The sequence below is a fragment of the Amycolatopsis pithecellobii genome (assembly GCF_009707865.1).
In the GTDB taxonomy this organism is placed as follows: Bacteria; Actinomycetota; Actinomycetes; order Mycobacteriales; family Pseudonocardiaceae; genus Amycolatopsis_E; species Amycolatopsis_E pithecellobii.
Map to the genome: position 1 here is coordinate 1 of NZ_WMBA01000042.1, position 57,671 is coordinate 57,671.

49 protein-coding genes (1 of these 49 running past the window's edge) are annotated in these 57,671 nt (G+C 68.4%); 13 read left to right on the forward strand and 36 right to left on the reverse strand.

Features of this window, described 5'->3' with window-relative positions; translation table 11 throughout:
* The 11 genes from GKO32_RS23910 to GKO32_RS23960 form a co-directional block, all read right to left on the reverse strand.
* The coding region (locus tag GKO32_RS23910) for an NAD-dependent epimerase/dehydratase family protein (RefSeq protein WP_154759140.1) at positions 1 to 1,027 on the reverse strand (1,027 nt) is incomplete at its 3' end.
* Entirely contained in the window at positions 1,024 to 1,800 is a 777-nt protein-coding gene (locus tag GKO32_RS23915) for a glycosyltransferase family protein (protein ID WP_154759141.1), read from the reverse strand. The genes GKO32_RS23910 and GKO32_RS23915, both read right to left, overlap by 4 nt.
* A gap of 415 nt (positions 1,801 to 2,215) precedes the next feature.
* A complete protein-coding gene (locus tag GKO32_RS23920) occupies positions 2,216 to 3,667 on the reverse strand; it encodes a sugar transferase (RefSeq protein WP_246244558.1) in 1,452 nt (483 codons plus the stop codon).
* A gap of 587 nt (positions 3,668 to 4,254) precedes the next feature.
* Positions 4,255 to 5,076, reverse strand: a complete 822-nt coding sequence (locus GKO32_RS23925; RefSeq protein WP_312868450.1) for an IclR family transcriptional regulator — start codon at positions 5,074 to 5,076, stop codon at positions 4,255 to 4,257.
* 73 nt (positions 5,077 to 5,149) lie between these two features.
* Positions 5,150 to 5,569, reverse strand: a complete 420-nt coding sequence (locus GKO32_RS23930) for a riboflavin kinase (protein WP_154759143.1) — start codon at positions 5,567 to 5,569, stop codon at positions 5,150 to 5,152.
* A 35-nt stretch (positions 5,570 to 5,604) separates the two neighbouring features.
* Positions 5,605 to 6,687: an LLM class flavin-dependent oxidoreductase gene (locus tag GKO32_RS23935; RefSeq protein WP_154759144.1), complete on the reverse strand. Its 1,083-nt coding sequence runs from the start codon at positions 6,685 to 6,687 to the stop codon at positions 5,605 to 5,607.
* A gap of 61 nt (positions 6,688 to 6,748) precedes the next feature.
* A complete protein-coding gene (gene qcrB / locus GKO32_RS23940; protein ID WP_312868451.1) occupies positions 6,749 to 8,242 on the reverse strand; it encodes a cytochrome bc1 complex cytochrome b subunit in 1,494 nt (497 codons plus the stop codon).
* Positions 8,239 to 8,709, reverse strand: coding sequence for a hypothetical protein (locus tag GKO32_RS38510; protein WP_312868452.1), 471 nt, complete (start codon positions 8,707 to 8,709; stop codon positions 8,239 to 8,241). Before GKO32_RS38510 ends, qcrB begins: the two co-directional genes overlap by 4 nt.
* The gene (locus GKO32_RS23950) at positions 8,706 to 9,176 is read right to left on the reverse strand and encodes a hypothetical protein (protein ID WP_154759145.1); all 471 of its coding nucleotides are present in this window, start codon (positions 9,174 to 9,176) and stop codon (positions 8,706 to 8,708) included. Before GKO32_RS23950 ends, GKO32_RS38510 begins: the two co-directional genes overlap by 4 nt.
* Complete coding sequence (locus GKO32_RS23955; RefSeq protein WP_154759146.1) at positions 9,173 to 10,804, reverse strand: cytochrome c oxidase subunit I; 1,632 nt, start codon at positions 10,802 to 10,804, stop codon at positions 9,173 to 9,175. Before GKO32_RS23955 ends, GKO32_RS23950 begins: the two co-directional genes overlap by 4 nt.
* On the reverse strand, positions 10,801 to 11,445 hold the full coding sequence (locus GKO32_RS23960) for a cytochrome c oxidase subunit II (RefSeq protein ID WP_154759147.1): 645 nt from the start codon (positions 11,443 to 11,445) through the stop codon (positions 10,801 to 10,803). The genes GKO32_RS23955 and GKO32_RS23960 overlap by 4 nt, the downstream gene beginning before the upstream one ends.
* Positions 11,446 to 11,544: 99 nt before the next feature.
* Between GKO32_RS23960 and fdh the strand changes: the two genes are divergently transcribed.
* From fdh to GKO32_RS23995, 6 genes are all read left to right on the forward strand, one after another.
* Positions 11,545 to 14,811 carry a formate dehydrogenase gene (fdh, locus tag GKO32_RS23970; RefSeq protein WP_246244551.1) on the forward strand — a complete coding sequence of 1,089 codons (3,267 nt, stop codon included), beginning with the start codon at positions 11,545 to 11,547 and terminating at the stop codon, positions 14,809 to 14,811.
* A 3-nt stretch (positions 14,812 to 14,814) separates the two neighbouring features.
* Positions 14,815 to 15,690: a 4Fe-4S dicluster domain-containing protein gene (locus GKO32_RS23975; RefSeq protein ID WP_154759150.1), complete on the forward strand. Its 876-nt coding sequence runs from the start codon at positions 14,815 to 14,817 to the stop codon at positions 15,688 to 15,690.
* Positions 15,687 to 16,637, forward strand: a complete 951-nt coding sequence (nrfD, locus tag GKO32_RS23980; RefSeq protein ID WP_154759151.1) for an NrfD/PsrC family molybdoenzyme membrane anchor subunit — start codon at positions 15,687 to 15,689, stop codon at positions 16,635 to 16,637. The genes GKO32_RS23975 and nrfD overlap by 4 nt, the downstream gene beginning before the upstream one ends.
* A gap of 214 nt (positions 16,638 to 16,851) precedes the next feature.
* Positions 16,852 to 18,765: an asparagine synthase (glutamine-hydrolyzing) gene (gene asnB, locus GKO32_RS23985; RefSeq protein WP_154759152.1), complete on the forward strand. Its 1,914-nt coding sequence runs from the start codon at positions 16,852 to 16,854 to the stop codon at positions 18,763 to 18,765.
* Between the two features lie 2 nt (positions 18,766 to 18,767).
* A complete protein-coding gene (locus GKO32_RS23990) occupies positions 18,768 to 20,249 on the forward strand; it encodes a hypothetical protein (protein ID WP_154759153.1) in 1,482 nt (493 codons plus the stop codon).
* Positions 20,246 to 20,893: a LysE family translocator gene (locus GKO32_RS23995; protein WP_166459706.1), complete on the forward strand. Its 648-nt coding sequence runs from the start codon at positions 20,246 to 20,248 to the stop codon at positions 20,891 to 20,893. Before GKO32_RS23990 ends, GKO32_RS23995 begins: the two co-directional genes overlap by 4 nt.
* 11 nt (positions 20,894 to 20,904) lie before the next feature.
* Here GKO32_RS23995 and GKO32_RS24000 read toward each other — a convergent pair whose 3' ends face one another.
* Positions 20,905 to 21,771 carry an alpha/beta fold hydrolase gene (locus GKO32_RS24000; RefSeq protein WP_154759155.1) on the reverse strand — a complete coding sequence of 289 codons (867 nt, stop codon included), beginning with the start codon at positions 21,769 to 21,771 and terminating at the stop codon, positions 20,905 to 20,907.
* A 37-nt stretch (positions 21,772 to 21,808) separates the two neighbouring features.
* Between GKO32_RS24000 and GKO32_RS24005 the strand changes: the two genes are divergently transcribed.
* Complete coding sequence (locus GKO32_RS24005; RefSeq protein ID WP_246244554.1) at positions 21,809 to 23,824, forward strand: AfsR/SARP family transcriptional regulator; 2,016 nt, start codon at positions 21,809 to 21,811, stop codon at positions 23,822 to 23,824.
* A gap of 11 nt (positions 23,825 to 23,835) precedes the next feature.
* Here GKO32_RS24005 and GKO32_RS24010 read toward each other — a convergent pair whose 3' ends face one another.
* The 12 genes from GKO32_RS24010 to GKO32_RS24065 all read right to left on the reverse strand — a co-directional run bounded on the left by GKO32_RS24010 (position 23,836) and on the right by GKO32_RS24065 (position 36,661).
* Positions 23,836 to 24,789 carry a threonine ammonia-lyase gene (locus GKO32_RS24010; protein ID WP_154759156.1) on the reverse strand — a complete coding sequence of 318 codons (954 nt, stop codon included), beginning with the start codon at positions 24,787 to 24,789 and terminating at the stop codon, positions 23,836 to 23,838.
* On the reverse strand, positions 24,723 to 25,718 hold the full coding sequence (locus GKO32_RS24015) for a DMT family transporter (RefSeq protein ID WP_154759157.1): 996 nt from the start codon (positions 25,716 to 25,718) through the stop codon (positions 24,723 to 24,725). The genes GKO32_RS24010 and GKO32_RS24015 overlap by 67 nt, the downstream gene beginning before the upstream one ends.
* Positions 25,715 to 26,725: a TauD/TfdA family dioxygenase gene (locus GKO32_RS24020; RefSeq protein ID WP_154759158.1), complete on the reverse strand. Its 1,011-nt coding sequence runs from the start codon at positions 26,723 to 26,725 to the stop codon at positions 25,715 to 25,717. The genes GKO32_RS24015 and GKO32_RS24020 overlap by 4 nt, the downstream gene beginning before the upstream one ends.
* 132 nt (positions 26,726 to 26,857) lie before the next feature.
* Positions 26,858 to 27,013, reverse strand: coding sequence for a hypothetical protein (locus tag GKO32_RS24025; RefSeq protein ID WP_154759159.1), 156 nt, complete (start codon positions 27,011 to 27,013; stop codon positions 26,858 to 26,860).
* 84 nt (positions 27,014 to 27,097) lie between these two features.
* Entirely contained in the window at positions 27,098 to 28,486 is a 1,389-nt protein-coding gene (locus tag GKO32_RS24030) for an FAD-dependent oxidoreductase (RefSeq protein ID WP_154759160.1), read from the reverse strand.
* Entirely contained in the window at positions 28,486 to 29,340 is an 855-nt protein-coding gene (locus GKO32_RS24035) for an SDR family oxidoreductase (RefSeq protein WP_154759161.1), read from the reverse strand. The genes GKO32_RS24030 and GKO32_RS24035 overlap by 1 nt, the downstream gene beginning before the upstream one ends.
* Positions 29,341 to 29,802: 462 nt before the next feature.
* Positions 29,803 to 31,284, reverse strand: coding sequence for an alpha/beta hydrolase-fold protein (locus GKO32_RS24040; RefSeq protein WP_154759162.1), 1,482 nt, complete (start codon positions 31,282 to 31,284; stop codon positions 29,803 to 29,805).
* Positions 31,285 to 31,327: 43 nt separating this feature from the next.
* Positions 31,328 to 32,881 carry an AMP-binding protein gene (locus tag GKO32_RS24045; protein ID WP_312868453.1) on the reverse strand — a complete coding sequence of 518 codons (1,554 nt, stop codon included), beginning with the start codon at positions 32,879 to 32,881 and terminating at the stop codon, positions 31,328 to 31,330.
* A gap of 22 nt (positions 32,882 to 32,903) precedes the next feature.
* A complete protein-coding gene (locus tag GKO32_RS24050) occupies positions 32,904 to 33,869 on the reverse strand; it encodes a TIGR03617 family F420-dependent LLM class oxidoreductase (RefSeq protein ID WP_154759164.1) in 966 nt (321 codons plus the stop codon).
* Positions 33,870 to 33,878: 9 nt separating this feature from the next.
* On the reverse strand, positions 33,879 to 34,667 hold the full coding sequence (locus GKO32_RS24055) for an SDR family NAD(P)-dependent oxidoreductase (protein ID WP_312868454.1): 789 nt from the start codon (positions 34,665 to 34,667) through the stop codon (positions 33,879 to 33,881).
* A gap of 6 nt (positions 34,668 to 34,673) precedes the next feature.
* Complete coding sequence (locus GKO32_RS24060; RefSeq protein WP_154759165.1) at positions 34,674 to 35,465, reverse strand: enoyl-CoA hydratase/isomerase family protein; 792 nt, start codon at positions 35,463 to 35,465, stop codon at positions 34,674 to 34,676.
* Positions 35,462 to 36,661 carry a thiolase C-terminal domain-containing protein gene (locus GKO32_RS24065; protein WP_166459707.1) on the reverse strand — a complete coding sequence of 400 codons (1,200 nt, stop codon included), beginning with the start codon at positions 36,659 to 36,661 and terminating at the stop codon, positions 35,462 to 35,464. The genes GKO32_RS24060 and GKO32_RS24065 overlap by 4 nt, the downstream gene beginning before the upstream one ends.
* Positions 36,662 to 36,803: 142 nt before the next feature.
* On the opposite strand from GKO32_RS24065, the gene GKO32_RS24070 reads away from it, so the two are divergent.
* Entirely contained in the window at positions 36,804 to 37,403 is a 600-nt protein-coding gene (locus GKO32_RS24070) for a TetR/AcrR family transcriptional regulator (protein WP_154759166.1), read from the forward strand.
* A 10-nt stretch (positions 37,404 to 37,413) separates the two neighbouring features.
* Here the strand turns inward: GKO32_RS24070 and GKO32_RS24075 are convergent, their stop codons facing one another.
* The 4 genes from GKO32_RS24075 to GKO32_RS24090 form a co-directional block, all read right to left on the reverse strand.
* Positions 37,414 to 38,415 (reverse strand): C-terminal binding protein, encoded by a 1,002-nt coding sequence (locus tag GKO32_RS24075; protein ID WP_154759167.1) that lies wholly within the window; start codon positions 38,413 to 38,415, stop codon positions 37,414 to 37,416.
* A 211-nt stretch (positions 38,416 to 38,626) separates the two neighbouring features.
* On the reverse strand, positions 38,627 to 40,366 hold the full coding sequence (gene ilvD / locus GKO32_RS24080; protein WP_208024522.1) for a dihydroxy-acid dehydratase: 1,740 nt from the start codon (positions 40,364 to 40,366) through the stop codon (positions 38,627 to 38,629).
* A gap of 21 nt (positions 40,367 to 40,387) precedes the next feature.
* Positions 40,388 to 41,761: a glucose-6-phosphate dehydrogenase gene (locus GKO32_RS24085; protein ID WP_154759168.1), complete on the reverse strand. Its 1,374-nt coding sequence runs from the start codon at positions 41,759 to 41,761 to the stop codon at positions 40,388 to 40,390.
* Positions 41,758 to 43,581 (reverse strand): glycoside hydrolase family 15 protein, encoded by a 1,824-nt coding sequence (locus tag GKO32_RS24090; RefSeq protein WP_154759169.1) that lies wholly within the window; start codon positions 43,579 to 43,581, stop codon positions 41,758 to 41,760. The genes GKO32_RS24085 and GKO32_RS24090 overlap by 4 nt, the downstream gene beginning before the upstream one ends.
* Positions 43,582 to 43,717: 136 nt before the next feature.
* Here GKO32_RS24090 and GKO32_RS24095 point away from each other — a divergent pair, with 136 nt between their 5' ends.
* Entirely contained in the window at positions 43,718 to 44,767 is a 1,050-nt protein-coding gene (locus GKO32_RS24095; protein WP_154759170.1) for an NAD(P)-dependent alcohol dehydrogenase, read from the forward strand.
* Entirely contained in the window at positions 44,767 to 45,837 is a 1,071-nt protein-coding gene (locus tag GKO32_RS24100) for a S1C family serine protease (protein ID WP_154759171.1), read from the forward strand. The genes GKO32_RS24095 and GKO32_RS24100 overlap by 1 nt, the downstream gene beginning before the upstream one ends.
* Positions 45,838 to 45,844: 7 nt before the next feature.
* On the opposite strand, the gene GKO32_RS24105 is transcribed toward GKO32_RS24100, so the two are convergent.
* On the reverse strand, positions 45,845 to 46,735 hold the full coding sequence (locus GKO32_RS24105; protein ID WP_154759172.1) for a DMT family transporter: 891 nt from the start codon (positions 46,733 to 46,735) through the stop codon (positions 45,845 to 45,847).
* 135 nt (positions 46,736 to 46,870) lie between these two features.
* Between GKO32_RS24105 and GKO32_RS24110 the strand changes: the two genes are divergently transcribed.
* Positions 46,871 to 47,938, forward strand: coding sequence for a phosphotriesterase family protein (locus GKO32_RS24110; protein WP_154759173.1), 1,068 nt, complete (start codon positions 46,871 to 46,873; stop codon positions 47,936 to 47,938).
* Here the strand turns inward: GKO32_RS24110 and GKO32_RS24115 are convergent.
* The 7 genes from GKO32_RS24115 to GKO32_RS24145 are packed head-to-tail and all read right to left on the reverse strand — an operon-like array spanning position 47,931 to position 55,475.
* A complete protein-coding gene (locus tag GKO32_RS24115; RefSeq protein ID WP_166459708.1) occupies positions 47,931 to 49,025 on the reverse strand; it encodes an NAD(P)/FAD-dependent oxidoreductase in 1,095 nt (364 codons plus the stop codon). The genes GKO32_RS24110 and GKO32_RS24115 overlap by 8 nt on opposite strands.
* A complete protein-coding gene (locus tag GKO32_RS24120; protein ID WP_154759175.1) occupies positions 49,022 to 50,194 on the reverse strand; it encodes a M20 family metallopeptidase in 1,173 nt (390 codons plus the stop codon). The genes GKO32_RS24115 and GKO32_RS24120 overlap by 4 nt, the downstream gene beginning before the upstream one ends.
* Positions 50,191 to 51,324 (reverse strand): LLM class flavin-dependent oxidoreductase, encoded by a 1,134-nt coding sequence (locus GKO32_RS24125; protein ID WP_376765996.1) that lies wholly within the window; start codon positions 51,322 to 51,324, stop codon positions 50,191 to 50,193. Before GKO32_RS24125 ends, GKO32_RS24120 begins: the two co-directional genes overlap by 4 nt.
* A gap of 8 nt (positions 51,325 to 51,332) precedes the next feature.
* Positions 51,333 to 52,289 (reverse strand): PDR/VanB family oxidoreductase, encoded by a 957-nt coding sequence (locus tag GKO32_RS24130; RefSeq protein WP_154759177.1) that lies wholly within the window; start codon positions 52,287 to 52,289, stop codon positions 51,333 to 51,335.
* On the reverse strand, positions 52,286 to 53,923 hold the full coding sequence (locus GKO32_RS24135) for a thiamine pyrophosphate-binding protein (RefSeq protein WP_154759178.1): 1,638 nt from the start codon (positions 53,921 to 53,923) through the stop codon (positions 52,286 to 52,288). The genes GKO32_RS24130 and GKO32_RS24135 overlap by 4 nt, the downstream gene beginning before the upstream one ends.
* Positions 53,920 to 54,162, reverse strand: coding sequence for a hypothetical protein (locus GKO32_RS24140; protein ID WP_154759179.1), 243 nt, complete (start codon positions 54,160 to 54,162; stop codon positions 53,920 to 53,922). The genes GKO32_RS24135 and GKO32_RS24140 overlap by 4 nt, the downstream gene beginning before the upstream one ends.
* Positions 54,159 to 55,475 carry a Rieske 2Fe-2S domain-containing protein gene (locus GKO32_RS24145; protein ID WP_154759180.1) on the reverse strand — a complete coding sequence of 439 codons (1,317 nt, stop codon included), beginning with the start codon at positions 55,473 to 55,475 and terminating at the stop codon, positions 54,159 to 54,161. The genes GKO32_RS24140 and GKO32_RS24145 overlap by 4 nt, the downstream gene beginning before the upstream one ends.
* A 160-nt stretch (positions 55,476 to 55,635) precedes the next feature.
* Here GKO32_RS24145 and GKO32_RS24150 point away from each other — a divergent pair, with 160 nt between their 5' ends.
* Together GKO32_RS24150 and GKO32_RS24155 are read left to right on the forward strand one after the other, a co-directional pair.
* Positions 55,636 to 56,682 carry an amidohydrolase family protein gene (locus GKO32_RS24150; RefSeq protein WP_154759181.1) on the forward strand — a complete coding sequence of 349 codons (1,047 nt, stop codon included), beginning with the start codon at positions 55,636 to 55,638 and terminating at the stop codon, positions 56,680 to 56,682.
* Between the two features lie 31 nt (positions 56,683 to 56,713).
* Positions 56,714 to 57,671 carry the 5' portion of a DODA-type extradiol aromatic ring-opening family dioxygenase gene (locus GKO32_RS24155; RefSeq protein ID WP_154759182.1) on the forward strand. Its footprint extends 8 nt past the window's final position, so only the first 958 of its 966 coding nucleotides appear in the window; it begins with the start codon at positions 56,714 to 56,716; its stop codon lies off the right edge, out of view.

A 57,671-nucleotide genomic window follows, 5' to 3' on the forward strand; every position in this document is an offset into this window, starting at 1 on the left:
GGCCCGGTTCCCGGGGGCGCAGATCTTGGGCAAGGCGCTCTCGGTCCTGTTGCGCGCGCAGCCAGGCGAGCCGTGTGAACCGCCGCTCGAAGTCCGCGGTGGTCAGCCCGTGCCGGACATAGGCGCCGGCGAGTTCGCGGGCACCGGCCGGAACCGACCAGGTGGCACGGAAACCGGGCAGCGCCGCCCGGATGCGCGAGAAGTCCACGCGGTAGGAGCGCGGATCGGGCCCGGCCTCACCGGTGATCAGCAGCTGCGCTCCGGGGACCGCGTCCACCACGGCCTCGGCGATCTGGCGCACCGTCAGGTTGTTGACCTCGGTGCCGACGTTGAACGCGGTGTCGTGCACCGCCGCCACGGGTGCGGCGAGCGCCTCGGTGAAGGCCGCCGCAATGTCGAGCGCGTGCACGAGCGGACGCCACGGCGTGCCGTCGGACAGCACCCGAACCTTGCCGGTGAGCACGGCGTGGCCCACCAGGTTGTTGAGCACGATGTCGGCACGCGGGCGCGGCGAAAACCCGAATGCGGTCGCGTTGCGCAGGTACACCGGGCTGAAATCGGGGTCCGCCAGCGCGTGCAGATCGTCTTCGACGCGGACCTTGGATTCGGCGTACGGCGTCACCGGCCGCAGCGGCGCGTCCTCGCCGACGAGGTCGTCACCCGCGGCGCCGTACACCGAACACGTTGAGGCGTAAAGGAACCGGCGCACCCCGGCGTATTTCGCGAGGCGGGCCAGCCGCACCGACGCGGCGTGGTTGATGTCGTAGGTCAGGTCCGGTTTGAGCGAACCGAGCGGGTCGTTCGACAGCGCGGCCAGGTGGATCACGGCGTCGAAACCGGCCACGCGGCCGGTGGTGACGTCGCGCAGATCCACCGGCTCACCCGGCGGGTCGTCGGGCCGCGGCCCGAGCACGCATGCGGCGAACAGGCCCGAGTCGAGCCCGGCGACCTCGTGTCCGGCGGCGCGCAGCACCGGGGCCAGCACCGAACCGAGATACCCCTGGTGACCCGTCAGCAGCACCCTCATGCGGCGTTCTCCCACAACATCCACGGCCGTGCACCGGACTCGTACGCGGTGTCGAGCGCGGCGCGCTCCTTGAACGTGTCCGCCGGCTGCCAGAACCCGCGATAGGGATACGCCACCAGCCGGCCCTTTCCGGCGAGCGTGCCGCAGGCATCCTCGACGAGATCCCCGTTTTCCGGGAGGTGGTCGAAGATTTCCTGGCGCAGCACGAAAAACCCGGCGTTCTCCCACACCGGCAGCTCGCTCGCGGAACTGATCGAACGCACCTGCCGTCCGTCCAGCTCGACACAGTGGAACGTCGACTGCGGCGGCACGACCATCATCGAGGCGCCCGCGTCGGCGGCCGCGAAGTTCGCGATCATGTCGTCCAGCGGCGCGTCGGTGAGCACATCGGCGTAGTTGGCGAGGAAGATCTCCTCGTCCGCCACGTGCTCACGCACCCGCCGCAGCCGCTCGCCGATCGGGGATTCGATCCCGGTGTGCACGAAGGTGATCGACCAGTCGCTGATATCGGTCGACAGCAGTTCGACCTCGCCGCCGCGCAGCACGAAATCGTTCGACGCGGTTTCGGTGTAGGACAGGAAGAAATCCTTGATGTGCCGGGCGCCGTAACCGAGGCAGAGCACGAAATCCTTGTGCCCGAAATGGGCGTAGTAGCGCATGACATGCCACAGCAGCGGCCGGGGTCCGACCAGTTGCATCGGTTTGGGCACGTCGTCCGCGGGGCCGTTGCGCATGCGCATGCCGTGGCCGCCGCAGAAGAGCACGACCTTCATGCTCGGGTCACCTCTCGTCCGATCTGCCGGCGCCGCGAGTTGGAGAATGACGAGTAGTACGCGTACTCGGTGAGTGTCTCTATGAGGTCCGGCAAAGGCGGCAATTGCGCCAGGCAACAATCCGCACACAATCGCGGATGTAACGGAAGCATCAATTCGGGTGAGTCCCGGCACGAGGGCGGCTCGGCGCTCAGCATGCTCGCGGTGCCCCCCATCGTCCCTTTTTTCGCGGGCTCATGCCCCGGAGTTGGTTCACCGTGACTATAGGTTTGTCACGCGTCAGTGTTACCAGCAACCGGGTGATTCAAAGCCGCTTTAGGGTGATGCGCACGACACGGTGTGAACGTTTCCGCGCACGGGTGAGCTGAGCTGCGGAGCGACGGCACGCGACGCCGCACGGTAGCCGCGTTCGCCCCTAGTACGCGCCTTTCCCGCCGAGGACGGCGCGTGCGGTCTTCCACAGGATCACCATGTCCAGCGCCAGCGACCAGTCCTCGACGTACCGCAGGTCGAGCCGGACGCTCTGGTCCCAGCTCAGATCGCTGCGCCCGCTGACCTGCCACAGCCCGGTCAGGCCCGGCTTCACCAGCAACCGCCGGCGCGCGGCGCGGTGGTAGCTTTCGGTCTCCTTCGGCAGCGGCGGCCGCGGGCCGACGAGCGACATCCGCCCGCCCAGTACGTTGAACAGCTGTGGCAGCTCGTCGAGGGAGTACCGGCGCAGCACGGCACCGACCCGCGTGACCCTGGGGTCGCGGCGCATCTTGAACAGCGGGCCGGCGCCCTCGTTCGCGTCGAGCAGCTCGTTGCGGATCTTGTCGGCGTTCACGACCATCGTGCGGAACTTGATCATCATGAAGGTGTCGCCGTCACGCCCGACGCGGCGCTGCCGGTAGAACACCGGGCCCCGGTCGTTCAGCTTGATCAACATCGCGATCAGCAGCAGCGCCGGGGAAATCGCCAGCAGGCCGAGCGCGGCCATCGCGCGGTCGAAGACCTCCTTGACGATCCGCCGCCCGCCGGTGAAGGTCGGCGCGCTCACGCGCAGCAACGGCATGCCGAGCACGCCGGAGACGTTGAGCCGCGGCCCGGCAACCTCCATCAGCACCGGGGCCACGACCAGTTCCGCGCCCGTGCCTTCGAGATCCCACGCCAGCTGCTGCAGCCGCGCCGGTGTCCAATGTGGATCGGAGGTGACGGCGACGACCCGGTAACCGCCGCGGCGGACCTGCTCGGCGACGTCGTCGAGGCGGCCGGCCACGGCGATGCCGCCGACCTCACCGGTGCCACTGTCGGTGCAGACCGCCTCGACGCGCCAGCCGACATGCGAGTCCTCGCGGGTGCGTTCGATCAGGCCGAGCAGGGTTTCCGGCGCCCCGGCGGCCATCACCGGCAGCATGCAGGTGCCGGACTTGTTGCGTGCGTGGTGCAGCGCCTTGCGCAGCAGGTACCGCTCCGGGAACAGCAGCAGGCCGACCAGCGGCACCACGATGAACACCCACGGCTGCACGTCGAGCGCGCCGAACACCAGTCCCGCGAGCGCCACCACGACCGCGGCCATCACCAGCGCGCGGCCCAGCCTGCGGTACTCCTCAGCGCCCTCGCCGAACACATGCTGGCTCCACGCGCGGTTGAGCGGCAACGAGCACAGGATCGCCGCGGCGGTACCGGACGCGTGCAGGAAGTACGGGCGGCCGGTGATCTTGAGGATGAGGAAGGCCGTCGCCGTGATCACCAGCAACGTCGCGAACGCGTCACAGCCGATCACCCAGGCGCGGTAGTTGCGTTCCCACCGGGTCGAGGAGGCGCGCGCCGGGACCCGCACCACGCGCGTCCGTGTCCCGGCAACCGTCTCGGCACGGGAAAACATCTCTTCCATCCAACCTCCGCCCATCGGCTGGCCCCGGGACCACCACCTCCCTGACGATTACTGTCAGTGATCGTCAAGTCGGCTGGCGCATAACTCGTTCGTGCCAGTATCTGCCGGGGAATCGGTCCTGTTCGCCCGGGTGTTACAGCCGAGATCGCAGCAAATTCCCTATGGGACAAGAACAGTTCGGGCACGCGGAGATCACGGAACGGCGACGGCAGGGGCACCGTTGCCGAACGGCAAACAATCACGGATGGTAGCCGGTAAATTCACCACAACCGAGAGTGATCCGATAGCTGAAACCATCGTTTCAAATTAGCTCGGATGGAGCATTGTGCCGAGCACGATCAGCCACGACGATGGGTCACGTCGGCGAGTGCCATCACGCCGTCAAGGACAGCCGGTTGCGTGAGCCCCTTAGGCCATTGACGCCGTGACCGGCCGTCGGAGCTCCGGCGCACAGATCCGCCCTCCCAACGCGCCGGAGCTCCTCCTTGAACGGTGCGTGGCGGTGCGGGTGGCGGTGCAAGGTGACGCGTGGTGAAAAGCGACCTACGGCCGCTGCGCAGCTCTGCTGTGAAATCGGTTCAGGCGGCGTCGTTGGTGTCGCTGGCCCGGGGGCGGGAGACGATGCGGGTGGCGATGTCGAGCAGGGCCTTCGCCGCGCGGCCGACGTCCTTCGCCGGGAACCGGGCCGCCGGGGCGCTCAGGCTGATCGCCGCGGGGACGCTGGTGCCCAGCAACGGCACCGCGACACAGCGGCCGTCGACCTCGTTCTCCAGGTTGTCCACCGCGTAGCCGAGGGTGCGCACGCCCTCCAGCTCCGCCAGGTACTGATCGACCGTGGTGATCGTCGCGGCCGTCCGCGGCGGCATCCCCGATCGCGCCAGCAGACCCCGCACGCGGTCCTCCGTCAGGTGCGCGGTGATGGCCTTGCCGAGCGCCGTCGAATGCACCGGATCCCGGTCCCCGCGGGCGGCCGCCAGCCGGACTCCGCGGCGGCTTTCGATGATGTCGACGTAGATGATGCGGTCACTGTCGAGGACACCGAGGTTCGAGGTCTCGCCGAACTCGTCCCGCAGCTGCTCCAGCCACGGCCGCGCGGCCTCCCGCAGCAGCTCGAGATGACGCGACTGCATCCCCAGAAATCCCAGCCCCAGCCGGCACAGGCCGGTTTCCTCGTCCCGCTCGACATAGCGGTGCTGCTCGAGTGTCCACAGATACCGGTACGCCGAGGATTTCGGCATACCGGTGGCTTCGACCACCGTGTTCAGGGTGATACCGTCCACGGACTGCTGCAGCAGATCGAGAATCGCACACACCCGGTCCACCGCGCGGAGCGAGTAGTCGCGGTCCTCCGGCGCAGCCCCGTCTTGCTCATCAGGATCGGGATTCCGGCCGGCCGACACGGCGCACCTCGTTTCATTAGGCAGAGCGAGCGTTTCAGATGGTACCGCCCTGACCTCGCCCCGCAAAACCCCGCTATCGCCGCGAGGCGAAGAACTCGCGTCCCCGGTCCTCGTCGCGGCGCATCTGCTCGATCAACTCCGCGACCGAGGCGAACTTGACCTGCCCGCGCAGGAACAGCTCCACGGTGACCTCGGCGACGCAGCCGTAGAGATCCTGGTCGAAATCGAGCAGGTAGGCCTCGACCGTGCGGTGCGTACCGTCGAAAGTCACGTTGGACCCGACCGAGACGAGCGCGGGCAGCGGCTCCGGGAACTCACGCCGGTCATCCGGGCCTGCCAGGGCGAGGATCCGGACATGCCCGGCGTACACGCCGTCCGCCGGGATCGGGGCCGACCCGTCGAAGCCGATGTTGGCGGTGGGAAAACCCAGGTCCTTGCCACGCCCATCGCCGTGCACCACCGCTCCGGTCACGCTGCCCAGGATCTCCACCATTCGCCTTCCTTCGCGCCGGCTGCCGTGCCAGGAGCTTACTGATCCGGCGGCTGCGGCTCGGTGGTCGGGCGCGCGTCGAGCTCGCGCAGTCCGGGCAGCACGGTCTCGCCGAACAGCAGGAGGTCCTGGTCGTACTCGGGGAAAATCAGCATCAGCCCGTCCAGTTCGGCCTCACGCACGATCGTCGCGATCTGCTCGATCACCGTGGCGGCCGAACCGCTGACGTAGGGGGTCTGGAAGGCCTGCTCGCCGGTGGCGTCCTCGGTCCACACCCGCGCCCGCTCGTCAGGGACGCCCCACGACCGGCGCATCGCGACAAGCGCGCCGCGGTCGAGGCCCGCGCCCCAGCGGCCGACCTTTTCCCGTGCGGCGGCGTCGGTTTCGTCCTGCACGACGGTCAGCATCGAGTACGTCTTCACCGTGCGCCCCCGCGCGGCGGCCCGCCCGTGCACGTCGCGGGAAAGCGCTTTCATTTCGTCCATGCTGTCGGCCGAGAGGAAGGCTCCGTCGGCATAAGCGGCCTGGAACTCGCGCCCCGCTTCCGAACGGCCGGCGCTGATGATGGTGGGCCGCGTCCGCGGATGCGGCCGGGACTCGCAGTCGGTCAGGGTGAAGAAATCCCCCTTCATGGTGACCGAATCCTCGGTCCACAACCGGATGACCGCCTCGGTCCACTCGGCCGTCATCCGGTACCGCTCCTCGTGCGACATCTCCTCCCACAGTCCGAACTGCCGGAACTCCCCCGCGTACGCGCCGTTGACGATGTTCATGCCCGCCCGGCCGTTCGAGATCTGCTGCAGGGTCGTGTACATCTTCGCGGCGATGCCCGGGTGCATGATGTTCGCGTGCGTGGTGGCCCAGATCTTGACGCGTTCGGTCACCTCGGCGAGCCCGGCCATCATGGTCACCGACTCCAGGCTCTCGCCCCAGTGGTCGGTGCTGCCCCCGAACCCGCGCCATTTCGCCATCGACATGATGAAGTCGAGCCCGATGGCCTCCGCGTGCAGTGCGGCTCTTTTGTTGGTCTCGTAACTGGCTTCCGGATGCGGCGCGGTGGTGGACAGCAGCCAGCCGCCGCTGCCGATCGGGAGGAAGATCCCGTACTCTTTTCCGGACAACGTTGGCACCTTTCCTGCTCCTGCAAGGAGTGAACCACGGGTGCCGGGACCTGGCGCACGCTCACCGGCGCCCTGGTGACCTGACCTCGAGGTCACCCGGCAGGCGCGGCACCGGATTGCCCTGGTAGCGCGGATAAACCAGGTCTTCTTCACCGGTCTGCGGGCGCAGGGGCTGCACGACTTCCACGTAGTAGCCCTCGGCCCGCCGCTCGATGAGCCCGGACGACACGCCGGCCGCGAGCACCTCGCTGTCCGCCCGCTGCAGCCGCCGGCAGATCCGGACCGCCACGAGATAGGCCAGCGGCGGCAGCACGAGCACGCCGACGCGCGCGATCCACACCAGGCGTTCGATCGGGATGGCGAAGACGAAAGCGATCACGTCGTCGAGGCCCGCGAAGATCAGCACGAGCGTGAACGTCACCGCCATGACGCCGAGCCCGGTTCTGACCGGCACGTCCCGCGGTCGTTGCGCGATCTGGTGCGACGAGGAATCCCGGCTCGCCCTCCGTTCGAGGAGCGGGTAGCCCAGCATTCCGCCGAACAGCAGCAACGGCATCACCACGGCGGGCCAGAAGACGGCCGGAACCGTGTAAGTGCCCCACAAATCGATGCGCCATTCCGGCCACAACCGCATGGCGCCGTCGACCATTTGCAGGTACCAGTCGGGCTGGGAGTTGATCGAAGCCTGCGACGGCTGGTACGGGCCGTAGTGGAACACCGGGTTGATCTGCGCCAGCCCGCCCAGCGCGACGAGCACCGCGGTCACCATGACGGCGAGGGTGGTGCTCTTGATCCCGAAGGCGGGAACCGCCCTGGTGCCGGTGACATTGCGTTTCATCCCGCGCTTTCCGGGGAACTGCGTGTGTTCCTGGTACCACACGCCGGCCAGGTGAACCGCGATGAGCGTGAGCAGCACCCCCGGCAGCAGCAGGACGTGCAGGGCGAACAGGCGCGGGATCACGACCTCGCCGGGGAACTGACCGCCGAAGACGAGCCAGTGCAACCATGTGCCGATCACCGGCACGGACAACATGATCCCGGACATGATGCGCAGTCCGGTACCGGAGAGCAGGTCGTCGGGCAGTGAGTAACCGGCGAAGCCTTCGGCGATGGCGATCAGCAGCATCAGCACGCCGATGAGCCAGTTGGCCTCACGGGGTTTGCGGAACGCGCCGGTGAAGAAGATCCGCAGCAGGTGCACCACGATCGCGGCGACGAAGATGTTGGCGGACCAGTGATGGATCTGGCGGACCAGCAGGCCGCCCCGCACGTCGAACGAGATCCGCAGCGTGCTTTCGAAGGCACGGGACATCTCGATGCCGTTCATGTTCGGATAGGTGCCGTGGTAGGTCAGCTGCGCCATCGACGGGTCGAAGAACAGTGCCAGGTAGGTGCCGGTCAGCAGCAGAACGACGAAACTGTAGAGCGCGAGTTCGCCGAACAGGAAGGAAAAGTGGTCCGGGAAGACCTTGTTCAGGCGCGGCCGGATCCCTTTCGCCGCCAGATAACGCTGGTCGGCGGACTCGGCGGCGTCGGCGATCCGCGGCGCGATCACGAGGCGGCCTCCTGTTCTTCGCGCACGATCCACCGCCAGGCGACGCCCACGGCGGCCAGGCACAGCGGCATCATCCCGACGATCATCGCGAGCCCGCCCGCTTCGTGCCCGGCGATCACGAGGTAGACGGCGGCGAGATCGAGCGACGGCGCGGCCAGGAACAGGTACACCCCGCGGGCAGGCTCCGGGAAACCCTTGCGTGGCACCAGAACGGGCAGCCAGAACACGATGGCGCCGGCCAGCAGCACGCCGTGCAGCATCGTCTCCGCCAGTGGCGGCAGCCCTCGCGCCCCCATCACGATGGTGAGCGCGGCGTGCAGCACCACGAACGCCGGCAGCACCACTACCGGCGGCGCCGGGACCCGCCCCCACCGCACGGCCGAGCGGGTGGCCAGCACGATGGCCGGTGCCACCGCGGAAGTCAGCAACCCCATCGATCCCATGTGGACGATCTCGTGCGTGTTCACCGGCGCCCGCCTCCCAGCAGCCGGGCGCCGACGGCGGCCAGCACCCCGGCTCGCGCCACAAACCTCAGCACCGGACCGCGCCGCTGGGGTTCCAGCGGACGGCTGCGCACCTGGGTGGGCGCCGGGAGCACACCCGCGCGAAGGCGTTCGCGGCGGAACTCGAACCCGGCCGCCAGGAGCGGAAACAAGGCCAGGTAAGAGATCCAGTGCGTGTACAGGAAACCGAGTCCGAAAAGGACAGCCGCAAGCGCGAGGTACGCGGCGGACAGGCTGCCTGCCGGCATCCGGCGCAGTCCGGCCCGGCGGCGGCCGTGTGCGTACGCCACGATCAGGCCCACCACGGCGACGATCACCACCGCGGCGAAGTACATGCCGATGAACTCCGCGCTTTCCCCGTAGGCGAACATGATCGCGGCGAGCACGGCGTTGAATCCGGCCCACCCGAACACCACCCACGCGGGTTTCACGTCCGCTCTCCCTCCAGTGCCCGCTGCTCGCGCAAGTCCAGCAGCGGGGCGAACCCGCGCACCGGCGGCAGCGGATGCGCCGCGTCGAAGTTCAACGCCGGCGGCGGCGAGGAGGTCGCCCATTCCAGGGTCTGGCCCTGCCACGGGTCGTCCCCCGCGGGCTCGCTCCGCCGCCGCGCCAGCGAGCGGACGATGTTGACCGCGAAGCAGATCATCCCGAGGGCGAGCAGCCCGGCACCGATGCTCGCCATGAGGTTCAGACCACTGAATCCGTCACCCGGCAGGTAGCTCGCGACGCGACGGGGCATGCCCTGGACGCCGAGCCAGAACATCGGCAGGAAGGTGAGGTTCGTGCCGGCCACCATGAGCCAGAAATGCAGGTGCCCCAACCGTTTCCCCAGCAGTACACCGGCGACCTTGGGGAACCAGAAGTAGAACCCGGCGAAGAACCCGAACAGGCTGCCCGCCACCAGGGTGTAGTGGAAATGCGCGACGACGAAGTAGGAGTCCTGCAGGTGGTAGTCCAGCACCGGAGTGGCCACCATGATCCCGGTGAGCCCGCCGATCAGGAACTGCGGGATGAACGCGAGCGCGAACAACATCGGTACGGTGTAACGCATTCTGGCCCCGATGATGGTGCCGATCATGCCGAGGTATTCGACTCCCGCCGGGACGAGCAGGAAGATCGAAGTGAGCGAGTAGTAGTTGTCGGCCACCTGGCCGGTGGTGAACATGTGGTGTCCCCACACGCTCATCGACAGCGCGGCGAACGCCAGCAGCGACAGCACGGTCGGGCGGTAGCCGAAGAACCGGCGCCGCGCGAACGTGGCCAGCACTTCGGCGACCGCGCCGACGAACGGGAAAAACATCACGTAGACCACCGGATGCCCGTAAAACCAGAACAGGTGCTGGTAGCCGATGTTCCAGATGTCGTGGGTGAACACCTCGGGCGTGATCCGGCCGAGCGCGAGCATGCCGAGCGCGAGCAGCAGCGACGGGAAGGCGGCCAGCACCATCAGGTTGGTCGCCACGATCGACCACGAGAACACCGGGATGCGCAGCATGGTCATTCCCGGTGCCCGGCGCAACAGGACCGTCCACAGCACGGTGCCGGCCACCAGGATCATGCCGAGGCTCGCGGCGAAGTTGCCCACGATCCACAGGTCCGTGCCGAACCCGGGCGAGAATTCGGCACTGGACAACGGGGTGTAGGCCGTCCAGCCTTCGGCGGCCGCGCCGGTCGTGGTCAGGAAACCGGACACCACCGTCACCGCGCCGAACGCGTAGAGCCAGAACCCGAGCATGGTGAGCCGGGGCGCCGCGACGCCGGGCGCGCCCACCTGCAGCGGCACCAGGTACAGGCCGATGGCGATGGCCAGCGGCGTGATGACGAGGTAGATCATCCCGGAGCCGTGCATGGTGAACAGCTCGTTGTAGGTCTCGTTGCTCAGCAACCGTTCGTCCGGGGTGGCCAGTTGCGCGCGCATCACCAGCGCGAACGCACCGAACGCGAACATCAGCACCAGTGCGGTGACGGTCATCAGCACCGCGATGCGCTTGTGATCGGTGGTCGCCAGCCACGGCCGGTGCACACGCGGCAGCAGTGCCGGAGATTCGGTCGCGGTCATGTCGACGCCGCCTGCCACTGCTGGTACTGCTGCGGCGAGACGGCACGCACGGAGAAGTGCATTTCGGTGTGGAAGGATCCGCAGAACTCCGCGCACCGGCCGAGCCACTGTCCTTCGTGGTCGAAGGTCAGCGTGAAAGTGTTGGTGTGATCGGGAAAGGCGTCCACTTTGACCCGCAGGTCCGGAATCCAGAAAGCGTGCTGCACGTCGCTGGAGGACAGGCGCAGCTGCACCGGTTGCCCGGCCGGCACGACGAGGGTCGGGATATCGGTTTGCTGGGTGGCACAGCTGCCGGTCACCGTGCGATCGGGGTTGAGGTAATGGAACCGCCAGCACCACTGGAAGGCGTCGACGTCGACCGTGGCCGCGGGCGGGGCGGCGGACGCCTGGGGCATGACCTGCGCCCGCAGGTCGTTGTTGGCCGAGGCGGTGATGAACGCGAGCACCCCGGCCGCCGCCCCGAGCATCACGGCGTAGCCGATCTCGGCGGCCGGATGCGAGCTGCGTCGGCGGGTGTCGCCCGACCGCTTCCGGCTCAGCACCAACGCGAGCAGCACCGCGGCGCCGACGAGGACGAACACGATACCGGCGACGAGGCCCTCGAACCCCATCATGCGTGCGAACGCATCTTGATATTGCATACCGCCTCCGCCCACGATCCCTGGTGCGGGTTTCCCGCGGGCACGCGTGGGAAACCCTGAATCCGGGTAACCCCGGCACGGTGGAGCGGAGGGGCAGCGATGGGTCTGACGCGGTGGGTGCGGGACTGGCCGGTCTACCGGCAGCTGACACAGGGTGACCGCACCGGGCGTGGTGCGGCGGCGAAGAGCCGGATCTCCCTCGAGCTGACCCCGCGCACGGCGAAAGCCGACAAAGTGGTCAAGTCCGTTTGCCCGTACTGTGCGGTCGGCTGCGGCCAGAATGTCTACGTCGAGCAGGGCAAGGTCACCCAGATCGAAGGCGACCCGGACTCCCCCGTCAGCCGCGGGCGGCTGTGCCCCAAGGGCTCGGCGAGCCTGCAGCTGACCACCGGCTCGGCGCGGGAGCACCAGGTGCTCTACCGCCGCCCGTACGGCACCGAGTGGGAGCCGCTCGATCTCGATACCGCGATGGACATGATCGCCGAGCGGACCATCGCCGCCAGGGCGCACGGCTGGCAGTGGGACGCGGACGAGGTGCGGGTGCGCCGCACCATGGGGATCGCGAGCCTCGGCGGCGCGACGCTGGACAACGAAGAGAACTACCTGATCAAGAAGCTGTTCACCGCACTCGGCGCGATCCAGATCGAGAACCAGGCCCGTATTTGACACTCCTCCACGGTTCCCGGTCTGGGGACCTCCTTCGGTCGTGGAGGCGCCACGACGTTCCAGCAAGACCTCGCCAACGCCGACTGCATCGTCATCGAGGGCTCGAACATGGCCGAGTGCCATCCCGTCGGGTTCCAGTGGGTGATGGAGGCGAAGGCCCGCGGTGCCAAGGTCATCCACGTCGATCCGCGGTTCACCCGGACCAGCGCGATGGCCGATATCCACGTGCCGTTGCGCGCGGGCACGGACATCGCGTTCCTCGGCGGGATCGTGAACCATGTGCTGACCGAGGAGAAGGACTTCCGCGAGTACGTGCTCGCCTACACCAACGCGGCCACGATCATCGGTGAGGAGTTCGCCGACACCGAGGATCTCGACGGGGTGTTCTCCGGACTGGACCCCGAACATCGCAGCTACGACACGGAAACGTGGCAGTACGAAGGCAGCGAGATGCAGTCCGCGTCCGGGGAACGGGACCAGAAATGGGACGCCCGCACGCGTGGCGGTGCGGCGGTCAGCGAATCTGCCCGCGGTGAAGCGCACGGCTCGGGTGGCGCGGAGATCGGCGCCGAGCCGAGGACCGACCCGACGCTGCAACACCCGCGGTGCGTGTTCCAGATCCTCAAGCGGCACTACGCGCGCTACACCCCGGAAGCGGTCGAGCAGATCTGCGGCATCCCGCGGGAGACGTTCCGGCAGGTGTGCGATCTGCTGACCGAGAATTCCGGCCGCGAGCGCACCAGCGCGTTCGCCTACGCGGTCGGGTGGACGCAGCACAGCGTTGGCGTGCAGTACATCCGCACAGCATCGATCCTGCAGTCGTTGCTGGGCAACATCGGGCGCCCCGGCGGCGGGATCCTCGCGCTGCGCGGGCACGCGTCGATCCAGGGCTCGACCGACATTCCCACGCTGTTCAACCTGTTGCCCGGCTACATCCCGATGCCGCACGCGCACACCAACGAGGACCTGGACACCTTCGTGCAGGCCGAGGGCACGCGCAAGGGGTACTGGGGCAACATGCGCTCGTACCTGGTGAGCCTGCTCAAGGCGTACTGGGGCCCGGCGGCCCGGCCGGACAACGATTTCTGCTTCGACTACCTGCCCCGGCTGACCGGCAGTCACAGCACCTACGAAACAGTGATGGCTCAACTGGAAGGCACCTGCAAGGGGTATTTCCTGTTCGGGGAAAACCCGGCGGTCGGCTCGTCGAACGGGAAGATGCAACGCCTGGGCATGGCCAACCTGGACTGGCTCGTGGTGCGTGATTTCTCGTTGATCGAAAGCGCGAGCTGGTGGAAGGACGGGCCGGAGATCGAAAGCGGCGAACTGCGCACGGAGGACATCGCCACCGAAGTCTTCTTCATGCCCGCCGCCGCGCACACCGAAAAGGACGGCAGTTTCACCAATACCCAGCGGATGTTGCAGTGGCACCACCAGGCCGTCGAACCGCCGGGTGACTCCCGCAGCGAGCTGTGGTTCGCCTACCATCTCGGCCGCCTGATCCGCGAGAAACTACGACAGTCCACTTCGGACGGAGAGCGCGAGCGAGACCGGCCGGTGCTGGAACTGACGTGGGACTACCCCACCCAAGGCACGATCGCCGAACCGGACGCCGAAGCGGTACTCGCGGAGATCAACGGGCGGGGCGCCGATGGCCGGCCGCTGAGCAGTTACGAACAGCTCGCCGGTGACGGCTCGACCGCGTGTGGCTGCTGGATCTATTGCGGCGTCTACAAAGACGGCGTGAACCAGGCGGCACGGCGCAAGCCGGGGACCGAACAGAACTGGGTGGCGCCGGAATGGGGCTGGGCGTGGCCGGCGAACCGCCGGGTGCTCTACAACCGCGCGTCCGCCGATCCGGACGGAAAGCCGTGGAGCGAACGGAAAGCGCTGGTGTGGTGGGATGCCGAGGCCGGGAAGTGGACCGGCCATGACATCGCGGATTTCAAGGCCACCAAACCGCCGGACTTCCTGCCCCCCGAGGACGCAACCGGACCGGACGCGCTGACCGGCACGGACGCGTTCGTCATGCAGGCCGACGGCAAGGCGTGGCTGTTCGCGCCGGCCGGGCTCACCGACGGGCCGCTGCCGACCCACTACGAGCCGCAGGAATCGCCGTTTTCGAACCTGCTCTACCGCCAGCAGCACAACCCGGCACGGCAGCTACTGCCGCACCGCAACAACCGGCTTCAGCCCAGCGGTGCGCAACCGGGTGCCGAGGTGTTTCCCTTCGTGCTGACCACCTACCGGCTCACCGAGCACCACACCGCGGGCGGGATGAGCCGGTGGCAGCCGTATCTCGCCGAACTACAACCCGAACTGTTCTGCGAGGTCTCCCCCGAACTGGCGGCCGAGCGCGGCCTGGAGCACACCGGGTGGGCCACCATCGTCACCGCGCGCGGCGCGATCGAGGCGCGGGTCCTGGTGACCGAGCGGATGCGGCCGCTGCGGGTGCAGGGCCGGGTGCTGCACCAGGTCGGCGTGCCGTATCACTGGGGCCCCAACGGGCTGACCACCGGCGACGCCGCGAACGACCTGGCGTCGATCAGCCTCGACCCGAACAGCCATATCCAGGAGAGCAAGGCGCTGGCGTGCGACATCCGGCCGGGCCGGCGGCCGCGCGGACCCGCCCGGCTGGCGCTGGTCGAGGAATACCAGCGCCGCGCCGGGATCACCGACGACACCGGAACGGAGCTGTAGGAGATGACCGCGATCGATCCGGCGTCGGCGACCGGCTACCGGGAACACCCACCACGGATGGGTTTCTTCACCGACACCAGCGTCTGCATCGGCTGCAAGGCGTGCGAAGTCGCGTGCAAGGAATGGAACGCGATCCCCGAGGACGGCATCGAGCTGACCGGGATGTCCTATGACAACACGGTCGGGCTCGGCGCCGACACCTGGCGGCACGTCGCGTTCATCGAGCAACGCAAACCGCTCGCACACGAGGACCTGGACGTGCTCTCGATGGCCGGCGAGGGGACCGGCGACGGGACCGGCGAGTTCCGCTGGCTGATGTCGTCGGATGTGTGCAAGCACTGCACCGAAGCCGCGTGTCTCGATGTGTGCCCGACGGGTTCGCTGTTCCGCACCGAGTTCGGCACGGTCGTGGTCCAGGAGGACATCTGCAACGGCTGCGGTTACTGCGTTCCCGCCTGCCCGTACGGCGTCATCGACCAGCGCAAGGACGACGGGCGGGTGTGGAAGTGCACGCTGTGCTACGACCGGCTCGGCCAGGGCATGGAACCGGCGTGTGCCAAGGCATGCCCGACCGAGTCGATCCAGTTCGGCCCCCTGGACGAACTGCGCGAGCGCGCGCGGGAACGGGTCGGTGAACTGCAGGCGGCCGGGGTGTCCGACGCGCGGCTCTACGGTGAGGACCCCGGTGACGGCGTGGGCGGGGACGGCGCGTTCTTCCTGCTGCTGGACGAGCCCGAGGTGTACGGGCTGCCGCCGGATCCGGTGGTGACCACGCGGGACCTGCCCTCGATGTGGCGGCATGTCGCGACGGCCGCGGCCGCGCTCGCCGGCGGTGCGGTGGCGGCATTCTTCGGTGCGGCGGTCGGGAGGAAGCGATGACGGAGAACCGCGCGGCCACCTGGCGCAAACGCCGGCGCGCCGAGCAACCCATGGTGCCGGAAGCGAAGTTCGAGTCCTACTACGGCAAACCGGTGCTCAACGCGCCGGTGTGGCACTCGCCGGACATTCCCGGGTATCTCTTCCTCGGCGGGCTCGCCGGAGCGTCGTCGGTGCTGGGCGCCGGTGCGCAGGCGACCGGCAGGCCCACGATGGCGGCGATCAGCAAGGCGGGTGCGTTCGGCGCGGTGAGCCTGTCCCTGGCCGCGCTGATCCGCGATCTGGGGCGCCCCAAGCGGTTCCTGAACATGTTGCGGGTGCTGAAGGTGACGTCGCCGATGAGTGTGGGTTCCTGGTTGCTCGCCGGGTACGCGCCGCTGGCGGGTGTCGCGGCTTTTTCCGCTGTGACGGGCAAATTCCGGCTGATCGGCACGGCCGCGACCGCGGGGACCACCGTGCTGGGGCCGGCCGTCGCCGCGTACACCGCGGCCCTGGTGAGTGACACCGCGGTCCCGGCCTGGCATGACGGGCACCGCGAAATGCCTTACGTCTTCGTCGGTTCGGGCGCCACGGCCGCCGGCGGGCTGGCCCTGCTCGCCGCGCCCGCCGCCGAGTCCGGTCCGGCCCGCACATTCGCCGTGCTCGGTGCGGCGGTGGAGAACGGCGCTTTCCGGCTCATGCAGCGACGGCTGGGCATGGTCGCCGAGCCGTATCGCACCGGCAAAGGCGGAAAGTACGTGCGCGCCGGGGAAATCCTGTCCGCCGCAGGCGTCGCGGGTGCACTGCTGACACGCCGCGACGGGGTGCTGCGCCGCCTCTCCGGCGCCGCACTGGTCGCCGCGTCCGCCGCGCTGCGCTGGGGAATCTTCCATGCGGGCATGGATTCCGCGAACGACCCCAAATACACCGTGGTACCGCAACGACAGCGCGCGGACGGGCAGAAAAGCTAGATTTTTCCAGCACAGACAAAGACGGCTGTACATTCGGGCATCCGGCCAACGTTGCTTGACCCGGCGCGGACCGGGCTGCGAAGATGCAGTAATGCGAGAAAGCGCACGGTTGCGTATCACGTAATCGGTGATTCCGTCGATTCGACCTCATTCGGCAGCATACTTCGCCGGCTCAGCTCTGCCCTGATGACAACCAACGAAGGAAGCCCTGGGTATGTGCGGCATAGCAGGAATTATTGATGAATCGGACAAATTCGGCGCCTCTGAATACGTCACCAAGATGCTACTCGCGCAACAGCATCGCGGACCGGATCATGTGTCGAGCGCTGCCACACCTCCCGGTCGGCGTCAAGCAACCCTCGGCAGCGTCCGGTTGTCCATCAACGACAAGAGCGCACGAGGACTGCAGCCGTTTTCCACGCCCGGCGGTGAAATCTGGGGGGTCATCAATGGCGAGATCTACAACTGGCGCTCGCTCCGGGATCAGCTGGCCGGCAGCGGGCACCGATTTCACAGTGACTGTGACGCCGAAATTGTTCCCTACCTTTTCCTCGAGTACGGGCCGGATTTCGTCAAGCACATCAATGGCATGTTCGCGGTGGCCATCTGGGACGACCGAGAACGCGTCCTGACCCTTGCCCGGGATCGGATGGGCGAGAAGCCCTTGTTCTACTCGCGCAGTGGCTCCACGCTGATCTTCGCCTCGGAAATTCGTGCCATGGCGACCTGTCCTCTCGTCGATCGCAGCATCGACCTGCACAGCATTTCGGAATTCTTCACCTTCCGGTGCGTGCCCTACCCGAACACACTGCTTTCGCAGGTGAAGCGCGTGCCGCCCGGTTCGCTGCTCAGGTACTCTCCGGAATCGGGAGCATTGGAGGTGAGCAGGTACTGGATGCCAGACCTGTTCTCCGAACCCCTCACGGACATCGACCTGGCGGCCGACGAACTGGGAAGTCTCGTCACCGAGGCCGTCCGCCTGCGGTCGGACCCCGGCAGTGGCGCAGCACTGGGCGTCACCCTGAGCGGCGGAGTCGATTCCTCGACGATCGCCGCGATGACTCGCCGGCACGTGGGCGGCGACGTCCCCCTGGACGCCTTCACCACCAAGGTCGACGGGGACTTCGAAGACGAAGAGGCGATTTCGCAGGTGTGCGGCCGGAACAAGCTGACCCTCCATGAAACCGACTGTTCGCTCGGCGATATCGGTTTGGTCCACGACATCGTCCGGAAGACCCTGGAACCCGTTGGCGCGGGAATGATCGTGCCCGCTTACCAGAGTTTCCGGACAGCCGCGAACCGCCATCATCGGGTCCTGCTGTCCGGCGAGGGAAGTGACGAATTGTTCGCCGGCTATTCGGGCCGGCTGATCCTCGACTCGCTGCTGCTGCGCTGGCCGGTACTGAGGGACGCAGAGCAGCGAACCGCGCTGGCGGAGAACCCTCAGCTGAGCCGGGCCCTCCGTCGCCAGGCAGAAAACCCCCCAGCGACGGACGACCCTCTCGACAGGTACGTGTGGTGGGACGACGACAACGCCTACGACGCCGGACTCCGCCACAAGATACTGGACGACGGCATCGGTCGCCTGGACCCGCTCGAGCGACTTCGCCAGCTCGATTCCATGTCGGACGGGGCCACACACGAAAACCGCATGCTGTGGCTCGAGACTCAGCTCCGGCTGGAAGCGTTCATGCTGCCCATCGTGGACCGGTCGAGTATGGCCACCTCCGTGGAGTCACGCGCGCCATTGCTCGATCCGAGTATCGTCGAATTCGCCTATCGAGTGCCCGCCGGCATGAAATTGCGACACGGGCGGGAAAAGTACATCTTGCGTCATATGGGGCAGCGCATGTCGCTCCTTCCCGGGTATGTTCTCTGGCAGAAAAAACATCCTTTCTCGGGCCCCATTTCCATCTGGATGGAGAACATCGATGCCGACCTCGCCCATGCCACCTTCAGCGACGATTCCCGGCTCGCCGAATTCCTGGACATGCAGGCGGTCCGGCAGATCCGCAAGGAGCTGACCGAGTCCACCCTCTCCGGATACGATCAAAAATTGTACAGCGACATCCTTTTCGGCTGCCTGATTCTCGCTGTCTGGCTCGATTCACTGGCGCAGGTCAACTGAGCATGGCATACCGTGCGCAAGGCGGCCGGCAGCGACGGGTGGGACTCGAACTGGAACGACATCTGGTCTTCCAGGAGAACCTCAGCAGTTACCCCTCGCTGTCCGGACCGCTGACCTCCGCTACCCCCTTCGACGTACAGGAGATATTTCACCGCCTGGTGGGAGACGGCTGGCGTCCCACCCACGACGCGACCACCGGCGTGGTCACCAGAATCGCCCGCGACGACTGGGAGACCTTGACGTCGGATGTGACCAGCGGAATTTTCGAGACGACGATTCCGCCCGAGCCGAGCATCGAAGCGCTCCAGAAGCACCAGGAACACCTCGACCGCTACCTCTGTTCATCCCTGCGGGAGCGCGGACTCGGCTTGCTCAGTGTCGAAACGCCGCTCGTCACGCAGCCATGGGAACCATCCCACTATGCGTTGTACCACAGTTACTGGCGGGCGGAATACGCAACGCGGCGCATTCGGGGCGAGAATCATTCCTGGTTCGCCGGGACCATCGGCAGCAGTCCCTCGATCGATGTCGCGGTTTCCGAGGCAATCCCTTTTTTGAACGTCATGCTGCGCCTCACCGGTATTTCGTTGTATCTGACCCGGAATGGTGCCGTTTCGGGCGGGAAACTGTCGCCTGGTGGCCGGCTGAGCGTCAGACCGTGGGCGATCGAAAAACTCTGGACGGACGCATACCCGGACGATGCGGCACGCTGCCGGATGATGGGACGCGACTTCATCGGCTGGAAGGACTATCTCTCCTCCCTGTTCGCGCTGCCGGTCGTGAGCGTCCCCGACGATCAGGGCAGGGCGATCAGAATCCCCGATGATCCACCGCTCGGCACCTTCTGGCAGTCGCTCGATTCACGGGCGGTGAGCGGCGCGGACGCGTGGGGAAACAGGCACACCTTTACGCAAGCCGACCTTCGTCAGCTAGATGCGATTCAACGCCAGATCGTCTTCTCCCGCCTACGATGGGAGTTCGGCGAATCGGCGGACATCGGCAAGTTCAGGGAAGCATTGAATTCCTCCGAGGCCGAACTGCAGGAATTCCTGGATTCCACGCTGGCCCGCCTGTACCTCGAAGTTCGTTCGGACAGCTGCTCGTTGCCGGGAGAGGAGTTCGCGACGGCCGCCATGTACCTGGGCCTGGCCGAAAATCTCGCGGAGGCGGAAAGATTCGTCATGTCGCGGCCGTGGTCCTTCTGGCAGGCCATCTTCGAGCTGTCTGCCACGTCCCCGATGGAAGTGGCGATCGACGGCGAATGGCTACCGGATGTCATTGCCCAGCTGCTCGAGATCAGCGCCTCGGGTATCAGCAGGCTGACGCCCGGCGACCGGAAGTTCCTCGATCCGCTGTGGGTGCGTGTCGATAACCGGGTGACGCCCGCGGATCAAGTGCGTGAGTCGTTTCTGGCGGCGGGAGAAGGATGGCCGGGCTGCGTCGCGGTCGCCGGCCTGACGAACAGCCACCAGAAGTTCGGATGACCACACTCCCCACTGGTGCTGAACTTCTTCGATACGTGGTGCTCGTGACGGGCGTGATCATCGCGCCCGGAGCGGATCTGGCACTGGTGCTCACCAGCGCTGTCCGAGGTGGCAGGCAAGGGGGCTTGGCCACGACCATGGGCATTGTTTCCGGCGTTTTCGTGTGGGCTGCCCTCGCCGGGGCCGGCTTGGCCGGGGTGCTGGTCGCCTCCGCCACCGGGTACCTCATGCTCAGGCTGGCCGGCGCCGCATACCTGCTGTTCCTGGGCATCAAGTTCCTGGCCCAGTCGCGTTCGGTGGCGCCGCCCGTGGACCGGACGGGCGGCGCCGGGAAGGCGAGGTCCTTCTGGTCATACTTTCGCCGGGGCTGGGTTGCCGACGTCATGAACCCGAAGATGGCGGTGTTCTACCTGGCGGTGCTCAGCAACTTCCTGCACCCGGGCGATTTTCTCCCGGGAAAGGTGTTCTTCCTGGCACTGGTTCACGCCAGTATCGGCTTGCTCTGGTTCTCCTCCATTTCGCTCGCGGTGGGCAGGTCGAATATCCTGGCGCGAAATCCCCGGGTGCGGCGGATGCTGAACCTGGCCGGCGGTGCTGTCCTGGTGTTGCTGAGCATTGAAGTCGCGCTGCCGATGCAGTGGTGAAGGTGCGCCGATCATCGCTTCAGCAGGTTCAGGATCAGCGTGGCGATGTCCTCCGGGGCCTCCTCGGCCATGAAGTGGCCCGCTTTGGTGGTGAAGTGCTCCAGGTCGGTGGTCCACGGCCGCCAGGTGGCGATGGCGTCGAAGCCCAGGCCCCAGTCCTGCTGCACGACCGTCACGGGCATGGTGAGCCGGTTGCCGGCGTCGAGGTCGGCCTGGTCGTGGTCGATGTCGATGGTCGCGGTGGCGCGATAGTCGGCGACGATCGACGGAACGGCGTCCCGGCACGCGCGCAGGTACTCGGCGCGCACGTCCGCCGGGATCGCGCCGGGGCCGGTGGACCAGGCGTCGAGGAAATGGCCGAAGAACGCGTCGGCGCTGCCGGCGATCATCTGCTCGGGCAGCCCGGGCGGCTGGGCCATCAGGTACAGGTGGAACGCCACCGCCGCGCCGACCCCGTGCAGGACGCGCCAAGTGTCCAAAGTGGGCACGATGTCCAGGATTCCCAGGTGGCTGATCCGATCCGGGTGGTCAAGGCCGGCCCGGAAAGCCACGTGCGCGCCGCGGTCGTGCCCGGCCAGCGCGAACCGGTCGAAGCCGAGTGCGCCGGCCAGCCCGACGATGTCCGCGGCCATCGTCCGCTTCGAGTAGGTGTCCTCGGCGACCGCTGCCGGCTTGCTGCTGGCGCCGTAGCCGCGAAGATCGGGGCAGATCACGGTGTGGCCCTCGGCGAGGATGGGTGCGACGTGCCGCCACATCAGGTGCGTCTGGGGAAAACCGTGGAGCAGCACGATGGCCGGTCCTGCTCCGCCGACCGCCGCGTTCAGCTCGATTCCGTCCGCAACACCGACCGACCTGGTCTCGAACCCGGGAATGCGCATCGTTGTCGTCTCCTCACCTGGGGATTGCCTGAACACCATGAGGATCCGTGAGCCGGGTCAGCAGTGGATCAGCGGCGGCGCCCCGGCGTCGGTGACAATGAGGCGCATGGAGATCCAGGTGCTCGGACCGGTCGAGGTCAGGGATACCGAGGGCCGCCCGGTCGCGGTCGGCAGCCAGCGCCGCCGCGAGCTGCTGGGCCGGCTGGTCGCCGCCGGCGGCCGGGCTGTCCCGCTGCCGGTGCTCGTCGAGGATCTCTGGGAAAACCCGCCGCCCACGGCCGCCGGGACCGTCCGCACCTTCGTCGCCGAGTTGCGCGGCGCGCTGGAACCGGACCGTCGTCCGCGCACCCGGTCGCGGACCATCGAGACCGTCGGAACCGGGTACGCACTGCGGATTCCCCGGGCACACGTTGACGTCCACCGGTTCGAGGACACCCTCCGGGCCATGCGCGCCGCCCCCAGCGCCCACGTCGCGCCCGCGCTGAGCGACGCGCTCGCGTGGTGGCACGGCGAGCCGTACGGGGACCTCGGCGGCTCGCCGTGGCTGGCACCGGAACGCGCCCGCCTGACCGAACTGCACCGCCAAGCCGTCGAGCTGCGCGCCCGGGCGGTGCTCGACCTCGGACAGGGCGCGCCGCTGATCCCGGAGCTGGAGGCGTACGCGACCGCACACCCGTGGCGGGAGCATGCCTGGGTCCTGCTGTCACACGCGCTGTACCAGGCCGGCCGCCAGGTCGATGCACTGGCGTCGCTGCGTGACGCGCGAGCCCGGCTGCTGGCCCAGTTCGGGCTGGAATCGGTGGACAGCCTCGACCATCTCGAACGCGACATCCTCCGGCACGCGCCACACCTCACCCCCACGCCCCGCGACGAGGACCGGCTGCGGCTGCTCACGCGCACCGAAGCGACGGGGACCTACACGCGGCTTCGCTCGATGAGCACCGTGGCCAGTGCCGCCGCCGTCACCGGCGGCACCAACCTCGTACTCGCCCAGCAGCACCGCGCCGCGGCGGCCGCGGAAGCGGAAGCGACCGGAGACCCCGGCCTCACTGCGCGCGTGATCGCGGCGTACGACGTCCCGACGATCTGGACCCGGGCCGACGATCCCACCCGGTCCGAGGCACTGGTCCAGACCACGCGGCGCACGCTGCACCGGCTCGGCCCAGGGGCTCCGCCCGCGCTTCGCGCACGGCTGCTCGCCACCATCGGGCTCGAGCATCGCGGAAGCCGGGACCGCTGGGCCGCCGACGCCGCGGCCGAAGCCGAACAGCTGGCCCGCGACCTCCCCGACCCCACCCTGCTGGTCCTCGCGCTCAACGCCCGCTTCGTCCAGTCCTTCCAGCAGCCTGGGTGCACGGGCGAACGCGACACGATCGCCGACGAGCTCATCGAGCTGTCCACGCGACATGATCTCCCGAGGTTCGAGATCCTCGGCCACCTCATCAAGATCCAGGTCCACTCCGCCCGCGGCGCGCTCGAGCCCGCGCAATGCCACATCGCGGCGGCCGAGCGGCTCGCCACCCTGCACGAATCCCCCCTCGTGCACGTTCTCACCACGGCGTTCCGGGCAATGCGGCTGGCCGGACAATCGGACGACCCCGCCGAAGTCGCGCACGCCTATCGCGCCGTGGCCACCGACCTCGCCGGGGCCGGCATGCCGGGGGTCGAAGCCGGCATGTTCCCGCTCGCGCTCCTCTCCCTCCGCATGCGTCACGGGCGTCCCGCGCCGACGGACCCCGACCTCGACTGGGGGCCTTATCGTCCCTGGGTCCAGCCGCTGCTCGACCTCGCGCGCGGCAACCTCGCCGCGGCCCGCCACGCCGCCGCGACCCTGCCCGCACCCCGTGCCGACCACCTGTATGACGCGCTGTGGGCCGTCAACGGGCATACCGCGATCCAGCTGGACGACGCATCGCTTGCGGCACAAGCGCGCGAGGCGCTATCGCCCCTGCGCGGTGAGATCGCGGGCGGAACCACCGCCATGATCACCTTCGGCCCCGTCGACGATATCCTCGCGACGCTCTATCAGCATTTCGACCGGCTGCGGACGTGAGACTTCGCGTGTCAGCCGGCGAGAACCTCGGTCAGGGTCGGCAGTGCGATGTTGCGGCCGGTGACGACGGCGACCTGCGTCCCCCGCGCCGCTACCTTGCCGGCGAGTAATGCCGCGACGCCCACCGCACCCGATCCTTCCGCGATCACACCCCGGGTGGCGGCCAGATAGCGCACGGCCTCACGGATTTCGGTTTCGCTGACCGTCACCAGATCGTCCACGTGCCGCCGCACGAGATCAATCGTGACGGATCCCGGTTCGATGTTGCCCGCGATGCCGTCCGCAAGGGTCTCCCCCACCTCGACGGTGACCTGATGGCCGGCGCGCACCGCCGCCGACATCGCGGTCGAGGCTTCCGGCTCCACCGCGACGACCCGCGCGTTCGGCCTGGTGGAGCGCCACAGGCCGAGGCCGGCGGCCAGCCCACCACCACCGACTCCACAAAGGACAGTGACGTCGCCGGCGAGTTCTCCGTCGAGCTCATAACCGATCGTCGCCTGACCTGCGATCACGTAAGGGTCGTTGTAGGTCGAGACGTAGTAGGCGCCGTCTTCCGCGAGCATCAGCGCATACGCCTCCGCGTCGTCGAACGAATCCCCGAACCGGACGAGATCGATGCCGGCAGCGCGCAGCGCGGAAACCTTGGCGGGAGAAGCGTTCCTGGACACCACAACGGTGACCGGGCGTCCCGTCAGACCGGCCGCGAACGCCATGCCCAGACCGTGGTTGCCGGACGAAGCCGTGACCACCGGAACGTCCCGCGGCACCGTGGCCAGCGCGTTGAGCGCCCCACGGACCTTGAACGAACCCGTCGGCTGCAAGGATTCCAATTTCAGCGCGATCGGCGGGCCACCGGTGTATGCGGTGTTCAACGGAGTCGGTGGCAGGTGCCCCGAGATCACCTTCCACGCGGCTTCGAGGTCGGCCGTCGTGGGTACTCGGACGGCACGGACAGGTCCGGACATGCGCTCTCCCAGCTTTGCCGCGTGGCTTCGGGTTTCGTTGCGGCGGAACGGAATTCGGCCAGATACATCGCGCCGACGACCAGCGCGGCGCCGAGGAGGATGCGGGGGGACAGCTCGTCGTGAGCCACCAGGACCCCGAAGAACCCCGCGAAAACCGGTTCCAGCGTCAGGACAACGGCCGCGGCCGACGCCGGAAGCCGGGCCTGGGCCCAGGTCTGCACGAGATACGCGGCGGCCGTCGCGACAACCGCCAGCCCGATGACCGGAAGCCAGAAACTCTCCTCCCCCGGGACGTCGATGCCGTCCGGTGCACCCAATACCAGGCACAGCACGGCGACCACACCCAGCTGCACCACGGTGAGCGCGTGCGCGTCCCGTGCCGTGGACCATTCACTGAGCCCGACGATGTGCAACGCGAAGAACAGCGCGCACAGCAACGTCAGCCCCTCCCCCGGGCCGATCGCGAACCCCCGCAACGACAGCACGCCGAGACCGACCGTGGCCATCGCCACCGCACCCCAGGTCCCGCGCCCGATCCGGTGCCGCAGCAGCAATCCCGCGAGCACGGGGGTGCACACGACCGACATGCCGGTGATGAACCCCGACATGGACGCCGAGGTGTACTGCTGGCCGCAGGTCTGCGCGAGATACGCGGAACCGAGCGCGAGCCCGAGCAGCACGCCGTGCCCGAGTTGCTTGCGGCTCAACGTGAACACCGCGCGTGGACGCAACGCAGCCAGCGCCGCGGTCGCGATCAGGAACCGCACGGCCAGGAAGTCCATCGGCGAGACGTCCCGCGTCACGTCCTTGACGACGACGAATGTTCCGCCCCAGACGGCGGTGACCCCGACGAGGGCGAGCAGCGCGAGCAGCGAGGGCCGGCGGCTCACGTGTACTTCCGGCACGGCCTCGGCGGGCTGCGTGGTCATCGGCCCGCGTGCAGCGAGGGATACGGACCCACCTGCACCTGGTCGTATCCCGGCTCGTCGCGTTCGGTTTCCAGGCGCCGCCATTCGCTACGCACGAGAATCCGTTTCATCCACCGGTCCGTGCCGTCGTACCGGGCCCGGAACGGCCGCCGGGCGTGTGCGGCGACATCGTTGTTCACCATCACGACATCACCGGGGTCGGCCATGACCGTTGTGGCGCAACGGTCCAGCGCCGCACCCAGCCGCTCCCACGCGGCCCGCAGTTCCGGTTGCCCGTCAGGAAGCGTGGTGTAGGGCGGGTCGAACCGCATGCACAAACCGTCGGCGGTCTCCCACACGGTCCGCATCCGCGGCGCGTCCGGGCCGTCGAACGACCAACTGCCGGCGTAGCTGTCGTCCGGGTAGAGCAGGACCGGTTGCGCCGCAAGCACGGCGATGTCCTCCTCCGTCAGGTCGGCGCACCGGATGCTGGCGACGTCGGTGCCGACCCGGTCGGGGTTGCGCACGCACGCCAGGAGCAGCAGCTCGGGCCGGTCCGGATGGTAGGAATCCTCGGTATGCCATTCCAGCCGGACGGTGCTGCTGGCACCGACCTGAAGATTCGCGGAGGCCCGACTGGGCACGATGTTGTGGACCAGCCGCCCGTCCTGTTGCGCCTTCCAGCCGAATGCGCGGCCGGTCACGCTTGCGACAATTGCGAATGCGATGTCCAGCTCCCTGGTCTGCCCCGGTTCGAGGGCGTCCCATGATTGCGGGGTGGGTCCCGCCACGCCGGTGAACTCCGACAGGATCCCTTTGAGCACACAGTAACCGGAGGCCGACCGCGGCACGCGGGTCAGCTCACTCAATCCTGCGACGAGTGCGGCGGGAATCCGATCACGGTACAGGTACAGCGAATCCGCTGTCGCACCATCGGCGGTGAGCGAAAAAGTGGTCCGGCGCAAAAGTTCTTGCACGTCTTCGCCGGCGGTACGGACATCCATTTCATCGTGAGCTAGCACGCCCACCACTAAATGGTACGGAAACGTGCATTTGAAGACCCGTTAAGGAAGCTTTGAGGTTTGCATCGGCTGCCTCGGCCCTTGCCGGCCGCACCGTATTGCCGGGCCGGCAAGGGACATGGCGAGGCCCGCGCCGGCTCAGCGGGTGGCGGCCGGGATCCCGCCGGGGAACCCGCCGAAGCTGAGCTGGCCGGCCGCCGCCGGAACCGACGCGAAGGCCAGGCTCGCCGCGATCAGTGCCGCGCCGAGCATCGACCACGCCGCGAACCGCCGTGACGATTTCCGTGATTTCATCGATGTTCACCCCATTCCGGTAGGCCTACTGGTGCCCCGGCATCCTCACCGACGTCGCCCGGGGTGGGCGGACAGCCTGCTCGATCAGCGGACAGCTTTGCCCGAAAATCGCCGCACCGTCCCCAGCTTCACGATCGCGCCCTGCCGTTCGAGCTCCGCGCGGGTCCGGGCCGTGAGGTCGGCCGGTGAGCCGGCGAGCAGCGCGGCGCCCACCCCGGCGGCCTGGCCCGTGGCGAACGCCGTGCCCATGACCCGCACCGAGGCGGCGGCGACGCGTTCGCCGCCGAGTACCCGTCCGGCGGCGAACAGGTTCGTCGTGCCGGCGCTGCGGAGGTTGTCCAGGGTGATCCCGAAGACCCCGTCGCCGCCGATGGCCGCCCATTCCGGCGGTTTACCGGAGCCGGGATGATATTCGCTCGGCCACGCCCCGAGTGCGACCGCATCGTCGCCGACGAGTCCATTGTGGAGGGTCGCGTCGCGCACCGGGGACCGCGCGACGAGATGGCGCGACTGACGGATGCCGAGTTCGGGTCCACTTGCGACAAGATAGGCGGATTCACCGCCTGGCATGCCACGCAGAACACGTAGATACGCCCACGCCTGAGTACGGGCGTGCCGCGTCGCGGTGCTGTACGAGCCGGCGTCGAGCGGATCGAGATCCTCGTCCGCCAGGTACGCGACCACGTCACCGGAAATGGGCAGCCGCATGACAAACCCGCTCGACGAGGTGAGGCCGGGCAGCCCGGTGCGCTGCGCCCGGCGCACGGCCTCGCCGACGGTTTCCGGCGTGATCTCGGCGGCGGGATCGATGCCACCGTAACGCGCGGCGAGCGTGGCGGTCTGCAAGCGGCCCCGGTCCCCCACGGTGTGCGCGGCACCGGCCAGCGCGGTGAGGGTGGCATCGCCGGTGGCATCCACGACGGCGGACGCGGTGACTTCGACCTCGCTGCCCGCGAAATCCGTGTAACTGAGCCCGGTGACGATGTCACCATCCCGCCTGGCACCGGTGAGCGTGGCGGCCAGCCGCACCTCGACCCCGTTGTCCGCGCATAAGTGGTCCAGACCATATTTCACAGCTTCGGGATCGAGGAACACGACGGCCCAGTGGCCGGCGCCGACGACGGTCATTTCGCTTACGCCGCCCAGCGCGGCGAGCTTGCCGAGGAGCGCGTCCGCGGCCCCACCGACCGCCTTCCGCGGCTCGGGTTCGCAGGTCCACAACCCGCAGTAGCCCAGCACGGTGCGCAACGTCGCCGCGCCGCCCAGCGCGGTGGACCGTTCGATCAGCAACACCCGGGCCCCGGTGCCCGCCGCCCCGACAGCAGCCGCGACCCCGGCGGCACCACCACCGACGACAACGACGTCGTACCGCCCGTCCGCGGAAATGCCCGGCATCAACGCGCCGCGGCGATCGCGGCGGCCAACGTCGTCGTAGGGCGCCCGATACCGCCCGTCCGCCGACACGCCCGGCATCAGCGCGCGGCAGCGATCGCGGCGGCCAAGGTCGTCGTGGGGCGCCCGATCAGTTTCCGGAGTTCGCCGCCGGCGGTGAAGAGCTCGCCCTGGCTGAGCCCGCGGTCGGCGTCGGCGAGTGCCTCCGCGATCTCGGCGGGTACCCCCACCGCGCGGTAGGCCTCGATCAACTGGGCGGCGGCCAAATCCTGATACGATATCTTCTCACCGGTCGCCGCCGAAACGGCCGCGGCCAGCTCGGACAGCGTGAACGCTTCGTCCCCGCCCAGCTCGTAGACGGCCCCGGCATGGCCTTCCGTGGTCACCACCGCGGCGGCGGCTTCGGCATAGTCGGCCCGGGATGCGGCGCTCACCCGCCCATCGCCCGCCGCGCCGATGATCGCGTGACTCTCCAGGAACAACGGCAGCTGGTCGGTATAGTTCTCGAGATACCAGGAATTGCGCAGGAAAACCGTGGGCACGTCGCGCTCCCGCAGGTAGTCCTCCGTTTTGCGGTGAGTGGCGCCGAGAATGGTCGTCGCGGAATCCGCGCGCACCATACTCGTGTAAGCGATGAGCGAAACCCCGGCCGCCACTGCGGCGTCGATGGCACGACGGTGGTTGGCGAGCCGCTCACCGGGCGTGGTCGTGGAAACCAGCACCAGTTTTTCCGCACCGGCGAACGCTTCCCGCAACCCGGCCTCGTCCCCGAAATCCGCCCGGCGGACGATGACACCCCGCTCGGCGATATCTTTTATCCCCGCGACCTCACGGCCGGTGGCGACGATATCCGCGGCCGGCACCCCACGGCGGAGCAAGGCCTCCACGACGAGCCTGCCCAGATGCCCGGTGGCCCCGGTGACGACGATCGACATGACTTTTTCCCTTTCCCTGTGGTGTGCCCACAGCCAACGCCGATCCCGGCATCGGGGGTAGAACGCACTTCCCGGTAAGGAAGAGACCGGGCGGAAAGGAAACAGCACAACGCCGATCGACCGCGCGCGGATGTGACCGAAGCCATGCACTGTGGCACCACACTCCGCGACGCGGAGCGGCATAGCTTGGTCGAGGCCCGTCACCGTCGACGAAATACGCGGTCTGCGCCGGCGACCGGTGGCGCTGCTCGACGACGGGCGGCGAACGCCGGGAGCACGGTGACACTCGCCGGCCGGCCGGAGTCCGGGCGCCCACGGAGCAACCGCTCGCCGCCGGGGGCTCATTGCCGGCCATCACCGCGAACGGCGTCGGTGCCGTCGCGCGGGCAGCCGCCGCGTGGGGGGCCGGTCTGTCCCGGGGAGATGCCGCAGCACCTCCGCCGGGGCAGGCCGGTCCACCCGTCAGCTGATCGTCACCGTTGTCGTGCCGGGGGTGGAGCCGGCGGTGGTGCCGAATTCACCGGTTCCCGTGTCGAGAGCGAACCGCAGGCGGCCGGTGTTGTCGGCGGTCACCTGCTGGGTGGCCGGGTGGGACTCGTGCACCGACTGGACCGTGTAGGTCTGCCCCGGGGTGAACGTCGCCGGGGTGGTGACGTCCGCGTTCCCCGCGCCGGTCAAGGTCAGGGCGCGGCCGTCGGTCCGGGCGCCGGTGAGGTCGAGGAACCCGTCGGTGCCACGGGTTACCTGGATCCGGTAGTCCCACACCGAGAACCGCGGGATCGCGGTCCGGTACGAGAAGGTCTCCGGGGTCGCCGTGGAAGCCGCGAACTTCGCGTTGGCACCGGGCACGATCTGGGTGGCGAACATCTCCTTGTTGTTCGCCCCGTGTGTGCCCGGAGTCTGCACCGTGTGGAACGGGATTCCCTTCGCCGTCAGGTCATTGACCGCGATCGTCCTATTGAGACTGAGCTCCTGTTCCAGCACCGAGCCGGACGGGGAACGCACCGGCGAGAAATCACCCTGGCATTCCGGCGCGTTCAGCAGTTCCACCGGGTTCAGGCAGCCGTCACCACTACTGAGCAGGAACGCCACATCCGCGCCCTTGAGGTTCGTGGCGATGTCACGCGGGTTGAACTGGGCCCACCACACCGGATCGGTGAGACTCGTGGTGTAACCCTGATCCCGGAAATATCCGACCGGTTCGATGATCGTGCTCTGCAGTACCGGTTCCTTGATGTCGTAACCGCCACTGACGTACCCGATGTAGGAGTACGCGTCCGGGTGGATCATGCCCTGCAGCGCCGCGGCCCAGCCGCCCATCGAGAAGCCCATCACACCACGACCGCCACGATCGCTGCGCACGTTGAAGATGCTTTCCACCAACGGATACAGCTCCTGGTGCAGGAACGAGTCCGCGGGCAGTTCACTTGCCGTCAACGGCTGGATGTTCGGCAGCAGATCGGACCGGCCGTCGACCCACATGCACGTCTGGCAGATCGACCCGTTCGGATCCGTGTCGGGCGAGACGGCGACGAAGTTCATCTTGCTCAGCTGCGACGGGATGTCATAGAGATTGTCCTGAAGGTACCCACCACCGCAGCCGATCATCCGGACCAGCGTCTCCTGCGAGGTCACGGCATTGAGCGCGCAATTGTCCAAAGGGGACAGTACGGTGCCGTGCAGGACGTACATCACGGGCAGCTTCGGCCCGCTGTCGTAGTAGGAGTCCGGCAGGTACACCGTGTTCGTGACGCGCCGTTTCAGCAGCGGGCTGTCGAAGCTCAGGTGCACCACCTGATCGTTGCCGTCGATGGGCGCGACCTGCACGTTCCATCCCGAGTACGGCGCGGGCAGCGCGGTGTCCGCGGACGCCGTCGCCGAGGCGAACATCATCGCGACGGCGGCGCCGAGCACAGCGAGCCGCCACAGGGTTTTTGGCCACATGTAACAGAAATTCCCTTACTCGTCGTTGAGTGGGCGACAGGTGTCAGCTCGCCGGCTGGTACCGCGCGCGCAACACCTTCTTGTCGATCTTCCCGGCCGCGGTCAGCGGGAGTTCGTCCACGACATGCACCGCCTTCGGGACCTGGTGGGGACCTTTCTTCTCCCGGACCGTGGCCAGGAGCGCTTCGACGTCGACCGGCCGGCCGTGGCGCGGCACCACGAACGCCGTCACCGCCTCACCCCATCTGTCGTCGGGCAGGCCGATCACCGCGGTGGACGACACGCCGGGCACGGTCGCGATGGCGTCCTCGACCTCACGCGGGTACACGTTGAAACCGCCGGAGATGATCATGTCCTTCTTCCGGTCCACAATGGAGTAAAACCCGGTTTCCCCTTGCACGGCCAGATCACCGGTGTGCAACCAGCCGCCCTGCAACGCGATTTCCGTCTGCTCCGGCTGGTTGCGGTAACCGGTCATCACCGCGGGCGAGCGCAGGCACAGCTCCCCCACCTCGCCGCGCGGCACCGGCTCACCGTTGTCGTCCAGGATCGCGACCCGGGTTTCGGCGACGGGACGGCCGCAGGTTTCCAGCAGTTCCGGCCGGTTCACGGGATCGTGCTCGTCCTTGCGCAGGCTCGTGCACATGCCGAGGCATTCGGTCTGGCCGTATCCCTGCTGCAGCACCGGACCCAGCGCGTGCCAGGCTTCGGCGATGCGCGCGGGGTTCATCGGCGCGGCCCCGTAGAGGACGGTTTCCAGCGAAGACGTGTCGTACCGGTCGATCCCGCCGTGGTCCAGCAACGAATAGACCATCGTGGGCACGACGAACGCGTAGTTGATCCGTTCCGCCGCAACGGTGGTGAGCCAAGCGTCGGGATCGAACGACTGGTGCAGCACCACCGTGCCGCCGTGCCACAGCGTCGGCAGGATCGGCAACGAGCCCGCGTGCGTGATCGGCGCGGACAGCAGGAACCGTGGATTTTCCGGCAGCCCCCACGACAACGGCAGCATCCGGGACATCGCGACCAGCGCCCGGTGCGGCACGCGGACTCCCTTGGGGCGCCCGGTGGTGCCCCCGGTGTACTGCAGCCACGCGGTGTCCTCCTCGCGCGCGGGCCCGCGGCTGAGCGGTCGTGGCGCGAATTCTTCGCCCAGTGCCAGCAGATCCGGCGCCAGTTCCGTGGGACCGAACGTGAGCACGTGCTTGATGCCGGGACACCGCTCGGCGATCGCGGCAGCCGTTTCGGCGAATTTCGGGTGCACCAGCAGGATTTCGATGCCGGCGTCCGTACAGGCGAAGCTGTGGTCGGCGACGGAGCCCAGCGGGTGCAGGCCGGTGTAGGTGCCACCGAGCAGGTAGGTGGCGGCTTGCGCCAGCCAGACTTCGGGGATGTTCGGGCTCAGCGCGCCGACCGCACTGCCGTGCCCGATGCCGCGCGCAGCCAGCACCTGCCCGATGCGGCTGGTGATGGCGGCGGCCTGGGCGTAGCTGATCCGGCGGTCACCGAGCACGAACGCGTCCCGCCCGGGGAACCGGTCCAGCGCCTCGATGAGCAGGTCGTCGAACGTCAATTCGGGGTTGTACAGGTGAACCACGGTGTTCTCCTCAATGGACTGCTCAAGCGATCGCCGGCGCGCTCTGGAACATGACCCGGTCGGCGACGCCGGCATACTTCTCGCGTGCGGCCGCGATGGCCTGCGGCCACGTCGGCGCGACGACACAGAAGGCGTCGAGGATCTCGTCGGGAACCAGCTCGGCCATCGAGTCGTGCTCGCCATGGCGCACCTTCTGGCGCAGGCGTTCCCCGAGCTCACCCCAGCCGTGCAGGTCGAGGACCGGCCGGTAGGCCGGTGTCGAGGCGTAGAAGGCGAACTGCCGGCGAACCGCTTCCCGCGAGGCGTCCCCGGTGTCTTCGTCCACAATGCACAGTGCGGTGACCGACAGCGCGAACTCGTCGCGCCGTCGGTCCGCTTTGGACAGTCCGCGCGCGATCGCGGCCTCGGCGACCTCGCGGAGGTAGGCGTGTGTGTGAATGGGGTGGACGAGTGCCCCGTCGCCGACCTCGGCGGCGGCCTCGAACATCGCGGGACCGAGCGCGGCCAGATACACCGGCGGTGCCCCGCAGTCCAGCGGCCCGGGATTCATCGCCGGGGGCAGGTAGTCGAGTGTGTAGTACTCGCCCCGGAAATCGAGCGGATGGGCACCGGCGAACGCACCCCAGACATGCCGCACCGCCAGGACGTACTCGCGCAGGCGCGGCATCGGCGGGGTGAACGCACTGGAGAACCGTCGCTCGATGTGCTTGCGTACCTGGGATCCCAGCCCGAGCACGAACCGGCCGCCGCTCGCGCGCTGCAGATCCCACGCCGACACCGCGGTCACCATCGGGCTGCGCGGGAACGCGAGCGCGATCGACGTGCCGAGCACGCGATCGCGCAGATGCTGGGACGCGACCGCCAGTGCCTGGAAGGGATCGCCGGTCGACTCGGCCACGAACAGCCCGTCGAAACCCGCCTCGACCTGTCGCGCCCTGGCCGCCATTTCCTCGAGCCGGGGTCGGTAGACGTAGAGATCGACTTTCATGGCACCCTCTCAGACCGCGAAGGAATAGCCGCCGTTGACCGGATACGTCTGCCCGGTGATCCACGACGCCTCGCCCGAAGCCAGGAACAGGATGAGGTTCGCCGGGTCAGCGGGCTCGCCCAGCCGCCGCACCACGTAGTTGCGCAGCATCGCCTTCACCTGGTCCGCGTCCTCGGTCGCCGTCGCGACGCCGGGTGTCCGAACAGGACCGAGCGACACACAGTTGGCCGTGATGCCGTGGCGTCCCACGGCTTTCGCGAGCCCTCGGGTGAACCCGGCCGCGCCGGCTTTCGCTCCACTGTAGACGACCAGATGCGGTTCACCGACCCGTCCGGCGTCGGAGATGACGGTCACGACCCGGCCGTACCCGCGCTCCACCATGCCCGGCACGGTGGCCCGCGTGGTGTTCAGCACGCCGTACAGGTTCGTCCCGAGCCACGGCTCCCATTCCTTGGGTCCGGTCTCCCAGAACGGCGGCGCGGGACGCATCGGATCCTGTGCCGGGCCGGCGTTTCCGGCGTTGTTGACCAGGATGTCGATCGGACCGAGGTCCTGTGCCACGGTGTCGACGAGCCGGGTCACCCCGTCGAAGTCGGTGACGTCACCGCCCAGTCCCAGTGCGCGCCCGCCGGCCGCCCTGATCTCCTCGGCGACCGATTCGGCCCGGTCACGGTAATAGTCGTTGACGGCGACCGCGGCGCCCTGCGCGGCGCAGGTCAACGCGACCTGCCGGCCGACGCCCTGCCCGGCGCCGGTCACCAGGACGGTCCTGCCATCGAGTCGGAACAGCTCGGCCACGAATGATCACTCCTTGACGGTTTGCGGCACGCGGCCGGTGAAAACGGGTGCGCGTTTTTCGCTGAACGCGCGGATACCTTCGGCGAAGTCGGCTGAGCGGGCGTGCTCGACGAGCCGGTCTTGTTCCCGGCGAAGGCCTTGGGCCGCATCGGTTTCCAGGCCTTCGGCGACGAGCTCCTTCATCGCGGCCAGGCCCAGCGGGCTCTTCCCGGCCATCGACCCGGCGAGCGCGTCGGTCTCCTCGGTGAGCCGGTCGTCCTCGGCGAGGATGGTGACGAGGTCGGTGCCGGCGAAGTCCGTTGCGGGCAACGCGGTTCCGGTGAACATGAGGTGCTTCGCCCGGGCCGGCCCGATCCGGCGGGGCAACCGCACCGAAGCGCCCGCGCCGGGCAGCAGCCCGTAGTTCGCGTGGGCGTCGGCGAACCGGGCCGAGCGCGCGGCCACCACGAGATCCACGCACAGCACCAGTTCCAGGCCACCGGCCGCGGCGATCCCGTGCACGGCTGCGATCACGGGCTTCGGGAAACTCTCGATCCGGTCGAAGACCGCGCCGACGCGACGCAGAAACCCTTGTACCGCAGCGGGTTCGGGGAAGGACAGCAGATCGGCGCCGGCACAGAACGCCCGGCCGGCGCCCGCGAGCACGACCACGCGAATGTCCTCTTCGGACTCCGCGAGGTCCAGCCCGCGCCCGAGTGCTTCCAGCAGCCCGTCGGTGAGGCTGTTGAGCGCGTGGGGACGGTTCAGCCGGAGCCACAGTGCGGCGCCCCGCCGTTCCACCAAGACGTCGCCGGTCATGCGCCCGCCCCCGCGAGGATCGTCACGGTGCACGCCGCCGGGTCCGGATGCAGGTAGCCACCGGCGTTCTCCGCCAGGCCGATGCGCGCGCCGGATACCTGGCGCTCCCCCGCCCGGCCACGCAATTGCGTGACCAGTTCGACGAGCTGCGCGCAGCCCGTGGCGCCGACCGGATGTCCACGGGAGACGAGACCACCGTCGGGGTTCACCGGCACCCTCCCGCCGAGCGAGGTGGCGCCGGAGGCCAGCAGTTTCGGGCCCTCGCCCGCCCCGCACAACCCCAGCTCCTCGTACATGATCAGCTCGTTCGGCGAGGCCGCGTCGTGCACCTCCACGACGTCGAGATCCTCCGGACCGACCCCGGCCTCGGCGTAGGCGGCCTCGGCCGTGCGGCGTTCCAGGGGGATTGCGGGCGCGCCGGCGCCGGGTACGCCGGACCCGAGAGCGCAGGCGCGGATCCGCACCGGCGCGCGGCCGGAGTTGCCGCGATCGGCCGCGCGCAGCACGAGCGCGGCCGCGCCGTCGGCGATCGGCGAGCACATCAGGGTCGTCAGCGGGGGCGCCACCAGCCGGGCGGCCAGCACCTCGTCCCGGCTGAGCGCACGCCGGTACTGGGCGTTGGGGTTCAGCGCGCCGTGGGCCGAGTTCTTCACCGCCACGTCGGCGAGATCCTCCGGCGTGGCACCGGAACGCTCCTGGTAGGCGCGGGTCATTTCGGCGTAGACGGCCATGAAGAACGACTCGACTTTGTCCGTGCCGGTGAGCTCGCGGGTCACCTCGGGGATGCGCTCGATGTCGGCGCCGCTGGTCATCGCGTCCAGCACGGTCTGTGTGGGCAGTCCGGTCATCTTCTCGGCGCCGCACACGAGCACGGTGTCGTACATGCCGGAGCGGATCGCGGCCAGCGCGACGTGGACCGCGCTCGACGAGGACGTGCAGGCGTTTTCCACGTTGAGCACCGGGACCGCGGCCAGCCCGGCCTCGGTGGCGGCGACCTGACCGCGGATCATCTCCTGGCCGGTGAGCACGCCCGCCATCGCGTTGCCGGACACGAGCAGGCCGATGTCGCCCGCGACGAGACCGGCGTCGGCGATGGCCGCGGTCATCGCGTCGGCCGCCAGCGATCGCAGCGATGTGTCACGGCGCTTGCCGAACGGCGTGATCCCCACTCCCACGATGTCGACTTCCCGCAGCATCGTCGCTCCTTCACACCCGTCGATAACTTAACTCGTCGGGAAAGAAATATGCGCTTCGATCCAGCTCGTGTCAAGTTCTGGACGCGAGGCGTATAGCTACCAATTGGTTAAGTAGGATGGTTGGGGCGAGAGGAGATTTCCGATGGGGCGACGGCGCGCGCTCGACGTGCAACAGCTGGTCGACGCGGCGGCGCAGGTGTTCGAGCGGCAGGGGTACCCCGACGCGACACTGGCCGACATCGCCGCCGAGGCGGGGGTCAGCAAGCCGACGGTGTACCAGTACGTCAAGTCCAAGCAACAGCTGCTGGAAACGATCGTCGAGCAAGCCGTCTACCCACTGCGGGACGGCGTCGACAAAATCGTCGCCAGCGAACGCCCGGCCGCGGAAAAGCTCGAGGCCTACATCGAGCTGCACGTGCTGGCCGCCGTCCGGTACAAGGCGTACTTCGTGGTTCTCATTTCAGATCAGCACCAGCTGTCCCCGCAGGCGCTGCGGCGCTACCAGTCCTGGGCGCGCAGCGTGAACCATTCGGCCACCCGGCTACTCGAACAGGGCCAGCGCGAAGGCGTGGTCCGCGCCGACATCGACCTGCCGATCGCGGCGAACCTGCTCAACACCACACTCACCTCGATCGCCCGCTGGTACCGTCCCGGCGACCGGGTCAAGCCCGACCAGATCGTCATGGAAGTGCGCAAGTACCTCGGCGGGCTGATCCTCACCGGCGCCCCGGAATCCGCCTGACGCGGCGCTTTCACCGGTGGACGATGGCGAGCTCGGCCGCGTTCACCGGCGACAGCGGCGGCTTTCCGGTCAGCACCCGCGTCACCTCGTGGGCGGCGAATTCGCGGACCGTGTGGATCGCCTCCGCGGAGTAGTAGGCCGCGTGCGGGGTGATGATCACGTTGTCCAGGCTGAACAATGGGTTCACCGGAACCCAGTCGCGCTGCTTCGCGGGTTCCTCTTCGAGGTCGTCGAGACCGGCGCCGACGATCCAGCCGCCGGTCAGCGCCGCGTACAGGGCCTTGTCCTCGACGATGGGCCCGCGCGCGGTGTTGACGAGGATCGACGTCGGTTTCATGCGGCGAAGTTCCGGCTCGCCGATGAGATGACGGGTCTCCTCGGTGAGTGGCGCCTGGATCACCAGGTAGTCCGCTTGCTCGAGCAGTTCGCCGAACGAGACCGCCGTGGCGCCATGCACCGCCACGTCTTCCGGTGTCAGGTACGGATCGTGGGCGATGACGAGCATCCCGAAGGCATGGGCCCTGACCGCGATGGCCCGCGCGATCGCGCCGAACCCCAGCAGCCCGGCGGTGCGTCCCCGCAGCCGGTGGACCGGCTCGCCGGTCTGCCAGCGCCAGGTCCCGGCGCGGGTGGCACGGTCGTACTCGCAGACTTTCCTCGCCGCGGCCAGAAGCAGAGCCATGGCATGGTCGGCAACTTCGTTTTCACACCAGTCGCTGGGGACATTGGTGACCAGGATCCCGCGCCGGGTCGCCGCGTCCACGTCCACGATGTCGACGCCGGTGCCGTAGCGCGCGATGACCTTGCACCGGGTCAGGGCGTCGATGGCCCGCGCACCCACGGTCGCGTACTGGGCGATGATCGCGTCCGCGTCGTGCGCGGCCTCGATGACGTCGTCCTCGGTTTTGCAGTCGGCGGCGGCCAGCCGGAGGCCGGCGCCTTCGATGATCGCCCGTTCGATGTCCACGTCACCGTAGTCGTAATCGGCGATGACGACGGTCTGCTGCGTCATTTTCCGTCCTAGCGAGTGTTTTGAAAGTGGTTCGGATAGCGGAACGTCCGCGCGAGTTGACCCTTCCCGCCGCGCGAGTTGCGCGTTCCCGCCGCGCGAGTTGACCCTTCCCGCCGCGCGAGTTGACCCTTCCTGCCGCACGAGTTGCGCGTTCCCGTCGCACGCAACGCTCAACTCGCGCACTCCCAACGCTCAACTCGCGCGGGCCTGCCTAGGTGATGGAGGCGCCTTCGGAGGTGGCGCCGGCGACCCGGGAGTACAAGGAGAGAATTCCGTTCTCGTGGCGTGGTCGCGGCGGTTTCCAGATGGCGCGCCGTTGCGCGAGTATCGCGTCGATTTCCTCAGGTCGGCGTTTCTCGCCGCCGGTTCCGACGATCGCGAGGCGTCGTCCGGGTGCGTTGATCTCGATGAGGTCGTTCTCCTCCACGAGCGCGATGGGGCCACCATCGAGTGCTTCCGGCGCGACATGCCCGATACAGGGTCCTTTCATGGCGCCCGAATAACGCCCGTCGGTGACGATCGCGGTGGTGGTGTTCAGTTTGCGGTCCGCGGAAAGGATCGCGGCCGCGTAGTACATCTCGGGCATGCCGTTCGCACGCGGGCCCTCGTAGCGGATCACGAGGACGTCCCCCGGTGCGATCCGGCGCCCCATCAGCGCGTGGATCGCTTCGTCCTCGAAGTCGAAGACCCGCGCAGGTCCAATGTGGACGTGCATTTCCTCAGGCACGGAAAAGGTTTTGATCATCGCACCGCCCGGGGCGAGGTTGCCGTACAGCACGGCCACCCCGCCGTCGGCGCTGAACGGGTCGGACCGCGGGCGGATGATCTCGTCCCGGTCGACCTTGACGTTGTTCAGGTAACCACGCCGTTCGGCGAAGAAGAACGGGCTGTGCTCGATTTCGTCCAGGTTCTCCCCGAGCGTCTTCCCGGTGACGGTGAGGCACTCCAGGTGCAGCATTTCCCGCAGTTCGAGCATGACCGCCGGAACCCCGCCCGCGTACCAGAAATACTCGACCGGATACCGGCCGGTCGTCTTCACGTTGGCCAGCACCGGGACCCGCCGGTGAATACGGTCGAAATCGTCGACGGTGATCTCGACCCCCGCCTCGCGGGCGATCGGCGGGAGGTGCAGCAGCGCGTTGGTCGACCCGCCGATGGCGGCGTGCATGACGATCGCGTTCTCGAAGGCGTCCCGGGTCAGGATGCGCCGCGCGGTCAGCCCCTGCTCGATCAGCCGGACGAGCTGTTTGCCGCTCGCTCGGGCGTAACGCAGCAGCTTGGTCAGCGGCGCCGGGACGACAGCGGACCCGGGCAGCGCGAGCCCGAGTGCCTCGGCCAGCACCTGCCCGGTGCTGGCGCTGCCCATGAACTGGCATGCCCCGCACGTCGGGCAGGCGCCGCGCTGGGCGCGCTCGAAGTCCTGGCGGGGAAGCTCGCCCCGTTGGACGGCGGCGCCCATCTCCCACATCTCATTCGACGACACGTAGTCCGGCGCGTTCAGCTGGGTGCCGCCGGGAAGGTGGATGGCAGGCAGATCGCAGCGCGCGATCGCGAGCAGGTGGGCCGGCACCGATTTGTCGTTACCGGAGATCAGCACCATGCCGTCGTGCGGATGTCCCAGCGCGTGGATCTCGACCATGGCGGCCATGATGTCGCGCGATACCAGCGAATAGCTCATGCCGTCAGTGGCCTGGACCACGCCGTCGCAGATGTCGCTGACCGCGAAAACCCCCGGTTTCCCACCGGCTTCGTAGACGCCGTTGCTGACTTCCTCGATCAGTTCCCGGAAATGGAACGTGCCGGGGTGACCCATGCCGTAGGCGCTGTCCACCAGCACCTGTGGCTTGCCGAGATCCTCCTCGGTCCAGTTCATCCCGAGGCGCAGCGCGTCTCCCTGATGGTTGACCATCCGCAGCCGCTGACTCCGCAGCTGCGGTCCATTGTGGACCATGGACGCTTCCCTTCTTCCGCGCTAGCCCGCGCCATCCCGCGGCCTTGGCCCGTCGGAGCCGGCGGGGTATTCCTCAAGCGGGACAAGGTCTTCCGACCACGCCGCCAGTACCGGGGTCAGCACGCGCCAGGCTTCTTCGGCTTCATCACCGCGGATCGACAGCGCCGCGTTCCCGTCCAGCACGTCCCGCAACAGCCGGCCGTAGGCGGGCAGTTCCGGAGGGTCGATCCTGGCGGTGAGCGTGAGCGGGGACAAGGTATGCGTATGGGCCCCGATGCCGGTCAGGTCCAGGGAAAGGTCTTCCGGGTCGAGCCCGAACCGCAGCACGTTGGGCCCCGGTTCCCCGCTGTGCCCGAGCGGCAGATGCGGGACGGGCCGGAAGTGGACGGCCACTTCCTTGCGATCCCGCGCGAGCGCTTTCCCCGTGCGGAGCCGGAAAACCGTGCCCGGCCAGCGCCAGTTGTCCAGCTCCAGTTCCACTTCGGCGAACGTCTCGGTGCCACGACCGGGATCCACCCCCGCCTCGGCGCTGTACGCCGGGACGTCGTGGTCACCGATGCGCCCGGCAGTGTAGCGGGCACGGCGGGTGCGGCGGACGATGTCGGCGCCGGTGAGCGGCCGCACCGAGCGCAGGACGTCGAGCTTGCGGTCGCGCAGATCTCGTTCGCCCAGGCTGACCGGTGGTTCCATGGCGACAAGGCAGAGCAGCTGCAGCAAATGGTTCTGCAGCATGTCCTTGAGCGCCCCGGCCCCGTCGTAGTAGCCGGCCCGGCCCTCCAGTGCCAGCGATTCGTCCCAGACGATGTCCACCTCGGCGATATGCGCGGAATTCCACACCGGCTCCAGCATCCGGTTGGCCAGCCGGGTGCCCAGCACGTTCTGGACCGTGGTCATGGCGAGGAAGTGGTCGACCCGGAACACCGCCTGCTCAGGCACGACGTCGGCGAGCAGCCGGTTCAGTTTCACCGCGCTTGCGAGATCCTCGCCGAACGGCTTCTCCAGGACGATCCTGCTGCCGGGCGGCAGCTTGGCCTCGTGCAGCGCCGACACCGCCGCGGGAAAAACCGCGGGAGGCAGCGCGAGATAGGCGGCGACCGGCCCGTCCCCGGCGACGACCGCCGCGACCGCGGCCGGGTCCGTGACATCCGCCTGACGGTAGTCCGACGACGAAACCACACCCTGTCGCACGGGAGCCGGTAGCTCCGCGGCGTGGTGGCCCAGCCGGCCGGTGGCCCATTGCCGGAATTCGTCGGTGCCCCAGTCGTCCCGGCCCGCGCCGGTCAACCGGAATTCGTCGCCGAGCTGCCCGGCGTGCCGCAGCGCGGCGAGTCCCGGCAGGAGATAGCGCGCGGTGAGGTCACCGGTCGCCCCGAAGATCACCAGGCGGTCGATCATCGCGCAGCACCTGCCCTGGCCAGCGTCACACCGCTGGCGATCACGCCGATATGACTGAACGCCTGCGGGAAGTTCCCGGTGAAATCGCCCGTCGACGGGTCGATCTGCTCCGGCAGCAGGCCCAGCGGGCTGGCCCTGGCGCACAACGAGGCATACAGCTCCCCGGCCTCGTCGAGCCTGCCCTGCATCGCCAGGTTGTCGACGAGCCAGAAGCTGCACAGCAGAAACGCGCCCTCGTCGCCGGCGATGCCGTCGGGTGAATCGTCGTGCAGATAGCGGTAGAGCAGGCCGTCCCCGGCCGACAGGCGCTCGGCCACGGCCGCCGCCGTCGCCACCATGCGCGGGTGAGTCGCGGGCACGACCTGCCGCAGCGGGAGCGCCAGCAGACTCGCGTCCAGGCTGCCGCCGCCGTCGAGATGTTCGCTCAGTGTCTGGGTTTTCTCATCCCAGGACTCCTCCAGGATGATCTGGCGCAGCTTGCCCGCGGTCTCCCGCCAGGCCGGAATCGGTCCGCGCAGCCCCAGCCGCTCGCCGATGACCGCGGCGCGGTCCAGCGCCACCTGGCACATCGCCGCCGAATAGGTGAAGACCCGGCCCTCGCTGCGCACCTCCCAGATGCCCTGGTCCGGCAGGCGCCAGGCCCTTCCGGCGGCCTCGGCCAGGTCGACCAGCGCCGCCCACAGCGGCTCCTCGAGCCGGCCGCCGGTGCGCACCCACTGGTCGGCGCAGTCGAGGACCTCGCCGTAGACGTCATGCTGGCGCTGGTCCGCCGCGCCGTTGCCCCACCGGACCGGAGCCGAGCGCCGGTAGCCTTCGAGCTCGGCGTCCTCCCATTCCGCGGGGACCGGCGCGCCGTCGAGGTCGTACATGATCCGCGGCTGCCGGCTTTGCTCGAAGGCGTCCAGCACCCAGCCGAGGAACGCGTCGGCCTCGTCCGCGAAACCGATGCGCCGCATGGCGAACACGGTGTAGGCCGCGTCCCGGATCCAGGTGTAGCGGTAGTCCCAGTTGCGCACCCCGCCGACTGGCGCGGGCAACGACGACGTCGGCGCGGCGACGAGGGACCCGTTGACCCAGTGGTCGCACATTTTCAACGTGATCGCGGCACGGCGGACCAGTGGCTCGCCCGGGCCGTCGTAGGTGAAGCGGGTCATCCACTGGCGCCACGCACTGGCCGTCGCCTCCAGCATCGAGTCCGCGTCGAACCGGTGGTGACGGCTGGTGCGGCCCCAGGACAGCACCAGGTCCAGCGAGTCACCCTGCCGCAGCTCATGGCTGCTGTGCAGACCGTCCAGCGGACGGCTCGACCGCAGATGCAGTCGCAGGTCCGGCCGCCGCGCGGGCAGAATCACCAGGCCGCTCGCGGCGCCCTGTGTCCGGGCACCGCCGCGGGGTTCCAGGTCCACCCGCAGCCGGACGCTGCCGTCCAGCACCACCACCGACCGGACCAGCTCGCCGCGTCCCGCGGGCACGTCATCGGTGAGGTCGGCGCCAGGGCGCAGGGCCAGCGCATCAGTGACGCGGACTGTGCCGCCGGCTCCGCGCAGCTCGGTGACCAGCACCCCGGTATCGGGCTCGTACCGCTGCCGCGCCTCGGTCAACCCCTCGGGAGCGACCCGGAAATGACCACCGCGCTCGCGGTCCAGCAAACCGCATAACAACGGCTCGGAATCGAAACGCGGCAGGCACAGCCAGCCGATGCTGCCGTCCAGCCCCGCCAGCGCCACCGTCGACCCGTCACCGATCAGCCCGAGATCCTCGAGCGGCGGGTAGCCGTCCCGGGCCCGGACCGGCCGGAACGGCGGGTCAGGCCGGAGCATTTTCGGGTACCTCGCGGACGCACATACATTTTTTGTACGGGCTCACCCCCATGATCGCAGCGCTCACGTCACCCGTCCGGGGCGAGATGACGGTCCGTGTCTTCCCAGATGCCGCGCCATGACGGCTACTGGACGGATGAAAGCATTCGTGATGAAGGAAATCGGCCGCGTCGGTTTTCTGGAAAAACCACTGCCGCGCCCTGGCCCGAATGACGCCGTGGTCCGCACGACGAGAGCGCTCATCTGCACCTCGGATTCGCATACCGTCGCCGGCGGCATCGGGCCGCGGGAAAATCTGACACTCGGCCATGAAGCGGTCGGCGTGGTCCATGACGTGGGCAGCGAAGTGAAGATCTTCCAGCCCGGCGACCGTGTTCTGGTCGGCGCCATCACGCCCGAATGGGGACAGCCCGCGGCGCAGGCCGGGTATTCCTCGCAGTCGGGTGCACCGCTGGGTGGCTGGAAATTTTCGAATTCCAAGGACGGCGTGTTCGCCGAGTACTTCCACGTGAACGAAGCCGACGCGAATATGGCGAAGATTCCGGATGCTGTTCCCGACGATATGGCGGTGTACTGCGCCGACATGCTCTCCACCGGATTCATGGGCGCGGAGCACGGGAACATCCCGATCGGCGGAACCGTCGCGGTACTCGCCCAAGGGCCCGTGGGACTGATGGCGACCGCGGGAGCCCGGCTTCGCGGAGCAGGTTTCGTCATCGGCGTCGAATCGGTTCCCGCCCGGCAGACGCTCGCCCGGACCTATGGCGCGGACGAAATCGTGGACTTCACGAAAGAGGACGTCGTGGACCGGATTTTCGAGCTGACCGGACGCGAGGGGGTGGACACCGCGATCGAAGCACTCGGCGCGGACAGCACATTCCAGACCGCAGTCAAGATCACGAAACCCGGTGGCACGGTATCCAACACCGGCTACTTCGGGGAAGGAGAATTCGTGCGCATTCCGCGTGTCGAATGGGGCGTGGGAATGGCCGACAAAACCATCGCGACCGGACTGTGTCCCGGCGGCAGATTACGCATGGAAAGACTGTTACGGGTACTGGAGAACAAACGCGTCGATCCGACACTCATGACGACCCACACGTTCCGCTTCGACGAAATGGAACGAGCCTTCGAGGTCGCCGACCGGAAACTTGACGATGTCATCAAGCCACTTATCGTATTCTGATGCGCTTTTCTTCCGGTACTCGTGGGCGCGCCGTCATCGGCGTGGCGGCGCTGGTCCTGCTGGCCGGCGTGCTCGGTGGGATCGCCGGCGCATTGCTGCGGCCCGGCGGGAGCACGGCGAGCGGGCCGGCGGCCGGGGCGCCGTGTGACGTGCCCGGGGTGGCCGCGCGGGTGCTGCCTTCGCTGGTGACGATCACCGTGCAGGGCCTGGGCGGAGCCGGGACCGGCTCGGGCTCGGTGCTGGACCGCGACGGCAATCTGCTGACCAACGACCACGTCATCGCGGCGGCGGCGGGCAACGGCGTCATCACCGTGGACTTCGCCCGGGGGCAGGCACGGGTGCCGGCCCGGATCGTCGGTCGTGACCCGGCGACCGACCTCGCGGTGATCAGGGTGGCGCCGGACGCGGCGCAACTCACCCCGATCGCGGTCGGCGAGTCCGCCGCGCTGGTGGTGGGCCAGCCGGTGGTCGCGGCGGGCTCCCCGCTCGGCCTGACCGGCACGATCACCTCGGGGACGGTGAGTGCGCTCAACCGGTACATCGATGTCGGGCAGGGCGCCGCACCCGCCACGCTGGTCAACGCCGTGCAGACCGACGCCGCCATCAACCCCGGCAACAGCGGAGGCCCGCTGACCGACTGCGCCGGACGCCAGATCGGCGTCAGTTCGGCCGGCGCCAAGACGCCCGGCAGCGAAGGCGGCGGCAGTATCGGCCTGAACTTCGCCATTCCCATGGACTTCGCGCGCTCGGTGGCGGATCAGCTGATCCGGACGGGGCGGGCCACCCACCCTGGCATCGGCGTGCTCGCCGTCACCGTCACCGCCGAGATGGCCACCGCCACCGGCCTGGTGCGGGGCGCGCTGGTGCAGCAGGTCGTGCCGGCGCTCGGCGCCGCACAGGCCGGGATCCGCGCCGGCGACGTGATCACCAGTGTCGGCGGCACGCCGGTGAACAGCGTGGACCAGATGCTCGTCGCGATCCGCGCCCGCAACCCGGGTGAAACCGTCCAACTGACCTATGTCCGGAATGGCGCCCAGCAGAGCACAAATGTTGCGGTGAGCGGAACCTAGGCGCCGGTTATCTTTTATATCTTTCCGGCGCGGACGATCGCTGCGCGTCGCGGTCGGCGGAGTCCTGCAACAGCGGGGAACGGGCCAGCAGCACGGTGCACACCCCGATGAGCCCGGCGCCGGCGACGGCGGCCGCGATCCAGCCGCCACCGCGGGTGTTCTCGCCGAACACGACGATTCCCCATGCCATGGACACCAGCGGGTTGGCGAGCGTGAGCCCCGGCTGCGACGCCACCAGCCGCCCCGCCCGCAACGCGTTCTGCAGCAGGAAGAACCCGGCGGGTCCGATCACGATGAGCGCGTAGGTCTGCCAAGCTTGAAAACCTTTTCCGACGGCGAACGCGGCGGTCAGCCCCGACACCAGCGCCGCGGTGAACCCGAACCAGCTTCCCGCCGCGATCCCGAGGAACGCGGCACGGCGCTCGTCGCGTGCCCGGTGACCGAGGATCAGCAGCAGCGCCACGAAAAGGCCGGTGGCCACGCACCCGAACAGCCATCGCACCCCGGAAGCCGCATACGCGTTGCCTCCCGACGGCGCCAAGCCGACCAAGAGCAGCGCCACCCCCGCGCTCATGCCGCCGATCGCGGACCACTCACGGGTATGCAGCCGCACCTTGAACATCCGGCTCGACAACATCAGCGTGAAGGCCAGCTCCACGACGAGCAGCGGCTGGATCAACATGATCGGTCCGGTCGCCAGCGCCGCGACCTGCAGTGCGAAACCCACGAGGATCGAGGTGACACCGCCGAGCCACGCCGGCTGGCGGGCCAGGTCCCACAGGATGTGGAACGACAGCCGCCCGCTTTCCGGTTCGCGGCGGGCGGCTTTGCGTTGCAGGACCGAAGCCGTCGCGTTCGCCGCGGCCGCGGCAACCGCCAGCACGACGCTCACGATCATGACTTTCCTCCGGCACTTTTGTCTCACGTTAGGTGCTGTGCCGGGGTACCACCGATGACCGAGGTTGAAATTTTTTGTATTTAATCACAAAATGAGTCCCGGCAGGTTCGCCGCGAACCTGGGAACGGAGCCGGCATGCACGCGGATCTCGCCGGGAAGGTCATGACCGTCCTCGGTCCGGTCGAGGCCGGCGAACTCGGCGTCACGCTCCCCCACGAACACGTCATCAAGGATTCCGCAGACCGGTTCCCGCCGCCTGCCGAGGCGGGCGAGCGGGCCGCGTTCGAGCAGCCGCTGAACTTGGAAAACCTGCACCGGGTCACCTACGGCAGGTTCGGCGCCGTCCGGGACAACACCCGGCTCGTCGACGAAGACTGCGCCATCGACGAACTGTGGCGGTTCCGCGACGCCGGTGGCGGCGCGGTGGTCGACCAGACGTCGGCCGGCATGAACGGCGACCCGGCGGCCCTGGCACGTATCTCGGCCGCGGCCGGGGTGCACATCATCGCCGGCTGCGGCTACTACCTCGGCCGCTTCCATCCCCCGCGGGTCGCCGCACTGTCCGAAAAGGACTTGACCGCCGAGCTGGTCCGCGACCTGACCGAAGGCATCGGCGGCACCGGTGTGCGGGCCGGTGTCATCGGGGAGATCGGCTGTTCGTGGCCATGGCACCCCGGCGAGGAGAAGGTGGTTCGTGCGGCCGTCGCGGCACAGCGCGAAAGCGGAGTCGGGCTGTCGGTCCATCCCAGTCCCAACCCGGGCAGCCCGGCGCGGATCCTGCGGCTGCTCGAATCGCTGCACGCCCCGCTGGAGCGCATCGTGATCTGTCATATGGACCGCGTCGGTTACCCCTTGCCCACTCGGCTGGACCTGCTGCGGTCCGGGCTGTTCATCGAATACGACACGTTCGGCTACCACGTGCATCCGATTCTCGCCGCCACGCGGGAAGGGGCGCTGCCGTCCATGTTGAACGACGTCGCCCGCGTGCAGCAGATCGTCGAACTCGTCGAACTGGGCTATGAACGGCAAATCCTCGTCTCGCACGACACGGCGTTCAAGCACGCGCTGACGAAATGGGGCGGCCAAGGGTATGCCCATCTGCCCGCGAACGTGACCCCGTACTTCGAAACCTACGGCCTCACTGGGGAACACATCGAGCAGCTCATGGTGCACAATCCCCGGCGGCTGCTGGAAATCAGTTGAACCGGCCCGGTTCGAACGGGCTCAGCCCGCCTGATGTCTCACCGCGAATCGACGCCGCCGCCAGCATCCCGAAGCCGGGCGCGGTCTGGATACCGAACCCGGCAAGGCCCGCCAGCCAGAACATCGCCGGCACCGCAAGGGAAAAGCCCACCACCGGCAGGCCATCGGGAGAAAAGCACTGCAACCCGGCCCACGCGGTGGTCACACTGCGCAGGTCCAGTTCGGTCGCGGCGTTGATGTCCTCGATCGCCCTCGCGATGGCGAGTTCGTCCGGTTTCGGGTCGTGCGCGGGCACGACCGTCCGGTCGATGGGCGAGCACAGGTAACCGGTGCCTTCCGGTTTGACGTAGAACGCGCCCGACGCCGAAGCGACCATCGCGCCGCCCGGCACCGGCGGGCACGCGTGACTGCGGGCGAGAAACGCCGAACGCCGCTGGATACGCAGTGGTACAGACCCATCGCCGAGGGTCGCCGCGATCTCCGCCGCCCATCCCCCGCCGGCGTTGACGACGACATCCGCGCGTACCGTGCGTCCGTCCGCCGCGGCCAGCCGCCAGTCCCCGTGGTGTTCGGCGGAAACCAAGCGCCAGCCCGTCTGCACCTGACCGCCGCGGGTTCGTAATCCCTTCAGATAGCCCGAAATCAGCCCATGCACGTCGATGTCCATGGCGCTCTCGTCGAGCATCGCGACGGCCACCGCCTCGGCACGCAGCAACGGCGCGATCTCCGGAACCTCGGTGCGGTCGACGATTCGGGTGTCCGATGTGGACGCACACACCTCCTGGAACCGGGTCCACGCGTCCACCGCGTGCGCCCGGTCCGCGAACCACAGGACCGGCCGCGGCGTCACCAGTGGTGCGCCGAACGGCGGCTCCTTCAGCAACGGCAGGCCCAACCGGGTCGCCGGCCGGATCCGCGGCGGGCCGTAGCCGAGTGCGAGCGTGCCCGCCGACCGGCCGGTGGCGTGCAGACCGACGCCCGAATCCGCTTCCAGCACCAGGACTTTCCGGTCGGCGGCCAGCTCGTAGGCGACCGCCATGCCGGCGATCCCGCCGCCGACGACCGCGACGTCGACCCGGTCGGTCACCGCGGCCGTCGCAGCCAGGAGTCGTAAACCCGCGCCGCCAGGCCGAGTTCGGTGACCTCGCACCATTCTTCGGCGGCATGCGCTTGCTCGACCGCACCCGGCCCGAATACGACCAGCTGTTCGGCGATATCGCCGTAGACGAACGCGTTCGTGCCCAGCGTCGAGATGTCCGGCGCGTGCCCGGACCATTTCGCGATCGACGTGCACAGCGGCGAGTCCGGCGGCCGGTACACCGCGCGCCAGCCCAGCGACTGCTCCACCGTCACCGGCATCGAAACCCTGGGTAGCAGCCGGTTTGTCAGCTCCTTGGCCACTTCGCCGGGCTCCTCGCCGGGAACGAGGCGACGGCCGGCGTACACCGTGCAGGTGTCCGGAATGATGTTTCGACTATGGCCACCGTCGATCATCGTCACCGCGACCGAACCCTTGCCGACCTCGGTCGTGGCCGGGCCCGCCTGCAAACGATCGTGTTCGGCCTCCAGCAAGGCCACCAGCCGCGCCGCTCCGTAGATCGCGTTCGACGCCTGTTCCGGACGCGACGAGTGACCCGCCTTGCCGTGCACGGTGAAATGCAGGCCGAGACCGCCCTTGTGCCCGAAAACCGGCGCGCACGACGTCGGTTCGGACACCAGAAGCTCAGCCAGCACAACACCTTTCGCCGTCAGCCAGTCCCGGAAGGCGCACGCGCCGAGCAGGCCGGCGGCTTCCTCGCCGACGGTGCCGACCACGAGGAGATTCGCTGTCGGCCGGACACCGTCGGCCTGAAACCGTTCGAGCACGGCGAGCATCGAGGCCAGCGCACCCTTGGTGTCCACCGCGCCGCGGCCCCACACCCGGCCGTCGCGAAGTTCCCCGCTGAACGGGTCCCCGGTCATGTGCTCGACCGCGACGGTGTCCAGGTGGGTGTCCTGCGCGATCCAGGCGTCCGTGCTGCCCTCGAAAAAGGCGTACACGTTCGGCCGCCCCGGTTCCGGGGTGTCGGCGACCTCGACCCAGCTCGCACCGAGGTCTTCCAGCCACCCGCCGAGCGCAGCCGACAACGCGGCCTCACCCGGTTCGCCCGAACGCGGGCCGGCGTTCGTCGGGTTGACACTCGGGATGCGGATCAGCCTGGCGAGCCACGCCGCCGCGGCGTCCGCCAGCTCGTCCGTCCTCTTTGGACCAGTCATGCGACGCTGGACAGCTTGTCCGCACGGGAAAGCAGACCCCGGCTCTCGAGTTCCGGCATGACGCCCTCGGCGAACCAGTAGGCCTCCTCGATATGCGGATAACCGCCCAGCACGAATTCCTCGATGCCCACGCTCCGGTATTCCTGCATCCGGTCCGCCACTTCGGTGTAGCTGCCGACCAGCGCCGTGCCCGCGCCACCACGCACGAGGCTGACCCCGGCCCACAGGTTCGGGGCGACGACGAGCTTGTCACGCGATCCGCCGGTCAGGTCGAGCAGCCGGCGCTGCCCCTCCGAGCCGCGGCCGCGCAACGTCGCCTGTGCTTTGGCGATCACGTCGTCACTCAGCCCGTCGAGCAGCGATTCCGCCTGGCGCCAAGCGGAATCGGCGTCCGGCCGGGCGATGACGTGCATGCGGATGCCGAAGCGCAGCGTCCGGCCCTCTTCGGCGGCGAGGGCGCGGAGGCGGTCGATCTTCTCCTTGACCGCCTCGACGGGCTCGCCCCAGGTGAGATAGACGTCCACATATTTCGCGGCCACGCGGGCAGCCTGGTCCGATGACCCTCCGAAGTAGACGGTCGGCGGCGGGTCGGGCAGATACCTGGTTGCGGCCTTCTCGACGGTGAAGAACTCGCCCTGGAAATCGAACGGGGTACCGGACCAGGCGCCGCGCATGACCGCGAGGAATTCCCCGGTCTGCCGGTATCGCTGATCCTTGTCGTACCAGTCGCCGTAGCGATGTGCCTCCGCGTCCGGGGAACCGGTGACGACGTTGAGCAGCAGCCGCCCGCCCGAGACGCGCTGATAGGTCGCGGCCATCTGCGCGGCGAGGACGGGCGAAAGCTGGCTCGGCCGGAACGCGACCATGTACTTGAGCCTGCTGGTCCCGGAAAGCAGAGCGGCGGTGGCCACCCAGGCGTCCTCGCATTGGGAACCCGTCGGCGTCAGCACGCTCTCGTAGCCGAGGCCGTCCACCACGCGCGCCACCGACGACAGGTACTCCAGCGTCGGCGCGCGGAACGACCCGGCACGCGTGCCGGCACGGTTGGCTTGGCTGGCGCCGTCATCGAGCAGTCGCCGCGCGTCCCCGCCGGTCGGCAGGAACCAGTGGATCTTGAGCATCGTCCTCATCCTCCTCGTCACAGATCGAGTTCCAGAACCGCCGTGCGGGCACGGGAAACGCAGATCATCATGGTGTCGTTCGTCGCCTGTTCGGCCGGGCTCAGCACGGAGTCGCGATGGTCCACGACGCCGCCGCACACCCGGGTCTCACACGAGCCGCAGATACCTTCGCGACAGGCGTTCGGCACGGACAGGCCCGCGGTTTCGACCGCGTCGAGGATCGACTCGCCCCGAGCGACCCGCAGTTCCGTGCCGGTGCGCGCGAGCCGGACAGTGAACGAACCATCCACTTCGGACGACTCGACCACCTTCGGGGCGAAGCGTTCCACGTGCAGGGTCAACTCGGGCCGGGCACGCACCACCTCTTCGACGGCGCGCAGCAACCCTTCGGGACCACAACAGTAGACGGCCGTGCCCGGCGCGTAGCTCGCCACGATCTCGGTGAGCGGCGGCCTGCCGTGCACGTCTTCGGCGAACATCCGTACCGCGGCACCGTATCCGGCCAGTTCGTCCACAAAGGCCATCGAGGCGCGGCGGCGACCGCCGTAGGTCAGACTCCACCGCGCTCCCGCCGCCCGCACCGCCGCGATCATCGGCAGGATCGGCGTGATCCCGATCCCGCCCGCGATGAACCCGTAGTCCGCCGCCTCGGTCAGCTCGAAGTTGTTGCGCGGCGAGCCGACGCTCAGCTTGTCGCCGGGCCGCAGTGTGGTGCTGATGAAGCGGGAACCGCCGCGGCTGTCCGGTTCGTTGAGCACCCCCAGCCGCCAGCGGCGCCGGTCCTGGGGATCGCCGGACAGCGAGTACTGGCGCACCAAGCCGTTGGGCAGTGCGACGTCCACATGGGAACCCGGCTCCCATGACGGAAGCTCACCACCGTCCAGCGGTACCAATTCGAGCGAGTAGACGTCCTCGGCTTCGAGGCGAAGCTGTTTGACCACGACGTCGGTCGTCTGTCCTATCTCGACGGTCATGGCAGGCTCACCGCGCCGTCGACGATCAGCTCGAGCAGCAGCGGCCCCGCGTACCCCCCGTGCTCGCGCATCGCTTCGGTGACCTCGGTGCGTGCTCCAGCACGCACCGCACGCACTCCCAAACCCCTTGCCACGTCGACGAAATCGATCGCCGGGTCAGCCAGATCGGCGCCGATGAACCGGCGGCCGGGCGCGGGTTCGCCGAGATAGGCCAGCGTGTTGAGCTTGAGCATCCGGTAGCCGCGGTTGTTGAGCACGACCCAGCGGACCGGGATGTCGTGGTGTGCGGCCGTCCACAGTGCCGTGATCGTGTACATCGCCGACCCGTCACCGACGAACGCGAACACCGGCCGGTCCGGTCTGGCCAGGCTCAGTCCGAGCGGGATCGACATGCCCGCCCCGAGCCCGCCGCCGCGCGATCGGAACCAGGAATGTGGGCGGGGTGGGAAAAAACGGCTGAGTTCCGGCGCGGCCGAGACCGCTTCGTCCACAATGACCGCGTCGCCGGGGATCCAGGGCGCCAGTGCGCCCAGCGCATCGGTCACCGTCATCGGCCCGGCGTGCTCGCTCACCCGCGGCGGCTCCGGATCCGGTGTGGCGTCGACGATCCGGGCGCGGCGGGCCGCGAAGTCCGCGGCGCGGGGATGCACCGACAGCCGGGCCGCGAGTTCGGTGGCGGTCGCGGCCGGATCGGCGAGGATGGTCAGTCCCGGCTGGTTCTTGCCCAGTTCCCACGCGTCGAGGCCGATCTGCACGACCCGCACGTCCAGCGGCAGCGGGGTGGCCGGACCGGGAAACGCCTGCTTGAACAACTCGCTGCCCAACGCGAGCACGCAGTCATGCGGCGCAAACCGTTTCACCAGCGCGTCCGGGTCGAACAGCGGAACCCCGCCCGCGTCCAGGGGATGCCCGGCCGGGACGGCGGCCTCGGTGACGTAACCGCTGTAGATCGGGGCGCCGAGGGCATCGGCCACGCCGGCGACGGCTTCGGCGTCGCCCGCACCGTCACCGACCACCAGCGCCGGACTCGTCGCGGCGGCGAGCACATTTACCGTTTCCCGCAACACTTCCTCCGACGGCAACTGTGCAGAGTGGACGTAACCGACCGGGGCGACCCCGGCGTCGGTCGGGCTGTCCATCACGTCCGCGGGCAGCACGAGCACCACCGGCCCGCATGGTTCGCCGGCCGCGACGGTGAACGCACGGCGGATCACCTGCGGAATTTCGTCTGCCGTAAGGACTTCGTGAGTCCACTTGGTCACCGGCGCGGCCATCCGGGCGATGGGCCCGCTCAGCGCCGGTTCGGTGAACCGGCCGGTGACCGGCATATCACCGACGAGCACCACCATCGGCGTGTGGCCGAGGTTCGCGTTGGACAGCATGCCCATGGCGTTGCCGAGGCCGGGCGCGGTGTGCAGCAACGCGACCGACGGCGTGCGGCTCGCCCTGGCGTCGCCTTCGGCCGCCCCGATCGCGACGCCCTCGTGCAGCGCGAGAATCAGGGTCAGCGGATAGTCCTGCAGCACATCGATGAACGCCTGCTCGGTGGTACCGGGATTGCCGTAGATCCGCGTCACGCCGGCCGCGACCAGCTGTTCCGCCAGCGCGTGGCGCCCGGTCCGGCCCGGCGTCATCTCGCCCGCTCCAGGCGCAGTCCCAGCACCGTCAGCGGCCGTCCCGCGGCGAGCTCGGCCCGCTTGGCGTCCGAAATCCTCTGGTACAACCCCGAATCGACCACCAGCACGTCCGGGATCCAGCCGTGTTCGACCGCGTCGGCCAGCAACGTCCGGGTCTCGTCGACGAGCGTCGCGATCGAATCCTCATGGCCCGGCTCCGCCACGTAGTGCAGCGTGCCGGTGCCGGCAGTGGTCACGACGACTCCGTGATCCGGCCGACCGACTGCCATGCCTGCGACAACGGGATCGTCCGTTCCTCACCACGAATCGACGCGTACGGGATCGGATTCCGCAGCCCGATCGGGGCGGCACCGGCCTCGAACTCGCGCAGCGACTGCATCAGCAGGCGGCGCATCCGGATCACCGCCATATCGCTGGTGGCCAGATGTTCCTTGCTGCGGTCGAAAATCGGGCCCATGCTCTCCTGCACCGCCTGGTCCTCGGTGACGGTGCCGCGGATCCCGGAGAACCGGTCGCGTTTCATCTCCTCGCGGTCCTGCTTCCACAGGTTCGACTTGTTGGCCAGCTTGTAGAAGTTCTCGTCGAGGTCGACGCCGGGGACGAGACCGGCGGCGTTCTTGTGCACCCGCGCGGTTTCCTCGTCATACGGCGCTTCCAGGTTGGCGCGCACGTGGTAGAACGCCGTCGTGTAGTCGTCCATCGGGACGTGGATGATCAGCTGACTCCACCCGGCGGGCGACGGGATGGCCGCGTGCACGGGCGCCACGAAATGGGTCACCCGGACGTTCTTGAATTCGTCCTCTTTGAACAGTGGCTTTCGGATGGCCGCGTAGGAGAACCCGAAATCGGTGTCCTCGATCTGGAGTTTCGGCCGTCCGTCGGCCCACGGCCGCACGATCTGCCCGGTCTCGTCGAATCCGTCGGTCGGGTCGAGTCCCTGCTCGGCGGCCCACCGCGCGTAGTTGCGGTCGCGCTCGATCCGGGACGCGCTGTCGTGCAGGTAGGTCTGGTGCGCGGAGTCGATCGCGCCTTCGAGGCACTGCACCCAGTTGCACTCGGCGACGGCCTTGCCGACGAGGATGTGCTCGTCGGGCAGGCTCGTCCAGTCCCACGCGGGAAATTCGGGCTCGAGCTCGGCCGGCCCGAGGTAGACCCAGACGAGCGCGCCGGCCTCGCGCACCGGGTAGGCCACCTGCCGGATCCGCTCCAGGTAGCGGGTGTCCTCCGGCTCGGCCGGCATGTCGAGAATCCGGCCGTCGGGCGCGATCTTCCAGCCATGGTAAAGGCATTGCAGCGCGCAGTCGGCGTTTTTGGCCAGCACGAGGGAAGCACCGCGATGCGGGCAGGCCGCGGCCAGCACGCCGACCACGCCGTCGTCACCACGGAATGCCACCAGATCCTCACCGAGCAGCCGGACCGCGCGCGGCGCGCCGCCGGCCACGAGCTCCGCGCTGCTGAGCGCGGGCAGCCAGTAACGGCGGAGCATCTTGCCCATCGGGGTCTGCGGCCCAACTCGGGTCAACCGTTCGTTTTCCTCGACCGTCAACACGATGTGACCCCTTCGTCATCCGGGATGGCACGGCAGAACGCGCGGGACGGCACTCCTGCCGTCGCGAACGCGCGGTGCCCAATCGCACCGTCCCAAGTATTTCATCAAATGTCAAGATGGCCACCGCGGGTGTTGCGCCGCACGGCACGCCCTCACTACGATGGATTTGATTAAACATCACGTCTGCCGTCGCCCCTACTACGCCGAGGAAACCGCTGTGATCATCGACATCCACGGACACGTATCGATCCCGCCGGAAGTACTGGCGTACAAGGCACAACTGTCTGCCAGCCTCGGCAATCCCGACGTCGGCCCGCCGAAGGTTTCCGATGACCGGCTGCGCGAGTTCGGACAAAAGCACCTGAACCTGCTCGACAACGTCGGCACCGATCTGCAGATCATTTCACCGCGCCCGTTCCACGCCTGGCATTCGCAGCGACCGCACAAGGTGGTCGTCGACTGGACGCGGCACGTGAACGACATCATCGCGCGCACCTGCGCCCTTTTCCCGGACCGGTACCTCGGCATGGGCGGACTCCCCCAGGCCACCGGCGAATCGCTCGACACGGCGCTGGCCGAACTCGACCGGTGCGTGGACGAATACGGCTTCGCCGGGTTTCTGCTCAATCCCGACCCGAGCGAAGGCGGCGCTCCCGTCCCACCCGGCCTCGGCGACCCGTACTGGTACCCGCTGTACGAGAAACTCTGCGAGCGGGACCTTCCCGTGCTCGTGCACTCCGCGTCCTGTTCGGCCCCTCGCGAGTCGTACACCCTGCACTTCATCAACGAGGAGAGCATCGCGATCGTGTCGCTGCTCGAATCGCCCGTCTTCACCGACTTCCCCGATTTGAAGATCATCATGGGGCACGGCGGCGGCGCGATACCTTATCAGATCGCGCGGTTCGAGTCCTGGCGCGTGAAGAACAAGAACCCCGAGACGTTCCGGGACTCGATGCGCCGCCTGTGGTACGACACCTGCGTCTACAACGCCGAAGGTCTGGACCTGTTGTTCAAGATCGTCGGCACCGACCGGTGCATGTTCGGCACCGAACTGCCCGGCACCGGCACCGAGGTCGATCCGGTCAGCGGGCGGGTCTTCGACGATCTCAAGCCGGTGATAGAAAATCAGATTCCCTGGCTGTCCGACGACGACCGGGCCGCGGTGCTCGAAAACAACGCCCGCTCCCTGTTCAAACTCCCGGTCTGACCGGTTACCCCCACGAAAGGATCGACCCAGTATGGCGACGTCCATCGGCGGCCTGGCCACCTCACACAGCCCGCAACTGAACACCGAGCCGCCGGTGTGGCGGCAGCGTGCGGAATGGGACCGGAACAATCCGGTATTCGACTTTTCGGTGCTGCGCAACCGTTCCGACCTGCCGGAGGACATCGAAGCGCAGCTCACCGACGAGGCGCTGCAGCGCAACTACGACGCGTGCCAGGCCGCGATCCGCGAGCTCGGTGCCGCCTATGCCGAGCTGGCCCCGGACGTCGTGGTGATCATCGGTGATGATCAGCACGAGATGTTCACCGGCGACGTCATTCCCGCCATCGCGATCTACTGCGACGACACGATCGACGACATTCCCCGGCCGCTGGAGTCGCTGCACGTGTCGCAGGTGGCCGGGGAATGGGCATATCACGGCACCGAACGCGTGACCCGGCCGACGCACGGGGCGCTCGGGCGCCATCTCGTCGGGTCGCTGACCAAGGCGGGATTCGATATCACACAGATCAGGACCCAGCCGCCGGAACGCACCATCGGCCACGCTTACACGTTCGTCCAGCGTCGGATCATGGGTGAGCGCGTCGTGCCGATCGTGCCGGTCATGGTGAACACCGACCACGTGCTCAGCGCACCGAAACCGCGGCGGTGCTGGGAACTGGGCAAGGCGATCCGGGCCGCCATCGACAGTTTCGAGTCCGATGAGCGGGTGCTCATCATCGGCTCGGGCGGGCTGTCACATTTCAAACTCGACGAGGCACTGGACCGCACGGTGGTCGACGCCCTGCTGAACCAGGACGTCGACGCCCTCGACAAGCTGCCTGAGGACGAACTCATACTGGGCACCAGCGAAATCCGCAACTGGATCATCGCGGCGGCCGCGCTCACCGACTTCTCCATGTCGATGATCGACTACGTCGCCGCGTACCGCTCCGAAGCGGGCACCGGCTGTGGCATGGGTTTCGCCTGCT

What these genes read in the sequence shown, in the direction of transcription:
- GKO32_RS23915 (WP_154759141.1), bottom strand. Translation starts at nt 1,800, where the DNA reads ATGAAGGTCGTGCTCTTCTGCGGCGGCCACGGCATGCGCATGCGCAAC.
- GKO32_RS23920 (WP_246244558.1), bottom strand. Translation starts at nt 3,667, where the DNA reads ATGTTTTCCCGTGCCGAGACGGTTGCCGGGACACGGACGCGCGTGGTG.
- GKO32_RS23930 (WP_154759143.1), bottom strand. Translation starts at nt 5,569, where the DNA reads ATGGTGGAGATCCTGGGCAGCGTGACCGGAGCGGTGGTGCACGGCGAT.
- GKO32_RS23955 (WP_154759146.1), bottom strand. Translation starts at nt 10,804, where the DNA reads ATGACCGCGACCGAATCTCCGGCACTGCTGCCGCGTGTGCACCGGCCG.
- GKO32_RS23960 (WP_154759147.1), bottom strand. Translation starts at nt 11,445, where the DNA reads ATGCAATATCAAGATGCGTTCGCACGCATGATGGGGTTCGAGGGCCTC.
- GKO32_RS23975 (WP_154759150.1), top strand. Translation starts at nt 14,815, where the DNA reads ATGACCGCGATCGATCCGGCGTCGGCGACCGGCTACCGGGAACACCCA.
- nrfD (WP_154759151.1), top strand. Translation starts at nt 15,687, where the DNA reads ATGACGGAGAACCGCGCGGCCACCTGGCGCAAACGCCGGCGCGCCGAG.
- asnB (WP_154759152.1), top strand. Translation starts at nt 16,852, where the DNA reads ATGTGCGGCATAGCAGGAATTATTGATGAATCGGACAAATTCGGCGCC.
- GKO32_RS23990 (WP_154759153.1), top strand. Translation starts at nt 18,768, where the DNA reads ATGGCATACCGTGCGCAAGGCGGCCGGCAGCGACGGGTGGGACTCGAA.
- GKO32_RS23995 (WP_166459706.1), top strand. Translation starts at nt 20,246, where the DNA reads ATGACCACACTCCCCACTGGTGCTGAACTTCTTCGATACGTGGTGCTC.
- GKO32_RS24000 (WP_154759155.1), bottom strand. Translation starts at nt 21,771, where the DNA reads ATGCGCATTCCCGGGTTCGAGACCAGGTCGGTCGGTGTTGCGGACGGA.
- GKO32_RS24005 (WP_246244554.1), top strand. Translation starts at nt 21,809, where the DNA reads ATGAGGATCCGTGAGCCGGGTCAGCAGTGGATCAGCGGCGGCGCCCCG.
- GKO32_RS24010 (WP_154759156.1), bottom strand. Translation starts at nt 24,789, where the DNA reads ATGTCCGGACCTGTCCGTGCCGTCCGAGTACCCACGACGGCCGACCTC.
- GKO32_RS24015 (WP_154759157.1), bottom strand. Translation starts at nt 25,718, where the DNA reads ATGACCACGCAGCCCGCCGAGGCCGTGCCGGAAGTACACGTGAGCCGC.
- GKO32_RS24025 (WP_154759159.1), bottom strand. Translation starts at nt 27,013, where the DNA reads ATGAAATCACGGAAATCGTCACGGCGGTTCGCGGCGTGGTCGATGCTC.
- GKO32_RS24030 (WP_154759160.1), bottom strand. Translation starts at nt 28,486, where the DNA reads ATGCCGGGCGTGTCGGCGGACGGGCGGTATCGGGCGCCCTACGACGAC.
- GKO32_RS24035 (WP_154759161.1), bottom strand. Translation starts at nt 29,340, where the DNA reads ATGTCGATCGTCGTCACCGGGGCCACCGGGCATCTGGGCAGGCTCGTC.
- GKO32_RS24040 (WP_154759162.1), bottom strand. Translation starts at nt 31,284, where the DNA reads ATGTGGCCAAAAACCCTGTGGCGGCTCGCTGTGCTCGGCGCCGCCGTC.
- GKO32_RS24050 (WP_154759164.1), bottom strand. Translation starts at nt 33,869, where the DNA reads ATGAAAGTCGATCTCTACGTCTACCGACCCCGGCTCGAGGAAATGGCG.
- GKO32_RS24060 (WP_154759165.1), bottom strand. Translation starts at nt 35,465, where the DNA reads ATGACCGGCGACGTCTTGGTGGAACGGCGGGGCGCCGCACTGTGGCTC.
- GKO32_RS24065 (WP_166459707.1), bottom strand. Translation starts at nt 36,661, where the DNA reads ATGCTGCGGGAAGTCGACATCGTGGGAGTGGGGATCACGCCGTTCGGC.
- GKO32_RS24070 (WP_154759166.1), top strand. Translation starts at nt 36,804, where the DNA reads ATGGGGCGACGGCGCGCGCTCGACGTGCAACAGCTGGTCGACGCGGCG.
- GKO32_RS24075 (WP_154759167.1), bottom strand. Translation starts at nt 38,415, where the DNA reads ATGACGCAGCAGACCGTCGTCATCGCCGATTACGACTACGGTGACGTG.
- ilvD (WP_208024522.1), bottom strand. Translation starts at nt 40,366, where the DNA reads ATGGTCCACAATGGACCGCAGCTGCGGAGTCAGCGGCTGCGGATGGTC.
- GKO32_RS24085 (WP_154759168.1), bottom strand. Translation starts at nt 41,761, where the DNA reads ATGATCGACCGCCTGGTGATCTTCGGGGCGACCGGTGACCTCACCGCG.
- GKO32_RS24090 (WP_154759169.1), bottom strand. Translation starts at nt 43,581, where the DNA reads ATGCTCCGGCCTGACCCGCCGTTCCGGCCGGTCCGGGCCCGGGACGGC.
- GKO32_RS24095 (WP_154759170.1), top strand. Translation starts at nt 43,718, where the DNA reads ATGAAAGCATTCGTGATGAAGGAAATCGGCCGCGTCGGTTTTCTGGAA.
- GKO32_RS24100 (WP_154759171.1), top strand. Translation starts at nt 44,767, where the DNA reads ATGCGCTTTTCTTCCGGTACTCGTGGGCGCGCCGTCATCGGCGTGGCG.
- GKO32_RS24105 (WP_154759172.1), bottom strand. Translation starts at nt 46,735, where the DNA reads ATGATCGTGAGCGTCGTGCTGGCGGTTGCCGCGGCCGCGGCGAACGCG.
- GKO32_RS24110 (WP_154759173.1), top strand. Translation starts at nt 46,871, where the DNA reads ATGCACGCGGATCTCGCCGGGAAGGTCATGACCGTCCTCGGTCCGGTC.
- GKO32_RS24120 (WP_154759175.1), bottom strand. Translation starts at nt 50,194, where the DNA reads ATGACTGGTCCAAAGAGGACGGACGAGCTGGCGGACGCCGCGGCGGCG.
- GKO32_RS24125 (WP_376765996.1), bottom strand. Translation starts at nt 51,324, where the DNA reads ATGAGGACGATGCTCAAGATCCACTGGTTCCTGCCGACCGGCGGGGAC.
- GKO32_RS24130 (WP_154759177.1), bottom strand. Translation starts at nt 52,289, where the DNA reads ATGACCGTCGAGATAGGACAGACGACCGACGTCGTGGTCAAACAGCTT.
- GKO32_RS24135 (WP_154759178.1), bottom strand. Translation starts at nt 53,923, where the DNA reads ATGACGCCGGGCCGGACCGGGCGCCACGCGCTGGCGGAACAGCTGGTC.
- GKO32_RS24150 (WP_154759181.1), top strand. Translation starts at nt 55,636, where the DNA reads ATGGATTTGATTAAACATCACGTCTGCCGTCGCCCCTACTACGCCGAG.